This window comes from Streptomyces sp. NPDC058221, assembly GCF_042882365.1.
Taxonomy (GTDB): Bacteria; Actinomycetota; Actinomycetes; order Streptomycetales; family Streptomycetaceae; genus Streptomyces.
The window spans coordinates 1-46,696 of record NZ_JBHVWF010000056.1 but is presented as its reverse complement, the minus strand read 5'-3'; the positions used below and the strand labels follow the sequence as shown (position 1 = coordinate 46,696).

General features: G+C 71.2%; 42 protein-coding genes and 1 pseudogene. 25 read left to right on the top strand and 18 right to left on the bottom strand.

Features of this window, described 5'->3' with window-relative positions:
- From ACFVW8_RS19445 to era, 3 genes and pseudogenes are all read left to right on the top strand, one after another.
- Positions 1-559: pseudogene (locus ACFVW8_RS19445) on the top strand (beta-xylosidase); the annotation flags it as partial.
- A gap of 90 nt (positions 560-649) precedes the next feature.
- The gene (locus ACFVW8_RS19440; protein ID WP_389691529.1) at positions 650-1,603 is read left to right on the top strand and encodes a WxL protein peptidoglycan domain-containing protein; all 954 of its coding nucleotides are present in this window, start codon (positions 650-652) and stop codon (positions 1,601-1,603) included.
- 63 nt (positions 1,604-1,666) lie between these two features.
- Entirely contained in the window at positions 1,667-2,641 is a 975-nt protein-coding gene (era, locus tag ACFVW8_RS19435) for a GTPase Era (RefSeq protein WP_389691527.1), read from the top strand.
- Between the two features lie 66 nt (positions 2,642-2,707).
- Here era and ACFVW8_RS19430 read toward each other — a convergent pair whose 3' ends face one another.
- Together ACFVW8_RS19430 and ACFVW8_RS19425 are read right to left on the bottom strand one after the other, a co-directional pair.
- A complete protein-coding gene (locus tag ACFVW8_RS19430) occupies positions 2,708-2,974 on the bottom strand; it encodes a protealysin inhibitor emfourin (RefSeq protein ID WP_389691525.1) in 267 nt (88 codons plus the stop codon).
- 38 nt (positions 2,975-3,012) lie between these two features.
- Positions 3,013-4,089 (bottom strand): M4 family metallopeptidase, encoded by a 1,077-nt coding sequence (locus ACFVW8_RS19425; protein WP_389691523.1) that lies wholly within the window; start codon positions 4,087-4,089, stop codon positions 3,013-3,015.
- A 293-nt stretch (positions 4,090-4,382) separates the two neighbouring features.
- Between ACFVW8_RS19425 and leuA the strand changes: the two genes are divergently transcribed.
- From leuA to ACFVW8_RS19390, 7 genes are all read left to right on the top strand, one after another.
- The gene (leuA, locus tag ACFVW8_RS19420; RefSeq protein WP_389691521.1) at positions 4,383-6,170 is read left to right on the top strand and encodes a 2-isopropylmalate synthase; all 1,788 of its coding nucleotides are present in this window, start codon (positions 4,383-4,385) and stop codon (positions 6,168-6,170) included.
- A gap of 181 nt (positions 6,171-6,351) precedes the next feature.
- Entirely contained in the window at positions 6,352-7,056 is a 705-nt protein-coding gene (locus ACFVW8_RS19415) for a TerB family tellurite resistance protein (protein ID WP_389691519.1), read from the top strand.
- A 162-nt stretch (positions 7,057-7,218) separates the two neighbouring features.
- Positions 7,219-9,330 (top strand): MMPL family transporter, encoded by a 2,112-nt coding sequence (locus tag ACFVW8_RS19410; RefSeq protein WP_389691518.1) that lies wholly within the window; start codon positions 7,219-7,221, stop codon positions 9,328-9,330.
- An 89-nt stretch (positions 9,331-9,419) separates the two neighbouring features.
- Positions 9,420-10,595 (top strand): sensor histidine kinase, encoded by a 1,176-nt coding sequence (locus ACFVW8_RS19405; protein WP_389691543.1) that lies wholly within the window; start codon positions 9,420-9,422, stop codon positions 10,593-10,595.
- On the top strand, positions 10,592-11,275 hold the full coding sequence (locus ACFVW8_RS19400; RefSeq protein WP_389691516.1) for a response regulator: 684 nt from the start codon (positions 10,592-10,594) through the stop codon (positions 11,273-11,275). The genes ACFVW8_RS19405 and ACFVW8_RS19400 overlap by 4 nt, the downstream gene beginning before the upstream one ends.
- Positions 11,276-11,333: 58 nt before the next feature.
- Entirely contained in the window at positions 11,334-12,080 is a 747-nt protein-coding gene (gene recO, locus ACFVW8_RS19395; RefSeq protein ID WP_389691514.1) for a DNA repair protein RecO, read from the top strand.
- Positions 12,081-12,102: 22 nt separating this feature from the next.
- The gene (locus ACFVW8_RS19390; protein ID WP_389691512.1) at positions 12,103-12,918 is read left to right on the top strand and encodes an isoprenyl transferase; all 816 of its coding nucleotides are present in this window, start codon (positions 12,103-12,105) and stop codon (positions 12,916-12,918) included.
- A 42-nt stretch (positions 12,919-12,960) separates the two neighbouring features.
- Here the strand turns inward: ACFVW8_RS19390 and ACFVW8_RS19385 are convergent, their stop codons facing one another.
- The 4 genes from ACFVW8_RS19385 to ACFVW8_RS19370 all read right to left on the bottom strand — a co-directional run bounded on the left by ACFVW8_RS19385 (position 12,961) and on the right by ACFVW8_RS19370 (position 16,146).
- Positions 12,961-13,395, bottom strand: a complete 435-nt coding sequence (locus ACFVW8_RS19385; protein WP_389691510.1) for a Fur family transcriptional regulator — start codon at positions 13,393-13,395, stop codon at positions 12,961-12,963.
- 65 nt (positions 13,396-13,460) lie between these two features.
- Positions 13,461-14,354 (bottom strand): metal ABC transporter permease, encoded by an 894-nt coding sequence (locus ACFVW8_RS19380; protein ID WP_389691508.1) that lies wholly within the window; start codon positions 14,352-14,354, stop codon positions 13,461-13,463.
- Positions 14,355-14,356: 2 nt separating this feature from the next.
- Complete coding sequence (locus tag ACFVW8_RS19375; RefSeq protein WP_389691541.1) at positions 14,357-15,139, bottom strand: metal ABC transporter ATP-binding protein; 783 nt, start codon at positions 15,137-15,139, stop codon at positions 14,357-14,359.
- 53 nt (positions 15,140-15,192) lie between these two features.
- Positions 15,193-16,146, bottom strand: coding sequence for a metal ABC transporter substrate-binding protein (locus ACFVW8_RS19370; protein WP_389691507.1), 954 nt, complete (start codon positions 16,144-16,146; stop codon positions 15,193-15,195).
- 208 nt (positions 16,147-16,354) lie between these two features.
- Between ACFVW8_RS19370 and ACFVW8_RS19365 the strand changes: the two genes are divergently transcribed.
- Complete coding sequence (locus ACFVW8_RS19365; RefSeq protein WP_389691505.1) at positions 16,355-17,737, top strand: glycine--tRNA ligase; 1,383 nt, start codon at positions 16,355-16,357, stop codon at positions 17,735-17,737.
- Between the two features lie 91 nt (positions 17,738-17,828).
- A complete protein-coding gene (locus ACFVW8_RS19360) occupies positions 17,829-18,035 on the top strand; it encodes a hypothetical protein (RefSeq protein ID WP_389691503.1) in 207 nt (68 codons plus the stop codon).
- Positions 18,036-18,059: 24 nt separating this feature from the next.
- Here ACFVW8_RS19360 and ACFVW8_RS19355 read toward each other — a convergent pair whose 3' ends face one another.
- Both ACFVW8_RS19355 and ACFVW8_RS19350 read right to left on the bottom strand, forming a co-directional pair.
- A complete protein-coding gene (locus ACFVW8_RS19355; RefSeq protein ID WP_389691501.1) occupies positions 18,060-18,647 on the bottom strand; it encodes a TetR family transcriptional regulator in 588 nt (195 codons plus the stop codon).
- A 114-nt stretch (positions 18,648-18,761) separates the two neighbouring features.
- Complete coding sequence (locus ACFVW8_RS19350; protein ID WP_389691499.1) at positions 18,762-19,775, bottom strand: aldo/keto reductase; 1,014 nt, start codon at positions 19,773-19,775, stop codon at positions 18,762-18,764.
- A 337-nt stretch (positions 19,776-20,112) separates the two neighbouring features.
- Between ACFVW8_RS19350 and ACFVW8_RS19345 the strand changes: the two genes are divergently transcribed.
- A complete protein-coding gene (locus ACFVW8_RS19345) occupies positions 20,113-20,343 on the top strand; it encodes a DUF6243 family protein (RefSeq protein WP_389691497.1) in 231 nt (76 codons plus the stop codon).
- A gap of 146 nt (positions 20,344-20,489) precedes the next feature.
- Here the strand turns inward: ACFVW8_RS19345 and ACFVW8_RS19340 are convergent, their stop codons facing one another.
- On the bottom strand, positions 20,490-21,974 hold the full coding sequence (locus ACFVW8_RS19340) for an MFS transporter (RefSeq protein WP_389691495.1): 1,485 nt from the start codon (positions 21,972-21,974) through the stop codon (positions 20,490-20,492).
- Between the two features lie 101 nt (positions 21,975-22,075).
- On the opposite strand from ACFVW8_RS19340, the gene ACFVW8_RS19335 reads away from it, so the two are divergent.
- Positions 22,076-23,026 (top strand): helix-turn-helix domain-containing protein, encoded by a 951-nt coding sequence (locus tag ACFVW8_RS19335; RefSeq protein ID WP_389691493.1) that lies wholly within the window; start codon positions 22,076-22,078, stop codon positions 23,024-23,026.
- Here ACFVW8_RS19335 and ACFVW8_RS19330 read toward each other — a convergent pair.
- On the bottom strand, positions 22,996-24,540 hold the full coding sequence (locus tag ACFVW8_RS19330) for an MFS transporter (RefSeq protein ID WP_389691491.1): 1,545 nt from the start codon (positions 24,538-24,540) through the stop codon (positions 22,996-22,998). The two genes, ACFVW8_RS19335 and ACFVW8_RS19330, sit on opposite strands and share 31 nt — an antisense overlap.
- 122 nt (positions 24,541-24,662) lie before the next feature.
- On the opposite strand from ACFVW8_RS19330, the gene dusB reads away from it, so the two are divergent.
- The 4 genes from dusB (at position 24,663) to ACFVW8_RS19310 (ending at position 31,228) form a co-directional block, all read left to right on the top strand.
- Positions 24,663-25,811, top strand: coding sequence for a tRNA dihydrouridine synthase DusB (gene dusB, locus ACFVW8_RS19325; protein WP_389691489.1), 1,149 nt, complete (start codon positions 24,663-24,665; stop codon positions 25,809-25,811).
- 548 nt (positions 25,812-26,359) lie between these two features.
- A complete protein-coding gene (ppdK, locus tag ACFVW8_RS19320; protein WP_389691487.1) occupies positions 26,360-29,071 on the top strand; it encodes a pyruvate, phosphate dikinase in 2,712 nt (903 codons plus the stop codon).
- Between the two features lie 595 nt (positions 29,072-29,666).
- Positions 29,667-30,686: an ArsR/SmtB family transcription factor gene (locus ACFVW8_RS19315; RefSeq protein ID WP_389691539.1), complete on the top strand. Its 1,020-nt coding sequence runs from the start codon at positions 29,667-29,669 to the stop codon at positions 30,684-30,686.
- Positions 30,687-30,817: 131 nt separating this feature from the next.
- The gene (locus ACFVW8_RS19310) at positions 30,818-31,228 is read left to right on the top strand and encodes a VOC family protein (RefSeq protein ID WP_389691485.1); all 411 of its coding nucleotides are present in this window, start codon (positions 30,818-30,820) and stop codon (positions 31,226-31,228) included.
- A gap of 33 nt (positions 31,229-31,261) precedes the next feature.
- Here ACFVW8_RS19310 and ACFVW8_RS19305 read toward each other — a convergent pair whose 3' ends face one another.
- From ACFVW8_RS19305 to nirB, 3 genes are all read right to left on the bottom strand, one after another.
- The gene (locus ACFVW8_RS19305) at positions 31,262-32,191 is read right to left on the bottom strand and encodes an oxidoreductase (RefSeq protein ID WP_389691483.1); all 930 of its coding nucleotides are present in this window, start codon (positions 32,189-32,191) and stop codon (positions 31,262-31,264) included.
- A gap of 86 nt (positions 32,192-32,277) precedes the next feature.
- A complete protein-coding gene (gene nirD / locus ACFVW8_RS19300; RefSeq protein ID WP_389691481.1) occupies positions 32,278-32,649 on the bottom strand; it encodes a nitrite reductase small subunit NirD in 372 nt (123 codons plus the stop codon).
- A complete protein-coding gene (gene nirB, locus ACFVW8_RS19295; protein ID WP_389691537.1) occupies positions 32,649-35,243 on the bottom strand; it encodes a nitrite reductase large subunit NirB in 2,595 nt (864 codons plus the stop codon). Before nirB ends, nirD begins: the two co-directional genes overlap by 1 nt.
- Before the next feature lie 274 nt (positions 35,244-35,517).
- Here nirB and ACFVW8_RS19290 point away from each other — a divergent pair, with 274 nt between their 5' ends.
- Complete coding sequence (locus tag ACFVW8_RS19290) at positions 35,518-36,306, top strand: sulfite exporter TauE/SafE family protein (protein WP_389691479.1); 789 nt, start codon at positions 35,518-35,520, stop codon at positions 36,304-36,306.
- Positions 36,307-36,358: 52 nt separating this feature from the next.
- Here the strand turns inward: ACFVW8_RS19290 and ACFVW8_RS19285 are convergent, their stop codons facing one another.
- The 4 genes from ACFVW8_RS19285 to ACFVW8_RS19270 all read right to left on the bottom strand — a co-directional run bounded on the left by ACFVW8_RS19285 (position 36,359) and on the right by ACFVW8_RS19270 (position 39,789).
- Complete coding sequence (locus ACFVW8_RS19285; protein WP_389691477.1) at positions 36,359-36,982, bottom strand: class F sortase; 624 nt, start codon at positions 36,980-36,982, stop codon at positions 36,359-36,361.
- Between the two features lie 99 nt (positions 36,983-37,081).
- Positions 37,082-37,972: a hypothetical protein gene (locus ACFVW8_RS19280; RefSeq protein WP_389691475.1), complete on the bottom strand. Its 891-nt coding sequence runs from the start codon at positions 37,970-37,972 to the stop codon at positions 37,082-37,084.
- Between the two features lie 415 nt (positions 37,973-38,387).
- Positions 38,388-38,852, bottom strand: a complete 465-nt coding sequence (locus tag ACFVW8_RS19275) for a DUF5990 family protein (protein ID WP_389691535.1) — start codon at positions 38,850-38,852, stop codon at positions 38,388-38,390.
- Positions 38,853-38,988: 136 nt separating this feature from the next.
- Positions 38,989-39,789 carry an aminotransferase class IV gene (locus ACFVW8_RS19270; RefSeq protein WP_389691473.1) on the bottom strand — a complete coding sequence of 267 codons (801 nt, stop codon included), beginning with the start codon at positions 39,787-39,789 and terminating at the stop codon, positions 38,989-38,991.
- Between the two features lie 88 nt (positions 39,790-39,877).
- Here ACFVW8_RS19270 and ACFVW8_RS19265 point away from each other — a divergent pair, with 88 nt between their 5' ends.
- Positions 39,878-40,525 carry an NADPH-dependent FMN reductase gene (locus ACFVW8_RS19265; RefSeq protein ID WP_389691471.1) on the top strand — a complete coding sequence of 216 codons (648 nt, stop codon included), beginning with the start codon at positions 39,878-39,880 and terminating at the stop codon, positions 40,523-40,525.
- 67 nt (positions 40,526-40,592) lie between these two features.
- Positions 40,593-40,937 (top strand): divalent-cation tolerance protein CutA, encoded by a 345-nt coding sequence (gene cutA, locus ACFVW8_RS19260; RefSeq protein WP_389691469.1) that lies wholly within the window; start codon positions 40,593-40,595, stop codon positions 40,935-40,937.
- Between the two features lie 24 nt (positions 40,938-40,961).
- On the opposite strand, the gene ACFVW8_RS19255 is transcribed toward cutA, so the two are convergent.
- Entirely contained in the window at positions 40,962-41,693 is a 732-nt protein-coding gene (locus ACFVW8_RS19255; RefSeq protein WP_389691533.1) for a vancomycin high temperature exclusion protein, read from the bottom strand.
- A 133-nt stretch (positions 41,694-41,826) separates the two neighbouring features.
- On the opposite strand from ACFVW8_RS19255, the gene ACFVW8_RS19250 reads away from it, so the two are divergent.
- The 4 genes from ACFVW8_RS19250 to ACFVW8_RS19235 all read left to right on the top strand — a co-directional run bounded on the left by ACFVW8_RS19250 (position 41,827) and on the right by ACFVW8_RS19235 (position 46,442).
- Positions 41,827-42,678 (top strand): Cof-type HAD-IIB family hydrolase, encoded by an 852-nt coding sequence (locus ACFVW8_RS19250; RefSeq protein WP_389691531.1) that lies wholly within the window; start codon positions 41,827-41,829, stop codon positions 42,676-42,678.
- A 55-nt stretch (positions 42,679-42,733) separates the two neighbouring features.
- Positions 42,734-43,669: a sirohydrochlorin chelatase gene (locus tag ACFVW8_RS19245; protein WP_389691467.1), complete on the top strand. Its 936-nt coding sequence runs from the start codon at positions 42,734-42,736 to the stop codon at positions 43,667-43,669.
- A gap of 36 nt (positions 43,670-43,705) precedes the next feature.
- Complete coding sequence (locus ACFVW8_RS19240; RefSeq protein ID WP_389691465.1) at positions 43,706-45,016, top strand: deoxyguanosinetriphosphate triphosphohydrolase; 1,311 nt, start codon at positions 43,706-43,708, stop codon at positions 45,014-45,016.
- Between the two features lie 166 nt (positions 45,017-45,182).
- Positions 45,183-46,442 (top strand): NAD(P)/FAD-dependent oxidoreductase, encoded by a 1,260-nt coding sequence (locus ACFVW8_RS19235; RefSeq protein ID WP_389691463.1) that lies wholly within the window; start codon positions 45,183-45,185, stop codon positions 46,440-46,442.
- Positions 46,443-46,696: the final 254 nt, after the last annotated feature.

Here is a 46,696-nt window from a genome sequence, read left to right as displayed (position 1 = left end):
CCCGGCGACCACCGGCATCGTCGCCTACGAGGGCTCCGGCTGGGACGCCGCCAAGGGTGCGGGCCCCCAGGCCTACACCGTCACCGGTGGCGGCGGCGAAACCCCCGACGGGAGTCAGAAGCTGACCTCGTCCGTCAAGGCGGGCACCCTCTCCATGACCCAGGCCGGGGACTCCGTCGAACTGTCGGCGGTCGACTTCGGACAGGGCGGCGCCTCCACCGGCGACCTGCGGACGGTGACGGTCAAGGACTTCCGCGGTGGCCCCGCGGGCTGGTCCCTGACCGGCAAGGTCACCGACTTCAAGGGCCCGGCCGGTGCCACGATCGGCGCCTCCGCGCTCGGCTGGAGCCCGGCCTGCGCGACGAAGGCCGGCAGCCCGAGCACGTGCGCGGCCGGTTCCGAGGGATCGGTCGGCAGCGCGGGGGCCACCCTGGCCTCCACACCGAACGGCGCGTTCACCGGAGGTGAGTTCGCCGTCGACGCCCAGCTGTCACTGGACGTACCGGCGTTCACCGCCGCCGGTACGTACTCCGGAGTGCTCACCCTCACCCTGACGTGAGCCGGAACCGCTGACCGAACCCGGTGGGCCGGGCGCGCACCCGGCCGGCCCACCCACCCCGCCAATGCGTGCACCCTGGGGGCCTGCACCGTGCGCAAGCTGTCCGTACTCCTGTCGTCCCTGCTGTCCACAGGCCTGCTCCTGCTGGGCGCCCCTGCGGCCGGCGCCGCCGACAACGGCAGCTGGTCGGTCTTCCCGGCCACCGCCGCCACCGGCACCCGGCCGTACTTCTACCTCTCGGCCGACCCCGGAGCCACCCTCACCGACAAGGTGACCGTCACCAACAAGACCGGCGGGAAGCTGACCTTCCGGCTGTACGCGGCCGACGCGTACAACACCGCGCGCGACGGCGGATTCGCGGTCCGTGCACCGGCCGAGAAGCAGCGCTCCGTCGGCGCCTGGGCCAGGACCGACCGCGACCGGGTCACCGTGAAGCCGCACGGCTCGGTCACCGTGCCCGTCACGATCAAGGTCCCCGAGGGCGCCGAACCCGGCGATCACCCCGGCGCGCTCGTCGCCCTCGACGAGCGCATCGACCCCGCCGACGCGGGCGCCGTGGCCGTCGGCATCCAGCAGGCGGTGGGCGCCCGGATCTATCTGCGGGTCAACGGCCCCACGATGCCCGCGCTCTCCGTCGACGACGTCAAGGTCGAGCACACCCAGCCGCTCGTCCCGGGCACCGGGAAGTCCCGCGCCGTCATCTCGTACACGCTCCACAACCGCGGCAACGTCACCCTCAGTCCCAAGGTCGCCCTGAAGGCGGAGGGGCTCTTCGGCCGCACCCTGCTCGCCCGCGACCTCAAACGGATCCCGTCCGAGCTGCTGCCGCGCCAGGAGGTCCGGCTCACCGAGGAGTGGACGGGCGCGCCGCAGCTGGAGTGGGGCGAGATCAAACTGACCGCGAGCGCCCGCGACACCCGCGAGTCCGCCGGCGCCACCTACTTCGCACTGCCCTGGCTGGTCGCCGGAGTGCTGCTGGCCGTACTCGCCGGGGGCGGCGGGCTGTGGCTACGGGCCCGCCGGAGCCGTCGGCGCACGGCCTGAGAAGCCCGGCCCGGCGGGCCCGCCGGCCGCCTTGGTGCGGCGGGGCCGCCGGGATCGGGGACAATGGGCGCCATGAGCGCTCGACCTAACCCAGAAGCTGCTGCGCCGCAGGCAGAGAACACCGCCCCCCACCGGGCCGGTTTCGCCTGCTTCGTGGGCCGTCCCAACGCGGGCAAGTCCACCCTTACGAACGCTCTGGTCGGCCAGAAGGTGGCGATCACGTCCAACCGGCCACAGACCACCCGGCACACCGTGCGCGGCATCGTGCACCGGACGGACGCGCAGCTGATCCTGGTCGACACCCCCGGCCTCCACAAGCCGCGCACCCTGCTGGGCGAGCGTCTCAACGACGTCGTACGCACCACCTGGGCCGAGGTCGACGTCATCGGCTTCTGCCTGCCCGCCGACCAGAAGCTCGGCCCCGGCGACAAGTACATCGTCAAGGAACTCGCGGGCATCAAGAAGACGCCCAAGATCGCGATCATCACCAAGTCCGACCTGGTCGAGTCCAAGCAGCTCGCCGAACAGCTGCTGGCCGTCTCCCGCCTCGGCGAGGAGCTCGGCTTCGAGTGGGCGGAGATCATCCCGGTCTCGGCGGTCAAGGACGACCAGGTGGATCTGCTGGCCGATCTGATCGCCCCGCTGCTCCCCGAGAGCCCGCCGCTCTACCCGGAGGGCGACCTCACCGACGAGCCCGAGATGGTCATGGTCGCGGAGCTGATCCGGGAGGCCGCGCTCGAAGGCGTACGGGACGAGCTGCCGCACTCCATCGCGGTCGTCGTCGAGGAGATGCTGCCGCGCGAGGACCGGCCGGCGGACAAGCCGCTGCTCGACATCCACGCCAACGTCTACATCGAGCGGCCCAGCCAGAAGGGCATCATCATCGGCCCGAAGGGCAAGCGGCTCAAGGACGTCGGCACGAAGTCCCGCAAGCACATCGAGGCGCTGCTCGGCACGCCGGTCTTCCTCGACCTGCACGTGAAGGTCGCCAAGGACTGGCAGCGCGACCCGAAGCAGCTGCGCAAGCTGGGGTTCTGAGCGGGTCCGCAGGAACTGCGCAAGCCGGGGTTCTGAAGTCTCAGCAGCCCCAGCCGTACGCCGGTCTCACGCGCCCTCCTTGAGGACACGTGAGACCAGGGCGCGCTGGGCGTCGGTCAGCCGGGGGTCCGCGCAGTGCACGGTCCGGTCGCCGACCGTGATCCGGTAGCCGAAGCCGTCCGGTACGCCCGCCGGTGGAGTGTCCCGGCCGCCGGTGAGCGCCGATTCGGCCAGGGCCTCCCATTCGCGGGCATCGGCCCGTCCGGCGGTGTCGATCTCGCGGTGGCGTGCGATACCGGCGAAGCCACCGGTCCTGCTCACCTGGATCCGCATGCGGTGTCCTTCCTCGACCTCGGCGGACGGGCCCTGCTCTATGCGGTCGGTACGCCCACCTCCGACCAGGCCTTGAGGACCGCTTCCAGCTCGTCGCCCTCGCCGAAGCGGCTGCGTGCCGCCGCCACGGTCAGGCGGGCGAAGGCCGCGAAGTCCGCGTCCACCGCCAGTTCACCACCTGTGAGCACATCGAACCAGAGCTGTCCGGCCCTCTCCCAGGCACTGCCGCCGAGCGCCGTCGCCAGCAGGTAGAACGCCCGGTTCGGAATACCGGAGTTGAGGTGGACGCCGCCGTTGTCGTCGCTGGTGTGGATGTAGTCGTCCATGGACGCGGGCTGCGGGTCCTTGCCGAGCACATCGTCGTCGTACGCGGTGCCGGGCGCCTTCATCGAGCGCAGCGCCACCCCCTGGACGCGGGGGGCCAGCAGTCCCGCGCCGATCAGCCAGTCGGCCTGCTCGGCGGTCTGGCCCAGCGAGTACTGCTTGACCAGGGAGCCGAACACGTCCGAGACCGACTCGTTGAGCGCGCCGGACTGGCCGAAGTAGCTCAGGTTGGCCGTGTACTGGGTCAGGCCGTGCGTCAGCTCATGGGCGATGACGTCGATGGCGACGGTGAAGTCCAGGAAGACCTCGCCGTCCCCGTCGCCGAAGACCATCTGCTCGCCGTCGAAGAAGGCGTTGTTGTACTTCTCGTCGTAGTGCACGGAACCGATCAGCGGCAGCCCCTTGCCGTCGATCGAACGCCGCCCGTATGTCTTGAGCAGCAGTTCGAAGGTGGCGCCGAGGCCCGCGTACGCGCGGTTGACGCTGGCATCGCCGGTGGGGTCCTCGCCCTCGGCGCGGACCTTGGTGCCGGGCAGATCGGTGCCGTGGTGGCAGTCGTAGAGGGTGCGGTCGGGTTTGCCCGAGCGGTCGTCCTCCGCCGCCGGGGCGACGCGGGACGGGACGGGAGTCGTCACCTGGCGGCGGGTGCGCCGGGCGGCGTCGGTCTCCAGGGTGCGGCGGGCCGGGCCCGCCAGGACGGGATCGTCGGACTGCGACAGCTTGTCGAGGACGTGGGGCGGCACGATGGTGCAGAAGACGGGGTGGAACCCGTGCTGAGATCGAGGCTGCATGCACTCGACTGTGGCAGCGCGTGATCGTCCTGTCACTGGTTGCCACCTGGATTGATGAAATAGAGTGATCGATCACTGTTTACCCGTTACCGGTGTCCGGTCCCGCATACTGATACGGCGCAGACGCCTCGGGCGTCGCTCGGCTAGTCTCTTCGCATCATGCGTTTCGGGCTGCTTCTTCTTAGCTGCCGCGGCGAGGGTCTGTAGTCGTAGGCCGACCCCCTCCCCGCGGAGTCTTGTGTTGCAGCGACACAGTCGGCCGTCCCTCCGCAGGACCCGAGGAGCCCAACGCCATGACCGCAGTGAATCCCGCTCAGACCCCCGTCGAGAACGCCGTCGGCCGCCCCACGCCGATCACCAACGCGACGGGCCTGCAGAAGCCGTCCGGGATGCCGACCGGCAAGTACGGCGGCTACGAGGCCGTCGAGATTCCCGACCGCACCTGGCCGGACCAGCGGGTCACGGTCGCACCCCGCTGGCTCTCCACGGACCTGCGCGACGGCAACCAGGCTCTGATCGACCCGATGTCGCCGGCCCGCAAGCGCGAGATGTTCGACCTGCTGGTACGCATGGGCTACAAGGAGATCGAGGTCGGCTTCCCGTCCTCCGGCGAGACCGACTTCGCGTTCGTCCGCTCCATCATCGAAGAGGGCGCGATCCCCGAGGACGTGACGATCTCCGTCCTGACGCAGGCCCGCGAGGAACTGATCGAGCGGACCGTCGAATCGCTGGTCGGCGCCCACCGCGCCACCGTCCACCTGTACAACGCGACCGCCCCCACCTTCCGCCGCGTGGTCTTCCGCGGCTCCAGGGAGCAGGTCAAGCAGATCGCCGTGGACGGCACCCGGCTGGTCATGGAGTATGCCGAGAAGATCCTGGGCGAGGAGACGATCTTCGGCTACCAGTACAGCCCGGAGATCTTCACCGACACGGAGCTGGACTTCGCCCTGGAGGTCTGCGAGGCGGTCTGTGACGTCTGGCAGCCCGAGGAGGGCCGCGAGATCATCCTCAACCTGCCCGCCACCGTGGAGCGTTCGACGCCGTCCACGCACGCGGACCGGTTCGAGTGGATGTCGCGCAACCTGTCGCGCCGCGAGTTCGTCTGCCTGTCCGTCCACCCGCACAACGACCGCGGCACCGCCGTCGCCGCCGCCGAGCTGGCCCTGATGGCCGGGGCGGACCGGATCGAGGGCTGCCTGTTCGGCCAGGGCGAGCGCACCGGCAACGTCGACCTGGTGACACTGGGCATGAACCTCTTCTCGCAGGGCGTCGACCCGCAGATCGACTTCTCGCAGATCGACGAGATCCGCCGCACCAGCGAGTACTGCAACCAGATGGAGATCCACCCGCGCCACCCCTACGCGGGCGACCTGGTCTACACGGCCTTCTCCGGCTCCCACCAGGACGCCATCAAGAAGGGCTTCGACGCCATGGAGGCCGACGCGGCCGCCCAGGGCAAGACCGTCGACGACATCGAGTGGGCCGTGCCCTACCTGCCGATCGACCCGAAGGACGTCGGCCGCAGTTACGAGGCGGTCATCCGGGTCAACTCGCAGTCCGGCAAGGGCGGAATCGCGTATGTCCTGAAGAACGACCACAAGCTGGACCTGCCGCGCCGGATGCAGATCGAGTACTCCCGGATCATTCAGGCCAAGACCGATGCCGAGGGCGGCGAGATCACGCCGGCGCAGATCTGGACCACGTTCCAGGACGAGTACCTGCCCAACCCGGAGAACGCTTGGGGCCGCGTACAGATCCGCTCCGGCCAGAGCACCACCGGGTCCGACGGCCAGGACACGATCACCGTCGAGGCGACCGTGGACGGCGCGGACACCGTGCTCACCGGCACCGGCAACGGTCCGATCTCGGCGTTCTTCGAGGCGCTGCAGGCCATCGGCATCGACGCCCGGCTGCTGGACTACACCGAGCACACGATGAGCGAGGGTGCGAGCGCGCAGGCCGCCTCGTACATCGAGTGCGCCATCGACGGAAAGGTCCTGTGGGGCATCGGCATCGACGCCAACACCACGAGGGCCTCGCTGAAGGCGGTCGTCTCGGCCGTCAACCGCGCCACCCGCTGACCCCGCGCCCGAAAGGGCATGAATCGGTATGGTCCGTGACCCCGCCCACCCGCACCCGGGGGGCGGGGTTCGGCCATCTCCGGGCGGTTGTGACGAGCGAGGTGCTGACGCCGCTTCATGGATGTGGTTAACATCACGTCCAACACGGCAATGTTGCCGGAGGGTTACGGAGGTGTGCGACGTGCGGTCAGCCCTGGGGCAACACGCCATAAAGCTGCGTATCTGCGGCATCCGCACCATGTGGGACACCGTCGGTGACGGCGAGTTCTTCTGCACCGGCTGCGGGGGTGACCGCAACTACCGCCGCCTCACCGGACGTCGGCGGTTCGCTGTCCTCGGTGTGCCGCTGCTGTCCCGCGGCACCGTGGGACCGGTCGTCGAATGCGCCGCCTGCCACCACCACTTCGACCCGGACACGCTCGACCACCCCACCACCACCCGGTTCTCCGCGATGCTGAAAGACGCCGTCCACACCGTGGCACTCGGCGTCCTGGCAGCCGGCGGCGCCGGCTCCCGAACGGTCCTGGAGACCGCGGTCGCCACCGTGCGCGGCGCCGGCTTCGACGACTGCACCGAGGAACAGCTCGCCACCGTCGTCGAGGTCCTCTCCGTCGACATCGGCCACGGCTCGGACTTCGGTCCCGCCGCCGAGGCCTGCGGGGCGGCCCTCGCCATCGAGCTCCACGAGGCACTGGAGCCCCTCGCCCCGCATCTGGCACCCGCCGGGCGGGAGTCGATCCTCCTCCAGGGCGCCAGGATCGCGCTCGCCGACGGCCCGTACAGCCAGGCCGAACGCGAGGTGCTGACCACGGTCGGCGGGGCGCTCCAGCTCCGCTCCGAGGACACCGCCCGGCTGCTCGCCGCAGCTGCGCGCACCCCCTCCTGAACCACCCCGCCCCCACCGGCGCCCGTACTCCCGAGGGAGTAATCCGGGGCGCGGTACCCTCCCCGGCCGTAGCCGGGAAGTCGGTCTCCGGCGCGACGTATCGGCCCCGGCCCGACGGGAGTCTGGACATGAATCCAGACACCCGGACGGAAGGGGGCCCGAATGCGGGCCGCAACGCAGGACACGGGCAGACCGCCTCAGCCGGAGCCGCGGGCGCGGAGCCGGTGGCGGAGGCTGCCCTGGGCGGTCGTCGCGCTCTGGGTCGCCGTGATCGCGGTCGCCGGACCGCTCGCCGGGAAGCTCTCGGAGGTGCAGGCCAACCACGCCGTCGACTATCTGCCGGCGAGTGCCGACTCCACACAGGTGGCGAAGATCCAGGAGGCGCTGCCCGGCGGGGAGTCCACCGACCTCGTGCTCGTCTACCACCGCGACGGCGGACTGACCCCGGCCGACCGGGCCGAGGCAGCCCGGCAGACCGCCGGTGTGGCCGGCGCCCACACCCTCACCGCACCTCCGCACGCCGTCCCCTCCAAGGACGGCACGACCCTGATGTACCCCGTCTCCACCACCGGGCCCGGGCAGGACGACGATGCCCGCACGGCTTTCGTCGACGAGGTGCGGGAGACCGCGAAGGGCGGCGACGGGCTCGCTGTCCAGGTCGGCGGCCCCGGTGCGCTGAACACCGACGCACAGAAGGTCTACGGCTCACTCGGCGGCCCGCTGCTCTACACGACCGTCGCCGTCGTCGCGATCCTGCTGATCCTCATCTACCGCAGTCCGCTGCTGTGGCTGGTGCCGCTCGTCGTCGCGGGCGTCGCCGACGCCCTGTCGATGGCAGTCGTCTACGGACTCAACCGGGGCTTCGACGTCACCGTCACCGGCCAGAGCTCCGCTGTGATGACCATCCTCGTATTCGGCGCGGGCACCGACTACGCGCTGCTCCTGGTCTCCCGCTACCGGGAGGAGCTGACCCGCTTCGCCCGGCCGCAGGAGGCGATGGCGGCGGCGCTGCGCGGCTGTGGCCCGGCCGTCGTGGCATCCTCGGCGACCGTCGCGGCGGGCCTCCTGTGCCTTCTGGCGGCCGATCTCACCAGCAGCCGGGGCATGGGCCCCATCGCCGCCGTCGGGGTGCTGTGCGCGCTCCTGGCGATGCTGACGCTGCTTCCGGCGCTCCTGGTCCTCCTGGGCCGCCGGGTGTTCTGGCCGATCGTGCCGGCGTACGGCAGTGAACGCGTACGGCGGCGCTCGCTCTTCGCAGCCATGGGCGGATCTGCCGGACGCCGGCCCGTCGCGGTGCTCGTGACCGGCGGGGTGCTGCTGGGCGCGCTGTCGCTCGGTGTCCTCAACCTGCCGGGCGCCCTCAAACAGGAGGACTCCTTCATCAGCAAGCCGGACTCGGTCGCCGCCATGAAGACACTCGCCGACGCCTACCCCGGCCGCTCCAGCCAGCCGATCGCCGTGCTCGTACCCACCGACCGGGCCGACGGGACACTGGCCAGGGCCCGTGCGACCGAGGGAGTCGCCTCCGCCGAGCGCGGCCGCAGCGGCGGCGGCTGGAGCGAACTGTCCGTCGTCGCCAGGGACGAGCCCGAGTCCGCGGGGGAGCGGGAGACCGTCAACGCCCTGCGCGAGGGCCTGGACGGGGCCCATGTCGGCGGCCCGGGTGCCCAGCAGATGGACCTGGAGAGATCCAGCTCCCGCGACCTGCGGACCGTCGTCCCGCTCGTCCTGCTGTCGGTCCTGCTCATCCTGGTCGTGCTGCTGCGCAGTCTCGTCGCCCCGCTGCTGCTCGTCGCGGCCGTCGTCGCCGTCTGGGGCGCGGCGCTCGGCATCGGCGGGCTGCTCTTCGAACCGCTCCTCGGACTCAAGGGCACCGACCCCGGACTGCCGCTGCTGTCCTTCGTCTTCCTGGTGGCGCTCGGTGTCGACTACGGGATCTTCCTGATGCACCGGGTACGCGAGGAGGCGCGGGGCGGCGCCGAGCCGACCGCCGCCGCCCTCACGGCCCTGCGCACCACCGGCGGGGTGATCGCCTCGGCGGGTCTGGTGCTCGCCGCCACCTTCGCCGTCCTGACGAACATGCCGCTGACCTCCCTGGTGCAGATGGGATGCGTCATCGCCGTCGGTGTGCTGCTCGACACCTTCCTCGTCCGCACCTACCTGGTCACTTCGGCGAGCGTGGCCCTGCAGCGGAAGATGTGGTGGCCCGGCGCGCTCAGCCGCACACCTGCCGGATCCGCCCCGCACGAACCGGAACTCGTCAGGGCGCCCTGACAGTGCCCCGTCCCGTACCGGAGGATGGCCGCGTGTCCCGAACCACGCGCCGTCGCGAGCGCGTCCTGGCCGTCGTCAACCGCGACCCGATGCACGCCCCGCACAAGACGCGCACCGACGCCCTCGTAGCCGTGGGCGCCGGTGCGCTCTCCGCCGCCCTCGCCCTGTTCGCCGACGGCGGCCACCCGCCCGACGTCCTCGGCCGGCTCCTGCTGGTGGCCAGCGCGGTCCCGCTCGTGTGGCGGCGGCGCGCGCCCGTGCTCGTGGTGGCCGCCATGGTTCCGCTGCTGGCGCTCTACCACGGCCTCGACAACGCCCACACGGCCCCGATGCCGCAGACCTGGATCGCGCTCTACACCGTCGCCGTGACCGGCCGCCCGCTGCGCACCCTGCTCACCGGCATCGGCGTGATGGCCGTGATGCTGACCGTGGTGCTCGGCATCAGCGCGCACGACGGGTTCGAACTGCTGCGGATCTCCGGCTGGATCGTCGCGGTGCTGTTCTGCGGGATGGACGTACGCGTCTACCGCCAGTACGTCGCCTCGGTGCTGGAGCGCGCCGAACGGGCCGAGCGGACCCGTGAGGAGGAGGCCGGGCGACGGGTCGCCGAGGAACGGCTGCGGATCGCCCGCGATCTGCACGATCTGCTGGCCCACAGCATCACGCTCATCGGTGTGCAGACCTCGGTGGCCTCGCACATCCTGACCGTCGATCCGGACCGGCTGGACCGGAAGGCGATCGCCGCCTCGCTCGACGACATCGCGGGCACCTGCCGGGAGGCGCGCGCCGAGCTGCGTACGACCCTCCAGGTGCTGCGTGACACCGGGCACGAGGGCCGGCACGACGCGGACGGGCCGCTGCCGGGCCTGGCCGCGCTGCCCGGCCTGGTGCGGGCCGCGGAGGCGGCCGGGGCGCAGGTCGACCTCCGGGTGCGCGCACCCGGGGGCCGGCTCGCCCCGGCGACCGGGGCGGCCGTCTACCGGATCGTGCAGGAGTCCCTGACGAACGCCGTACGGCACGCGGGCGCCGGCGTCCGCGTCGGCGTCGTCGTGGAGCCCGGCGCCGGCGCCCTGCGCGTCACCGTCACCGACGACGGGACCGGCCCGGTGGACGACGGCTCCGCGCCCGGGTTCGGCATCGTGGGCATGCGGGAACGGGCCCGCAGTACCGGTGGCACGCTGGATGCCGGTCCCCGTTCCGGCGGCGGGTTCGAGGTGTCCGCGCTGCTGCCGTTCCAGAAACAGGAATCGGAGACCCTTTCATGATCCGCGTACTGCTCGCCGACGACCAGACGCTCGTGCGGGCCGCGTTCGCGATGCTCGTCGGCTCCGACCCGGACATGGAGGTCGTCGGCCAGGCCGCCAACGGCCTCGAAGCGGTCGCCCTCGCCCGCTCCGAGCGGGCCGACCTCGTCGTCATGGACATCCGGATGCCCGATCTCGACGGCATCGAAGCGACCCGCCGCATCGCCGCCGACGAGGACCTCGCCGGAGTGAAGGTCCTGGTCCTGACCACGTATGACACCGACGACCACGTCGTCGACGCGCTGCGCGCCGGCGCCTCCGGCTTCCTGGTCAAGGACACCAGGCCCGCCGATCTGCTCGCCGCCATCAAGACGGTGGCCGCGGGCGAGGCACTGCTCTCGCCCGGCCCGACCGCCCGGCTGATCGCCCGGGTCCTCAGCGCACCGAGTGCTCCGCCACTCTCCGGGCCCGGCGGCCCCGAGTCGCTCACGGACCGCGAACGCCAGGTCCTCGGCCTCGTCGCGCGCGGTCTGAACAACACCGAGATCGCCGAGACCCTCGGCCTCAGCCCGCTCACCGCCAAGACCCACGTCAGCCGGATCATGGGCAGACTCGGCGCCCGAGACCGTGCCCAGCTGGTGATCATCGGGTACGAATCCGGGCTGGTCGTGGCCGCCGGCGGCGGGACGGACGGAATCTGAGCGGCCCGGCTTGCGGGGGCGGCCCCGGCGGACCGCCCGCGTACCGGACAATGGACCCATGAGCTTGTTCCGGGACGACGGCGTGGTGCTCCGCACGCAGAAGCTGGGCGAGGCCGACCGGATCATCACGATCCTGACCCGCGGCCACGGCCGGGTACGGGCCGTCGCGCGCGGGGTGCGGCGCACGAAGTCGAAGTTCGGGGCCAGGCTGGAGCCGTTCTCCCATGTCGACGTGCAGTTCTTCGCCCGCGGCAGCGAGCTGATCGGACGCGGACTGCCGCTCTGCACCCAGAGCGAGACGATCGCGCCGTACGGCGGCGGCATCGTCGCCGACTACGGCCGCTACACCGCGGGCACCGCCATGCTGGAGACCGCCGAGCGCTTCACCGACCACGAGGGCGAGCCCGCGGTCCAGCAGTACCTGCTCCTGGTGGGCGGGCTGCGCACGCTGTCCCGCGGGGAGCATGATCCCCACCTCATCCTCGACGCCTTCCTGCTGCGTTCGCTCGCCGTCAACGGCTACGCACCCAGCTTTGACGGCTGCGCCCGGTGCGGAATGCCCGGACCGAACCGGTTCTTCTCCGTCGCGGCGGGCGGCGTCATATGCGGCGACTGCCGGGTACCCGGCAGCGTCGTACCCTCGGCTGAGGCCGTCACCCTGCTCAGCGCACTGCTCACCGGCGACTGGGAGACGGCGGACGCGTGCGAGGCGCGTCATGTCAGGGAGGGGAGCGGGCTGGTGTCCGCCTATCTGCACTGGCATCTGGAGCGCGGGCTGCGTTCGCTGCGGTACGTGGAAAAGTAGACACAGGGAGACTGAGAAGTTCATGGCAGTACGCGGAATCCTCGGCGGCCGTAACCGGCGCGACCACAAGACCCCGGAGCCGCACCCGTCCGGTGCCGTGCCTCCGAAGATCCCCGGTGAACTGGTGCCCAAGCACGTCGCCGTGGTGATGGACGGCAACGGCCGCTGGGCCAAGGAGCGCGGGCTGCCGCGCACCGAGGGCCACAAGGTCGGCGAGGGCGTCGTCATGGACGTGCTCAAGGGCTGCATCGAGATGGGCGTCAAGAACCTCTCGCTGTACGCCTTCTCCACCGAGAACTGGAAGCGGTCCCCGGAGGAGGTGAAGTTCCTGATGAACTTCAACCGGGACGTCATCCGCCGCCGCCGCGACGAGATGGACGAACTCGGCATCCGGATCCGCTGGGTCGGCCGCATGCCGAAGCTGTGGAAGTCCGTCGTCCAGGAGCTCCAGGTCGCCCAGGAGCAGACCAAGGACAACGACAAGATGACGCTGTACTTCTGCGTCAACTACGGCGGCCGGGCCGAGATCGCCGACGCCGCACAGCGGATCGCGCAGGATGTCGCGGCCGGGAAGCTCGACCCGTCGAAGGTCAACGAGAAGACCTTCGCGAAGTACACCTACTACCCGGACATGCCGGACGTCGACCTCTTCGTCCGCCCGAGCGGCGAGCAGCGCACGTCCAACTACCTGATCTGGCAGAGCGCGTACGCCGAGATGGTCTTCCAGGACGTGCTGTGGCCGGACTTCGACCGCCGTGACCTGTGGCGGGCCTGTCTGGAATTCGCCCAGCGCGACCGGCGCTTCGGCGGTGCGGTGGAGGCGGCTTCCGGAAGCTGAGGAAGCGGCGGCCGCGGGGGCGGCGCCCCCGCGGCCCCGGGATCACCCCTCGGTGCTCGCGCACTCCGCACACGTACCGAAGACCTCCACCGTGTGCGCCACGTTCACGAAACCGTGCTGCGCCGCGATGGTCTCCGCCCACTGCTCGACCGCCGGGCCCTCGACCTCGACCGCCTTGCCGCACATCCGGCAGACCAGATGGTGGTGGTGGTCGCCGGTCGAGCACCGGCGGTAGACGGACTCGCCGTCGGTGGTGCGCAGTACGTCGACCTCGCCCGCGTCCGCGAGGGACTGCAGGGTGCGGTAGACGGTGGTCAGACCGACCGAGTCGCCGCGGTGCTTGAGCACATCGTGCAGCTCCTGCGCACTGCGGAACTCGTCCACCTCGTCGAGCGCCGCGGCCACAGCCGTCCGCTGCCGGGTCGAGCGGCCGCGCACCGGTGCCGCGTTCGTTCCACTGATCGGCGCCGTCGCCACAGGAGCCTCCTCGTGTCGCCCGTACGTGTGTCGGGCCATTGTGCCAGCCCGGCCCGGCCGCGGGGTCAGACGTGGACGTCGTCCGCGGCCCGGCGGGTGGCCGGTACCTCCAGAGTGCACCGCTCGGCAGCCGGTTCGCTCCTGCGTGCACGGCTTCTCGCCAGGGGCGTGGCGAGCAGGGTCAGCGCGACGAAGACCCCGATGGCCAGCAGCACGATCGTCGCGCCGGGCGGTACGTCCTGGTAGTACGAGGTCACGGTGCCGGCCAGGGTCACCGCCACCCCGATGACGACCGAGAGCACGAACGTCACCTTGAACGACCGGGTGATCTGCTGCGCGGCGGCGACCGGGACCACCATCAGGGCGCTGACCAGCAGCAGCCCGACGACCCGCATCGCGACGGTGACGGTGACCGCGGCGGTGACCGCGACCAGCAGGTTCAGTACGCGCACCGGCAGCCCGGTGACCCGGGCGAACTCCTCGTCCTGGCTGACCGCGAACAGCTGCCTGCGCAGCCCCACCGTCACCAGCAGCACGAAGGCGGCCAGCAGGCCGATCGCGGTGATGTCCTCGGAGGAGACCGTCGAGAGGGAGCCGAAGAGGTAGGAGGTGAGGTTGGCGTTGGATCCGGTGTCGGAGAGGTTGATCAGCAGGACACCGCCCGCCATGCCGCCGTAGAACAGCATCGCCAGCGCGATGTCGCCGCGGGTGCGTCCGTACCAGCGGATCAGCTCCATGACGACGGCGCCCACGACGGCGACGGCGGTGGCCATCCAGACCGGGCTGGTGGAGAGCAGGAAGCCGAGGCCGACGCCGGTCATCGCGATATGGCCGATGCCGTCGCCCATCAGGGCCTGCCGGCGCTGCACCAGGTAGATGCCGACGGCGGGTGCGATGACGCCGACGAGGACCGCGGCGATCAGCGCCCGCTGCATGAAGGGAGGGGTGAGGAATTCCATGATCAGCTCAGCAGTCCCGTCCGGACGGGCTCGGAAGCCGCGTGGGGGTGTACGTGGTCGTGGCCGGGCAGGGCGTGCTGGCCCAGCGCCTTCGGGGGCGGCCCGTCGTGCATCACACAGCCGTCGCGCAGCACGACCGCGCGGTCGATCAGCGGCTCCAGCGGACCCAGCTCGTGCAGGACGAGCAGCACGGTGATGCCGGCCGCGACCTGCTCGCGCAGGGTCGCGGCGAGGATCTCCTGACTGGCCAGGTCGACGCCCGCCATCGGCTCGTCCATGATCAGCAGCTCGGGTTCGGCGGCGAGCGCGCGGGCGATCAGGACGCGCTGGTGCTGGCCGCCGGAGAGGGCGTTCACCGAGTCCTTGGCGCGGTCGGCGAGTCCGACCAGCTCGATGGCCCGGTCGACGGCGGCGCGGTCGGCCCTGCGGGGCAGGCCCAGCTTCGTCCGGGAGAGCCGTCCGGAGGAGACGACCTCGCGGATCGTGGCCGGTACGCCGCCGGCCGCCGTGGTGCGCTGCGGTACGTAGCCCACCCGGGCCCAGTCGCGGAACCGGCGCAGCGGGGTGCCGAAGAGCTCGACGGTGCCGCCGGTGAGCGGGACCTGGCCGATGACGGAGCGTACGGCGGTCGACTTGCCGGAGCCGTTGGCACCCAGCAGCGCGACGACCTCGCCGCGGTGCACGGTCAGGTCGACGCCGCGCAGCACCGGGCGTGCTCCGAGGGTGGCCGTGGCGTCGCGCAGGACGATCACGGGTTCGGGGGTGGAGCGCGTGGGCTCGGGCATGAGCGCCTCCGGTGCTGCTGCGGGGTTCGGGGTGGTCCGGCCGGTCTCGTCGCTCACTTCTCGCCGAGCGCCTTCTGCAGCGCGGCGAGGTTGGACTTCATGACCTCGATGTAGTCATCGCCCTTGGACTTGCCGGTAATTCCCTCCAGCGGGTCCAGGACGTCGGTCCGCAGGCCGGTGTCCCGGGCCACGGTCTTGGCCGTCTTGTCGCTGGCGAGCGTCTCGAAGAAGACCGTGGTGACCTTCTTCTTCTCCGCGATGGTGTGCAGGGCGCTGATCCGGGCGGGGCTGGGCTCGGCCTCGGGGTCGATCCCGGCGATGCCCTCCTGGGTGAGGCCGTAGCGCTCGGCCAGGTAGCCGAAGGCGGAGTGGGTGGTGATGAACGTCTTGGTGGAGGTGGACTTCAGCCCCTTCGCGTACGCGGTGTCGAGGGCGCCGAGCTCGTCGACCAGGGTGTCGGTGTTCTTGCGGTAGTCCGCGGCGTGGTCCGGGTCGGTCTTCTCCAGGGACTTGCCCACCCCCTTGGCGACCTCGGCGTACTTCACCGGGTCCAGCCAGATGTGCGGGTCGGCGCCGGCCTCCTCGCCCTCGTGCTCATGGGCGTGCTCCTCGCCGCCGGCCTCCGTGCCGTGATCCTCCAGCGTGGTCAGCTTCGCTACGTCGACGGCGTGCTTCGCCTCGGAGAGCTTGATCGCGTCGTCCACGGCGGGCTGGATGCCCTTGAGGTACAGGATGTAGTCGGCGTCACTGAGGCCGCCGATCTGGCGCGGGCTGAGCTCCAGGTCGTGCGGCTCCACACCCGGCTTGGTGAGGGTGGAGACGGAGACGTGGCTGCCGCCTATCCGCTCGGCCAGGAACTGCATCGGATAGAACGACGCCACGACGTTCAGCTTGTCGCCGCTCCGGTGGTCGGCGGCGTCGGATGCAGAGCAGGCGGAGAGCGCGGTGAGGCCGAGGACGACTGCTCCGGCGACGGCGACGGCGGGTATGAGGCGACGTTCGTTCATGACAGTCATTTTCAACAAAAATGGAAACGATTGTCAACAAGGCTGATGAGATGCCTCCGGAAGCGACTGTCCCGATACCGATTTGATCGAAGGGGCGTGCCCGCCGGTAATCTGAGGGATCCGCGCACCCGTCTCCCGACCACCACCCCCCACTGAGGCGCTTCGCGCAGGCCCTGTCCAATTTCGTCGTCGTAATGAAGAGAGCACCGTGGCCGCCGACAAGATCGACTCCATCGTCAGCCTGAGCAAGCGCCGTGGCTTCGTTTTCCCCTCCAGTGAGATCTACGGTGGCCAGCGCGCCGCCTGGGACTACGGGCCGCTGGGCGTCGAGCTCAAGGAGAACCTCAAGCGTCAGTGGTGGCGCTACATGGTCACTTCGCGCGAGGACGTGGTCGGACTCGACTCGTCGGTCATCCTGGCCCCCGAGGTGTGGGTGGCCTCCGGCCATGTCGCCACGTTCTCCGACCCGCTGACCGAGTGCACCTCCTGCCACAAGCGCTACCGCGCGGACCACCTGGAGGAGGCGTACGAGGAGAAGCACGGCAAGCCGCCGGTCAACGGCCTCGCCGACCTCAACTGCCCCAACTGCGGCAACAAGGGCACGTTCACCGAGCCCAAGGAGTTCTCCGGCCTGCTCTCCACGCACCTCGGCCCGACCCAGGACTCCGGCTCGGTCGCCTATCTGCGTCCCGAGACCGCCCAGGGCATCTTCACCAACTTCGGCCAGGTCCAGCAGACCTCGCGCAAGAAGCCGCCGTTCGGCATCGCGCAGATGGGCAAGTCCTTCCGGAACGAGATCACTCCGGGCAACTTCATCTTCCGCACCCGCGAGTTCGAGCAGATGGAGATGGAGTTCTTCGTCAAGCCGGGCGAGGACGAGCAGTGGCAGGAGTACTGGATGGAGCAGCGCTGGAACTGGTACACCGGCCTGGGCCTCCGCGAGGAGAACATGCGGTGGTTCGAGCACCCGGCGGAGAAGCTCTCCCACTACTCCAAGCGCACCGCTGACATCGAGTACCGCTTCCGCTTCGGCGGCAGCGAGTGGGGCGAGCTGGAGGGCGTCGCCAACCGCACGGACTACGACCTGAAGGCGCACTCCAAGGCCTCGGGCACCGACCTGTCCTTCTTCGACCAGGAGGCCGGCGAGCGCTGGACCCCCTACGTCATCGAGCCGGCGGCCGGTGTCGGCCGCTCGGTGCTGGCCTTCCTGCTGGACGCCTACATCGAGGACGAGGCGCCCAACGCGAAGGGCGTCATGGAGAAGCGCACCGTGATGCGTCTCGACCCGCGCCTGGCGCCGGTCAAGGTCGCGGTCCTGCCGCTGTCCCGCAACCCGCAGCTCTCGCCGAAGGCCAAGGGCCTGGCGACCGACCTGCGGCAGAACTGGAACATCGAGTTCGACGACGCGGGCGCCATCGGCCGCCGTTACCGTCGCCAGGACGAGATCGGTACGCCGTTCTGCGTCACCGTCGACTTCGACACCCTCGACGACAACGCGGTGACGGTGCGCGAGCGCGACACCATGAAGCAGGAGCGCGTCTCGCTGGACCAGATCCAGGCGTACCTCGGCGCCCGGCTGCTCGGCTGCTGACGCGTCGCATCCGCTGGACGATGCCCCCGGTTCCCCGAACGGAGCCGGGGGCTTCGTGCACACTGGGCACAATCGTCCACAGGAGGCTCGGATGCCGTCCATGACCACGAGCAAGGTCAGCAGATGGGACCAGCACGGCCGTGAACACATAGTCCACGTACGGAAGTCGGGGGTGCAGCGGCAGTTGACCTGCGACACCTGCGACTGGCGCAAGGGAGTGCAGTTCCTGCCCTGGCTGAAGGCCGAGGAGCATCTCGCCGAGGTGCACCAGGCTACGGTCGACCCGACCGCGTCATAGTCGTGAGGGCGCGGCGGCCCGCCGTCAGGCGCGCAGGCCGCGCAGCAGCAGGTCCGAGACGGCGGTGAACTCGGCGCCGATGGCGGGTTTCTGCCACTCGGCGGCGTACGCCGGGTCGTGGAAGCGTGCCGTCGCGTCGAAGACGGCCTGGGCCGCCGCCGCCGGGTCGTCCACGGCGAACTGCCCGTCGGCCACCCCCTCCTCGATCATCTCCCGCAGCTGGCCCACCAGTTCACGGATGTGCTCCTCGACCACGGTGCTCTCGCCCATCAGCACCTCGTAGGTGGCGAACAGCTCCGGATCGTCACCCGCCTTGTGTCGCTTGGCCTCGAACAGCGTCTCCAGCCACTGCCGCAGCTTGGCCGGCGCGGGCCGGTCCGAGGTGTGCAGGATCTCGGTGAGCGCCAGCTCCGTGCGGGTCAGCCAGCGGCCGGTCACGGCCTCGCGCAGGGCGGCCTTCGTACGGAAGTGGCGGTAGACGCTGCCGTGGCTGACGCCGAGCGCGCGGGCCACGTCCACCACGGTCGCCTTGGCGGGGCCGTAGCGGCGCAGCACGTCCTCGGTGGCTTCGAGGATGCGCTCGGGGGTCAGCGGGCCGGACGGCGACGTCATCGTGGGGGTACTGCCTTTCGGGGGCATCGTGCGGCTTCGGGCACGGCTGCCGGGCGGGGCCTCACGTGCGGCGTCCCGGCGGTGTCACCGATCCCTGCTGACCGTACCCGGACGTCAGCGCTCGCTGTCCAGGTGGGCCATCTGTTGGTCGGGGTAGCGGGCGCCGGCCGCCGCTCCGGCCGGGACGGCCTCCTCGATCGCGGCGAGATCGGCCGCGCCCAGCTCGACGTCCAGGGAGCCGAGGGCCTCGGACAGCCGGTCACGCCTGCGGGCGCCGACCAGCGGCACGATGTCCGCACCCTGGGCGAGCACCCAGGCGATGGCGATCTGCGCGACCGAGACGCCCTTCTGCTCGGCGATCTTGCGGAGTGCGTCCACCAGGTCGAGATTGTGCTGGAGGTTCTCGTCCTGGAAGCGGGGGCTCATGGTCCGGAAATCTCCGGCGGTCAGCTCCCGGTCACGCGTGAAGTGGCCACTGATCAGGCCTCGGGAGAGCACCCCGTACGCCGTCACCCCGATGCCGAGTTCGCGGCAGACCGGCAGGATCTCCGCCTCGATGGACCGGGAGATCAATGAGTACTCGATCTGCAGATCGGAGACCGGGGCGACGGACGCCGCCCGCCGGATCGTCTCCGCGCCGACTTCGGAGAGCCCGATGTGGCGGACGTGTCCCGCCTCGACCAGCTCGGCGATGGCGCCGACCGTCTCCTCGACCGGGACGTCGGGGTCGAGCCGGGCGATCCGGTAGATGTCGATGTGGTCGAGGCCCAGCCGCTGGAGCGAGTAGGCCGCGAAGTTCTTCACCGCCGCCGGGCGGCCGTCGTAGCCGGTGAAGCCGCCCTCGACGGTCCGCAGCGCACCGAACTTCACGCTGGTCAGGGCCTGTTCCCGGGCAGCGAGGGGGGCGGTGCGCAGGGCCTCGTTGATCAGGAGCTCGTTGTGTCCCATCCCGTAGAAGTCGCCGGTGTCCAGCAGGGTGATGCCTGCGTCGAGCGCGGCATGGATGGTGGCCACCGACTCGGTGCGGTCGGTCTCGCCGTACAGCGCGGACATGCCCATGCAGCCGAGGCCGAGCGCGGAGACCTGCGGGCCGGTGGAGCCGAGGGTGCGGGGGCGGAGGACGGTCATGAGGAACTCCCGGGTCGGGCGGAGGGGCGCCGACGGGCGGAACCCGTCGGATGGAGGGGGCAGGGGCGGACGGCGACGCGGTGCCTCCCCGCCCGCTCCATCAACCATGGCATGCGGGATGACGGATTTCAATATCTGTCAGTCCATGTTCCCTCGAGAGGTGATCCCACCGGCCAAAAACTCGGTGCTGGAGCCGTCCCGCGCGCGGTACCGTTCCGGCATGTCTTCGTTCTTCCAGATCTACGAGTGAGCGCGCGGCGGGTCCGACCACCCGCCGCCCGCCGGATCGATCCAGGGTCGTCTCAGACCTCACTTTCACCACGAATGGGAGAACCCCGTGGCCAAGAGCCGCAACAACCTTCTCGGCGTCGGCGGACAGCGCAAGAAGGTGTCCCGCGCCGAGCAGCAGGGCGCAGGACCCGAGCGCAACGCCGACCGGAAGACGGCCGCCGAGCAGAAGCAGGAGCTGCTGCGCAAGATGCGGGAGCGTGCCGGTCACCCCGCGCAGCCGGACGACGCGGCAGCCGAGCAGGACGCCCCGGAGCAGGACGCCCCGGCGCAGAGCTGACGCCCCTCCCTCCAGCAGGAGGCGGACCGCCTCTCAGGAAGCGGACCGCACCACCCGTACGGCCGTGGGCCCGGAACACCTCAGGCGTTCCGGGCCCACATCCGTTCCGGAGCCGCGAACGACCGCGCGCTCATGCCACCGCGCGCTCATGCCACCGCGCGCGGCAGCCGCAGGCTCAGCAGCGTCGTCAGCACCACCGCGGCCAGCTGCACCAGCAACGTCACGATCAGCGCGTCCCGCATCCCCGAGCCCGGTGTAAGAGACAGGAACAGCGAGCCGAGCGTCGCCACGCCCAGTGCCAGCGCCGCCTGCTGAGTCGTCGTCATGACCCCGCCGCCGACCCCGGCCCGCTCCGGCGGCACGTCGGAGAGCACGATGCGGAACAGGACGGGCAGCTGGAGCCCCTGGCCGAGACCGGCGATCGCCATCCCCGGCAGCAGTCCGAGCATTCCGAGACCGGACCAGTCGTGCCACACGGTGAGAGCCAGCACCACCACGCCGAACGCCTGGATGATCCCGCCGGCCGTCACGACCCGGCTGCCGTAGCGCCGCACCAGCCGCGGACCGGCCAGCGAGGCCGCGAAGAAGGCCGCCGCCATCGGGGCCATCGACAGGCCGGACGCTGCCGGGCCCAGCCTCAGGCCCTGCTGGAGCGCCACTGCGATGACGAACATGAAGCCGCCGAAGCCGATCGAGAACGGCACCACGAGCGCCAGCCCGCGCCGCAGCGAGTCGAGCCGCAGGAGGCTCGGCGGAACGAGCGGGACCAGGCCGTTGCGGTCGGCCCGGCGCTCCACCCGGTAGAAGGCGGCCGCGACGAACGGGAACAGGGCCAGCGAGACCCAGGTCCACAGCGGCCAGCCCGCCGCCCGCCCCTCGGTCAGCGGGGCCAGCAGCGTGACCAGTGACGCGGCCAGCAGCAGCGTGCCCGGCACATCGACCGGCGCCGGCCGCTCCGAACGCGTCTCCGGCACCGAGCGGGCCGCCAGCACCAGCCCCACCGCCGCCACCGGAACGTTGACCAGGAACACCGACCGCCAGCCCGCACTCTCGCCGAACACCGACGACAGCGGTGCGGCGGCGACCAGCACGCCGCCCAGGATCTGCCCCGCGACCATGGAGAGCCCGGCCGTGGCCCCGTACAGGCTCATCGCCCTGGCCCGCCGGTGTCCCGAGGTGGCCGCCTGAATGGTGGCGAGCACCTGCGGCAGCATCAGCGCCGCCGCGGCGCCCTGCGCCACCCGCGCCCCGACCAGCGTCCAGGCGTCCGGCGCGAGACCGCAGGCCAGCGAGGTGACCCCGAAGGCCGCGATGCCCAGCAGGAAGAGCCGGCGCCGGCCGGCCATGTCGCCGAGCCGTCCGCCGAGTACGAGCAGGACGGCGTAGGCGAGCCCGTAGCCCGCGACGACCAGCTCCAGCAGGGCGGGGCCCGCGGCCAGATCATGGTCGATGGTGGGCAGGGCGACGTTCACGATGAAGAAGTCGATCAGAGGGAGGGCCGCACCCAGCAGCACGGTGAACAGCCCCAGCGCGCCGAGCACCGGCGTGGGGTGGTCGTGCCGCACCACGGGCCCGGCGGTGGTGGCAGATGTCTTCGGGCGGATATTCGGCCGTACAGAGGATTCACTCACGGCATCGACGATGGCTCTTCTCGAAGCCTGGTACCAGAGTGTCTTTATCCTGGTACAAATAGCACCCGGCATGGCGCCGGGCCGTCCTGCACGCTGGAGGAATGACGACGATGGCGACCGCAGCCCGGACGGGCCCCGCAGCCCCGGCGGATTCAGCACCTCCTGAGGCCGGTCCACCATTTCCGGAGGTCACGGAAGCCCTCGAGGTCCCCGAGACCGAGATCCGGCGGCACGAGCTCGCGGACTTCCTGCGCAGCCGCCGGGAGCGGATCACCCCCGAGCAGGTGGGCCTGGTCCGGGGCCGCCGCAGGCGCACGCCGGGGCTGCGCCGTGAGGAGGTGGCCCAGCTCTCCGCCGTCGGTGTCACCTGGTACACCTGGCTGGAACAGGCCCGCGACATCCAGGTCTCGCCCCAGGTCCTGGACGCGCTCGCCCGGGCGCTGCTGCTCGACCGCAGCGAGCGCAGCCATCTCTTCTCCCTCGCGGGAGCCGTCGACCCGGCTCCCGGCACGGAGTGCCCGAGCATCACCCCGGCGCTGCGCGCGATGCTGCGGCAGCTGGAGCCGATCCCCGCCTGTGTCCAGAACAGCCGCTACGACGTCCTCGCCCACAACCGCACCTACGGGCGGCTGCTCTGCGACCTGGACGCCGTGGCGCCCGAGGACCGCAACATCATGCTGCTGGCCTACACGAACGAACAGTGGCGTTCCACCGTCATGGACATCGCCGAGGTGACCCGCTTCCTGACGGCCAAATTCCGGGCCGCGATGGCCGAGCACCTGGCCGAGCCCTCATGGAAGGCCCTGCTCAAGCGGTTGGAAGCGGCGTCGCCGGAGTTCCGGGAGACCTGGGCGCGGCATGAGGTCGTGAGCTCCGGCGGCCGGTCCAAGGTCTTCCGGAACCCGTACGTGGGGCTGCTGCGGGTGGAGACCTCGGACCTGTGGCTGGGCCCGTCGGCCGGGCCGCGGCTGGTCAGTTACGTACCGCGTGACGAGGAGACCCACGAGCGGCTCCAGCGGCTTCAGGATCTGGTGCTCGCCGCCGAGGACTGACCACTGGCCGGGCCGTCGCCGGCCTCCTGCTTCGCGGCGGTGGAACCGCTCGCGGTCGGGGGACCGCCCGCCGCGGCCGGGGCCTCCAGCCGTTCCGCGGTCCGGCGTGCCGTGCCGCGGGCCCAGCGCCCGCTGCTCAGCGCCCCGACCAGCAGGACGCACACCCCGCAGCCGGTGATGATCCACCACGCGGGCCTGCTCGCCGCCACGAAGTCACCGGCCGAGCCGCTGCCGGACGAAGGTCCGGCGCCGGTCATCCCCGCCGCCAGCACCGCCCCGATCACGGCGACGCCCAGCGTCTGCCCGATCTGGCGGCTGGTCGAGGCGACCGCCGCGGCCACGCCCGCCTGTGCTCTGGGCATTCCGGATACGGCGGTGTTGGTGATGGGCGCGTTCACCGCGCCGAAGCCCAGGCCGAAGAGCACATAGCCGGTGAACAGCAGCGTGTTGTCGGTCTCCGCGTCGAACACCGCGAACATCAGCCCGCTCGCCGCCATCGCGACGCCCGCGACCAGGAGCGGGATCCGCGGTCCCCGGCTGGCGACGAGCCGCCCCGACAGCGGGGGCAGCACACAGACCACCGCCGCCATCGGCAGCATGTACAGACCGGCGCCCAGCGCGCTCAGGCCCCGCACGTCCTGCAGATAGAGCGTGTTGACGAAGAGGAATCCGCCGAGTGCGGCGAAGGCGCTGACCGCGATGACGGTGGCCCCGCTGAACGGGGCGCTGTGGAAGAACCGCAGATCGATCAGTGGATCGGTGCGCCGGGGCTCGTACACCAGCAGGCCGATCAGCGAAGCGGCCGCGAGCGCGGCGAAGAGCAGGATCTCGGCGGAGGCCCAGCCCTTCTGCGGCGCCTCGATGATCGCGTACGTCAGCGAGCCCAGCAGCGTGATCACCAGCAGCTGGCCCACCGGATCGGGGCGGCGGGCCCTGGGCGCGCGCGACTCGGGGATGTACCGCCAGGTCAGCAGCAGGGCGGCGATGCCGACCGGCAGGTTGATCCAGAAGATCGACCGCCAGCCGACCGAATCGACCAGCCCGCCGCCGACCAGCGGCCCCGCGGCCATCGAGATACCGACGACCCCGCCCCAGGCACCGATCGCCCGCGCGCGTTCGCGCGGATCGGTGAAGGTGTTGGTGATGATCGACATCGCGACCGGGTTGAGCATGGATCCGCCGACGGCCTGCACCATCCGGAACACGATCAGCGTCTCCAGACTGGGCGCGATCGAGCAGAGCGCCGACCCCAGGGTGAAGAGGACGAGTCCCGCCATGAAGACCTTGCGGCGGCCGATCCGGTCGGCGGTGGAACCCGCCAGCATCAGCAGGGAGGCGAGGACGAGCGTGTACGCGTCGATCGTCCACTGCATCCCCGCGACACTCGCGTGCAGGTCCTGGCGCATGGAGGGCAGGGCGACGTTCAGGACGGTGCTGTCAAGGCTGACGATCAGCAGGCTCATGCAGCAGATCGCCAGCACCAGCATCCGTCGCCGGTGGCTGAGCTCAGGCATACATGGATAGTACGGCTAACTAACGACTGCTGTTGACGGTCCCGCCTCCGAAGGGGACCACCCCCGGCAGCGTTTCCGGGCGTACGCCCGGAGCAGTTCCCCGCGTACGCGACAATGGGGGAATGACCACGCTCGCCCCCGCGCCCCAGCTGCTCCGCATCGGCCCGCACACCGTGCAGCCGCCGGTGGTCCTCGCCCCCATGGCCGGTATCACCAACGCGCCCTTCCGCACGCTGTGCCGGGAGTTCTCGGGCGGCAAGGGGCTGTTCGTCAGCGAGATGATCACTACTCGGGCGCTGGTCGAGCGTAACGAGAAGACCATGCAGCTCATCCGCTTCGACGCGAGCGAGACGCCGCGCTCCATCCAGCTGTACGGAGTGGATCCGGTCACGGTCGGCAAGGCCGTACGCATGATCGTCGACGAGAACCTCGCCGACCACATCGACCTGAACTTCGGCTGCCCCGTCCCCAAGGTCACCCGCAAGGGCGGCGGCTCGGCGCTCCCGTACAAGCGGCCGCTGCTGCGCGCGATCCTGCACCAGGCCGTCTCCCACGCGGGCGACCTGCCGGTCACCATCAAGATGCGCAAGGGCATCGACGACGACCACCTCACCTACCTCGACGCCGGCCGGATCGCCGTGGAGGAGGGCGTCACGGCGATGGCCCTGCACGGCAGGACCGCCGCGCAGCACTACGGCGGCACTGCCGACTGGGACGCCATCGCGCGCCTCAAGGAGCACGTCCCGGAGATCCCCGTCCTCGGCAACGGCGACATCTGGTGCGCGGACGACGCCCTGCGGATGATGCGCGAGACCGGCTGCGACGGCGTGGTCGTGGGCCGCGGCTGCCTGGGCCGCCCCTGGCTCTTCGGCGACCTGGTGAGCGCGTTCGAGGGTACGGAGACGAGGCAGACGCCCTCCCTGCGCACCGTCGCGGACGTCATGCTGCGGCACGCGACGCTGCTCGGGGAGTGGATCGGCGACGAGACCCGCGGCGTGATCGACTTCCGCAAGCACGTGGCCTGGTACCTCAAGGGCTTCGCGGTCGGCTCCGAGATGCGCAGGAACCTCGCGGTCACCTCCTCGCTGGAGGAGCTGGGCTCGCAGCTGAACGAGCTGCGCCTCGACCAGCCGTGGCCGGACGGCGCCGACGGCCCGCGAGGCCGCACCTCGGGCAACAACCGGGTGGTCCTGCCGGACGGCTGGCTGAAGGACCCGTACGACTGTGCGGGTGTCGGCGCGGACGCGGAACTGGACACGTCGGGGGGCTGACCCCACCTCCCGAGAGGGCACCCGGTGCCCTCTCGATACAGATGCTCATCTGAGCGCAATATGGCGTGGGAATCGGCCCGCCGGGCCGGGAAGTGGTGCCGGGTACGCGCCCGGGACGCATTTTGATGCCGCTGCGTGATCGGCAGGCAACCTGGAGCCACCTGGGAGGCGTCCGAATGGTGACATCTGAGCGGCTACCCCGACGTGATTCTCGCCACCTTGAGACAGGCTTCGCTCATTTGAGCGCAAATGAACCGGCTGTATTTCTCAAATGATGGCACTGAGTGCCAGGCGTCTTCACTTTGATCGATCGACGCTTCCCTTACTCAGCGTCATGAATCCCGCGCGACAGGCAGGCACTCCGTAGTGATGTGTACAAGTCTTGAATGCGGGGCTCTGGTCGGCCCGCCTGTGGGGCCACTTTCGATCTGCTGGCGGACGGGTGGTTGAGGCCGCATGACGGGCAAGTGGACGTACCCAGACACCTTCGATCTGGGTATGTTCCTCGCCGTCAGGGCAGCCACCGCGTCGTCGAGGAGTCGAGACCCGTGTCGGAAAACGAAGACCCTCAGAAGTTCGTCTACGACTTCACCGAGGGCAACAAGGATCTGAAGGATCTGCTCGGCGGGAAGGGTGCCAACCTCGCCGAGATGACCAACCTCGGGCTCCCCGTCCCTCCGGGCTTCACCATCACCACCGAGGCGTGCAAGGTCTACCTCGACAGCGGTGACGAGCCGGCCGCGCTCCGCGACGAGGTGAGTGCGCACCTCGACGCCCTGGAGCAGCGGATGGCCAAGAAGCTCGGCCAGGCCGACGACCCGCTGCTGGTCTCCGTCCGCTCCGGCGCCAAGTTCTCGATGCCCGGGATGATGGACACGGTCCTCAACATCGGCCTCTCCGACGCGTCCGTCGTCGGCCTCGTCGCCCAGTCCGGCGACGAGCGGTTCGCGTGGGACTCCTACCGCCGCCTCATCCAGATGTTCGGCAAGACCGTCCTCGGGGTCGACGGCGACCTCTTCGAGGAGGCGCTGGAGGCCGCGAAGCAGGCCAAGGGCGTCACCGTCGACGTGGATCTCGACGCGGCCGACCTGAAGAAGCTGGTCAAGCAGTTCAAGAAGATCGTCCTGCGGGACGCCGGACGCGACTTCCCGCAGGACCCGCGCGAGCAGATGGACCTGGCCATAAAGGCCGTCTTCGACTCGTGGAACACCGACCGGGCCAAGCTCTACCGCCGCCAGGAGCGCATCCCGGGCGACCTCGGCACCGCGGTGAACATCTGCTCCATGGTCTTCGGCAACCTCGGCCCCGACTCCGGTACGGGCGTCGCGTTCACCCGCGACCCGGCCAGCGGCCACCAGGGTGTCTACGGCGACTACCTGCAGAACGCGCAGGGCGAGGACGTCGTCGCGGGCATCCGCAACACCGTGGCGCTCGCCGACCTGGAGTCCATCGACAAGAAGTCGTACGACGAGCTGATCGCGATCATGGAGACGCTGGAGACCCACTACAAGGATCTCTGCGACATCGAGTTCACCATCGAGCGCGGCCGGCTGTGGATGCTGCAGACCCGGGTCGGCAAGCGCACCGCCGGTGCCGCCTTCCGGATCGCCATCCAGCTCGTCGACCAGGGCCTCATCGACGAGGCGGAGGCGCTCCAGCGGGTCAACGGCGCGCAGCTGGCGCAGCTGATGTTCCCGCGCTTCGACGACGACGCGAAGACCGAGCGGCTGGGGCGTGGCATCGCCGCGTCGCCGGGCGCCGCGGTCGGCAAGGCCGTGTTCGACTCCTACACCGCCATCAAGTGGTCCCGCTCCGGCGAGAAGGTCATCCTCATCCGCCGCGAGACCAACCCGGACGACCTCGACGGCATGATCGCCGCCGAGGGGATCCTGACCTCGCGCGGGGGCAAGACCTCGCACGCCGCCGTCGTCGCCCGGGGCATGGGCAAGACCTGTGTCTGCGGCGCCGAGGAGATCGAGGTCGACACCAAGCGGCGCCGCCTCACGGCGGGCGGGATCGTGGTGGAGGAGGGGGACCTCGTCTCCGTCGACGGTTCGACCGGCAAGGTGTATCTCGGTGAGGTGCCCGTCGTGCCGTCGCCGGTCGTCGAGTACTTCGAGGGCCGGATGCACGCCGGCGCCGACGACGCCGACGAGCTGGTCGCCGCCGTGCACCGGATCATGGCGTACGCGGACCGGGTGCGCCGGCTGCGGGTGCGGGCCAACGCGGACAACGCCGAGGACGCCCTGCGGGCCCGCCGCTTCGGCGCCCAGGGCATCGGGCTGTGCCGCACCGAGCACATGTTCCTCGGTGAGCGCCGCGAGATGGTCGAGAAGTTGATCCTGGCCGACACCGACCAGGAACGCGAGACGGCACTCGATGCGCTGCTGCCGCTCCAGAAAGCCGACTTCATCGAACTGTTCGAGGCGATGGACGGACTGCCCGTCACCGTGCGGCTGCTCGACCCGCCGCTGCACGAGTTCCTGCCCGACATCACCGAACTGTCGGTCCGGGTGGCGCTCGCCGAGTCCCGCAAGGACGCCAACGAGAACGACCTCCGGCTGCTCCAGGCCGTGCACAAGCTGCACGAGCAGAATCCGATGCTCGGCCTGCGCGGGGTCCGGCTCGGTCTGGTCATCCCCGGCCTGTTCGCCATGCAGGTACGGGCGATCGCCGAGGCCGCCGCCGAGCGCAAGAACGCCAAGGGCGACCCGCGCGCCGAGATCATGATCCCGCTCGTCGGCACCGTCCAGGAGCTGGAGATCGTCCGCGAGGAGGCGGACCGGGTCATCGCCGAGGTCCAGGCCGCCACCGGCACGAACCTCAAGCTGAAGATCGGCACGATGATCGAGCTGCCGCGTGCCGCGCTGACCGCCGGTCAGATCGCCGAGGCCGCGGAGTTCTTCTCCTTCGGCACCAACGACCTGACCCAGACGGTGTGGGGCTTCTCTCGCGACGACGTGGAGGCCTCGTTCTTCACCGCGTACCTGGAGAAGGGCATCTTCGGGGTGTCGCCGTTCGAGACGATCGACAAGGACGGCGTCGGTTCGCTGGTACGCAGTGCCGTGGAGGCCGGGCGGGCCACCCGTCCCGATCTGAAGCTCGGCATCTGCGGCGAGCACGGCGGCGACCCGGAGTCGGTGCACTTCTTCCATGAGGTGGGCCTGGACTACGTCTCCTGTTCACCGTTCCGTATTCCGGTGGCCCGTCTCGAAGCGGGCCGGGCGGCCGCGGAGTCGCGCGGCAGCGACAGCCGCTGAGGCACCAGAACCACTGTTTCCGCGGGGGCCGCCGGTCGGGGCGGCCCTCACCGGACCGGCGTCCGGCGCGGAATTTCCCGGAGGCGGCGGCACCCGGGGGTGGGGTGGGTTTGGTGTGTGGGGCGCGGTGGGGGGGGGGGGGGTGTTTTTTGCGGGGGGGGGGGGCCCCCGTGGGGGGGGGGCCCCCCGCCTCGCCATGTCCGCCGGGCCCGTGGGCCTCGCGGGATCCGGTGGGCACAGTGAGCGCTTTCCATCTTTCCGGGCGCTCCATTGCTTCGTTTAATGCGCAAAGAGGTGAGCCGGAACGGACCGGGGCGCGGTCCAGGGATCCCCATCCATGGACCGCGCCCCGTTTACCCCCGCCGGGCGCGGAGCCGCACCATTGCCAACCGCCGCCGAGCGAGCAAAACCCCCCACGGCCTTCACTCGCTCTGCCGGTGGCTCTGGAATCGCAACCCGACGTCGTACAGCCTTTCGGGTGACGCCGGTCGGGGCGAGACGTTTCACCTCTGGCCGAAACCCCGTGGTGACGTGGTGTGACGGCTCGCATACCCTTGGGCGGGGGTAATTGCAGGTGCAAGCGGGTGGGGGTTCGGTGCTGCGTATCCATGTATCCGGATGGGACCTTTCCAAGGTGCGGATGGCCACCGGGCCGGACGCATTGTGGGAGACCATTCTCAGCCTTCACCGGCTGAGGGACCGGCGTGCTTCCACGGTGTTCGGGAAATGGCGCACGGAAACCCGTCCGCGGTTGAATGGTGAAGCACATCTGCTGTCAGCCGTGGTTCCACCGCGCGGCTATTTCCCTGACTTCCTGACGCCTTCTCAGGAAGCTTCGGAGCCCCTGGACTTCGCCGCCGGAATTGAGGCCCTGCGTGACACCCCGCCCGAGCGGCTGCGGGACGAGCTGGCGGTGCTGGGCGCCGGGGGAGCGGTCGCCGGCCGTGCCGCCACGGTCCGGCGGACCGTCCGGCCGCTCCGGCTGGACGCGCTGCGGGAAGGGCGCTCCGAGCCGCTGGGCCGGCTCATCGGGGCACTGCGCGGCTACCACCGCGCCGCGGTCGAACCGTACTGGCCGCACATCCAGGCCGGCGTCGAGGCCGACCGGGCCGTCCGCGGCCGCGCCCTCCTGGACGGCGGCGCGGACGAACTCCTCGCCTCGCTCCCGCCGGTGATCCGCTGGCGGGCCCCGGTCCTGGAGGCGGACTACCCGGTCGACCGCGAACTGCACCTGGACGGCCGGGGGCTGCTCCTCCAGCCCTCGTTCTTCTGCCGCGGCACCCCGGTCGTGCTGCGCGATCCGCTGCTGCCGCCGGTGCTCGTCTATCCGGTCGGCCACGCCGGTGCCCCGGTCTTCGCCGAACCGGGCCCCTGGCTCGGCCGGCTCCTCGGACACACCCGGTCGACGGTCCTGCGGACCATCGGCGACGGCTGCACGACCAGCGAGCTCGCCCGCCGGGCCGGGGTCTCCCTCGCATCCGCCAGCCAGCACGCCTGTGTGCTGCGTGAAGCGGGCCTGGTGCACACCCTGCGCCACGGCAGCTCGGTCCTGCACACACTGACCCCCCTGGGCGGATCGCTGCTGCGGGGCGGTGCGCCGCTCGCCGTGCCGTGAGCGGTGCGGTGCATGCCTGACGTAACTTCCTCGTCCGGCGCCGATGAGTTTCCCGCGGCCCCGGCGTCTACCTCTCGTAACGCGTTCACACCGAGCGCACAGGATCGACGCACCGAGAGAGTGAGACGGCCATGCCTCAGATGATCTTCGTGAACCTGCCGGTCAAGGACCTGGAGACGACCAAGGGCTTCTTCGGGAAGCTGGGCTACTCGTTCAACCCCCAGTTCAGCGACGACCGCACCGCCTGTCTCGTCATCAGCGACACGATCTTCGCCATGCTGCTGGAGGAGCCGCGCTTCAAGGACTTCACCAAGAAGGAGATCGCGGACGCCTCGACGACCACCGAGGTGATCCTCGCGCTCAGCGCCGACAGCCGGGAGAAGGTGGACGAGCTGGTCGACACCGCCCTCGCCTCCGGCGGATCGCCCGCCGGTGAGACGCAGGATCTCGGCTTCATGTACGGCCGGTCCTTCCAGGACCCCGACCACCACAACTGGGAGGTCGTGTGGATGGACCCGTCCGCGGTCGAGGGCCAGGGCTGAGCGCACGGGGCAGGCGGCCGGCCGGCCCAGGTGTCAGGCCGCGAGGTCCGCGAAGGTGACGCCGGTCAGCTGCTCCGACGCCACCCACAGCCGCTCGCTCGCCACATCGTTGAGCGTCCAGCCCGCCCGCCAGGACGGTGCGGGCGCGCCGCGCCAGCCCAGCAGCCTCGGACCGGTGAACGAGTCGGGCCGTACGCCGGGCGCGGTGGCCGCGTACAGGGTGGGCAGGGCGCCCGCCGACGCGGGCTGGGCGATGATCCGGTTGCCGAGCTCGACAACCCGCTCCGCGGTCCTGCGGTTCTCCATCCGGACGCCCGCCGTCTGCAGATTGGTCGACGCGTAGCCGGGGTGCGCGGCGGCGGCCACCAGTGCGTTGCCGACGCCGGCGGTCCGCCGGGCGAGCTCGTGGATGAACAGCAGATTGGCCGTCTTCGAGCGGCCGTAGGCGATCCACCGGCGGTAGTTCCGCTCGCTGTTCAGATCGCCCATGTCGATGTTGGACAGGACGTGCAGACCGCTGGAGACGCTCACCACCCGCGAGCCCGGGGTGGCGAGGAGCTTCGGCAGCAGCAGGCCGGTGAGGGCGAAGTGCCCGAGGTGGTTGACGCCGAACTGGGTCTCGAAGCCGTCGGCGGTCCTCCCGTACGGAAGGGCCATCACCCCGGCGTTGTTGATCAGCAGATCGAGCCGGTCCGGGGTGTACGCGGCGGCGAACTCCCGTACCGACGACAGATCGGCCAGATCCAGCGCCGCGAACTCCACGTCCGCGCCCGGCACCGCGCCGCGGATGCGGGACTCCGCCGCCTTGCCGCGCCGCTCGTCACGGCAGGCGAGCAGCACCCGGGCACCATGCCGTGCCAGCTCCCGGGCGGTGATCAGCCCGATGCCGCTGTTGGCTCCCGTCACCACGGCCGTACGGCCGCTCTGGTCGGGAATGTCACTCGCGTACCGGCCCTGGCTCATGGATCAAGCCTACGACCGGGCGGCCCGGTGGCCGGAAGGGGGCGTTCGCCGGTCCTCTCCGGCCACCGCCGTGCGGGGAACCCCGCTCAGTCCGTACGGACGGCGAAGACCGCGACGGTGACCTCGTCGTCGTCCAGGCAGGCCCCCGTGGCCAGGTCGAAGCGCTGCTTGAGCAGCGGAGAGGCGACGAACGGCTGCCCGCCGTCCGATCCGACCAGGCCGCGCGAGAGGACATAGGCCCCGGTGAACGGGTCGCGGTTGTCGATCGCGTACGTATGTCCCGCACGGTCCATGAACAGCGCGGCCTGCCTGCCGTCCGGGAGCAGCGCCGCGACCCCGCGGCCGGGTGTGAGCTGCGAACGGTCGCAGACGGCCAGCCAGTCGTTCCCGGCTGCGAGCCGGATGACCCGGGTGTCCTGCGCGGTCTCCGTCGTCCCGTTCATCGTCCGGGTCGTCATCAGGAGGCGGTCCCTTCAAGAGTGCGGATGGCGAGAACCGGGCCCGCGAGGATGTCCAGGTCGGGCTTGACCTGGTCGCGTTCCGGGACGAACTTCACCGACGGGTCGGGTGCGTCGGGTGCGTTGACGAAGGTGACGAAGCGGCGCAGCCGCTCCGGGTCGTTGATGGTCTCGGCCCATTCGTCGCGGTAGCCGCGGACGTGGTCGGCCATCAGCCGCTCCAGCTCGTCGCAGAGTCCGAGAGAGTCGTGCACGACGACGTCCCGGACGTGCTCCAGGCCGCCCTCGATGCGGTCCAGCCAGGTGGAGGTGCGCTCAAGACGGTCCGCGGTGCGGATGTAGAACATCAGGAACCGGTCGATGAGGCGCACCAGTTCGGCATCGGACAGGTCCTGGGCGAGCAGGTCCGCGTGGCGCGGGGTGGCGCCGCCGTTGCCGCCCACGTACAGGTTCCAGCCGCCGGCGGTGGCGATGATCCCGAAGTCCTTGCCGCGGGCCTCCGCGCACTCCCGGGCGCAGCCCGAGACGGCCGACTTCAGCTTGTGCGGGGAGCGCAGGCCCCGGTAGCGCAGCTCCAGGTCGATCGCCATCTTCACCGAGTCCTGTACGCCGTAGCGGCACCACGTCTGCCCCACACAGGACTTGACCGTCCGCAGCGACTTCCCGTACGCGTGCCCCGACTCGAAGCCCGCGTCGACCAGCCGGGTCCAGATGAGCGGCAGCTGCTCGACGCGGGCGCCGAACAGGTCGATGCGCTGACCTCCGGTGATCTTGGTGTAGAGCCCGAAGTCCCTTGCCACTTCGCCGATCACGATCAGCCGCTCCGGTGTGATCTCGCCGCCGGGTATGCGCGGCACGATCGAGTACGAGCCGTTGCGCTGGAGGTTGGCCAGGAAGTGGTCGTTGGTGTCCTGGAGGGCCGCCTGCTCGCCGTCCAGTACGTAGCCGCTCGCGCCGACCGTCGGCGCCAGCGAGGCGATCACCGAACCGACCGTCGGCTTGCAGACCTCGCAGCCGTCGCCGCCGCGCGCCGATGCGCGGCCGTGCGAGTCGAGCAGCGCGGCGTACGAGGTGATCTCCAGGGTGCGGACGATCTCGTACAGCTCACTGCGGGTGTACGCGAAACAGCCGCACAGCCCCTTGTCCTGGCTCTGCGGGAGCAGCTGGCCGATGACCTTGACGCAACTGCCGCAGCCGGTACCGGCCTTGGTGCACTTCTTCACCTCGGGCAGCGTGCCGTGCTCGCAGACCGCGCCCTTGGTGACGTTGTGGCAGGAACAGATCACCGCGTCGTCGGGCAGTGCGGACGGGCCGAGGACGGCCGGACCGCCCGTACCGGCGGGCAGCACCAGCTGCTCGGGGGCGACCGGCAGGACGGTGCCCGTCATCGGCCGCAGCGTGCCGTACTGGTCGGCGTCCCCGATGAGCACCCCGCCCAGCAGCGTGCCGTCCTGCCCGATCACCAGCTTCTTGTAGACGCCGGAGCGGGAGTCCGCGTACACCACGTCGAGGCAGCCCTCCGAGGCGCCGTGCGCGTCGCCGAACGAGGCCACGTCCACCCCGAGCAGCTTCAGCTTCGTCGACATGTCGGCACCGGTGAACGAGGCCTCCTCGCCGGCGATCACCCCGGCGGCGGTCTGCGCCATCTCGTAGCCGGGCGCCACCAGCCCGTACACCCGGCCATCCGTGGCCAGCGCGCACTCGCCGATCGCGAAGACCGCCGGATCGGAGGTGCGGCACGCCTCGTCCACGACGATGCCGCCGCGCTGCCCGACCGCGAGACCGCAGTCCCGGGCCAGCTGGTCGCGGGGCCGCACCCCGGCCGAGAAGACCACCAGATCCGTGGCGAGCGAGGAGCCGTCGGAGAGCGACATCCCGTTCACCGAGCCGTCGGCGCCCGCGGTCACCTCCTGGGTGCCGACGCCCGTGTGGACGGTCAGGCCCATGTTCTCGATGGTGCGGAGCAGCGCCGCGCCGCCGCCCTCGTCGATCTGTACGGGCATCAGCCGGGGCGCGAACTCCACCACGTGCGTGTCGAGTCCGAGCCCCTTCAGAGCGCCCGCCGCCTCCAGGCCGAGCAGCCCGCCACCGACGACCGCACCGGTCCGCGCCGTTTTCGCGTACGCCTCGATCGCGAGCAGGTCCTCGATCGTGCGGTAGACGAAGCAGCCCTCGGTGTCCTTGCCGGGGACCGGCGGGACGAACGGGTAGGAGCCGGTGGCCAGCACCAGCGTGTCGTAGCCGAAGGTCTCGCCGGAGCGGGCCGTGACCGTGCGCGCCTCGCGGTCCAGGGACTCGGCCGGGTCGCCGAGGCGCAGCTCGAAGCCGTGCCGCCCCATGAATCCGGGCTCGACCAGCGACAGGTCGTCCGGGGTGCGTCCGGAGAAGTACGAGGTCAGCTGGACCCGGTCGTAGGCGGCGCGCGGCTCCTCGCAGAGCACGACGACCCTGGCGGTGCCGGCCGCGCCGGTCAGGCCGCGGTCGGCGAGCGCCTCCAGGAACCGCTGGCCGACCATCCCGTGCCCGACGACCACGATGGTCGGCACAGCCGGGGCGCTGGAGGTGGGGGCGGTCGGGGAAGGGGACACCGGCATCTCAGAAGCCTCCGTGGTCGGTGAGCAGGTGGAGCGGGGAGCCTCGGCCCGTGTGCTCATGGAGGAAGCGTGTCCGGCGGGTGTTACCCGTCCGGATCCCCGCTGTTTCCCGGGAGGAACCTTGCGCTCAGCGCCGGTGAGGGCGGTCTGTGAGGCGGCGGAGGCGGCCGCCGGGGCCGGGGGAGTCCCGGAAAGCTCTGGGTTCGCTCAACTTTTCCGCCCCCGCGGCGGCACGGTTGGACGCGACACGTGCCGTTTCCTTAGGGTCGCGATCATGCCTGACATAACCGTGACCACCCTCGTCGTGCTGTGCCTCGCCGCGGGCGCGGCCGGCTGGATCGACGCGGTGGTCGGCGGCGGCGGACTGCTCCTGCTGCCCGCGCTGCTGCTGGGGCTGCCGCACGTCCCGGCGGCGCATGTCCTCGGTACCAACAAGGCGGTCGCCATCGTCGGTACGTCCGGCGCCGCCGTCGCCTACGCGCGCAAGGCGCCGGTGAAGGTCGGGACGGCGCTGCGGATCGGGCTGGCGGCCCTGGCCGGATCGATGACCGGCGCCTTCTTCGCCGCCGGGATCAGCAGCGAGGTGCTGCGCCCGGTGATCATGGTGGTGCTGCTGGCGGTCGCGGCGTTCGTGATGCTGCGGCCGCGGTTCGGCAGGGCGCCCGAGGACGGCACGCCGCCGCAGGTCACCCGGGCCCGTACCGTCACCGCGATCGTCCTGGTGGGGGGCGGCATCGGCCTGTACGACGGGCTGTTCGGTCCGGGTACCGGCACCTTCCTGGTGCTGGCGCTGACCGCGGTGCTCCACCTGGACCTGGTGACGGCCTCCGCCACCGCGAAGATCGTGAACGTCTGCACCAATGCCGGCGCGCTCGCGATGTTCGCCTACCAGGGCAACGTGATGTGGCAGCTGGCCGGCCTGATGGCGGTGTTCAACCTGGCGGGCGGCCTGGTCGGGGCGCGGATGGCGCTGAGCAGGGGCAGCGAGTTCGTCCGCGGGGTGCTGCTGGTCGTGGTGTTCTCGCTGGTCGCGAAGCTCGCCTTCGACCAGTGGAACGCCTGAGCACCTCGGGTCTGTCGTCAAGGTTCTGCCCGGCCCTCGGCCCCGCCCGACGTCAGCGCACCGAGGCGAGGTGGGCGTACGCCACCACGTTGCCCTCGTAGCCGGTCGACTCGGAGAAGCCGCCGCCGCAGGTGATCAGCCGCAGCGAGGCGTGTTCCGATGACCCGTACACCCGCTGGTCGGGGAAGTCCTTGCTGTCGTACACCTCGATGGCGTCGAGCGAGAAGACGGCGGTGCGGCCGTCCTGCCGGTCCACCTCGACGCTGCTGCCCTTCTTGAGCGTGCCCAGGTCGTAGAAGACGGACGGGCCCTGGGCGTTGTCGACATGGCCGGCGACGATCGCGGTGCCCCTGGCGCCCGGCGGCGTGCCGTCCTTGTACCAGCCGACGATGTCGGTGTTACCGGGCGGCGGCACATCGAGGCTGCCGTCCGGCCCGAGCCCGAGCCGCATCATCGGGGCGTCCACCCGGATGCTCGGGATCCGGATGCGGACGGGGGCCGAGGGGCGCAGCGGTTCGGCGACCGGTGACCCCGGCAGCAGTTCCGGTCCGGCGGTGAAGGCCTCGGCGGAGGCCGGTCGTGGCGGGGTCAGCCGGGCGTCGGAGCCGTTCCGGATCAGCCAGACACCGGCCAGTGCCGCGACGACGAGCAGCCAGCCCTTGGCCTTCTGGGACACGGTCGTCCTCCGGGTGACGAAAGGTGGATACGGTCCCGTCCCGGTGGCACTGGGCCACCGGGACGGAAACCAGGCGGGACGGAGAGGTGGAAGTCTCCGTCAGCTGTCGTCCTGCGTGCCGCTCGCCCGGCGACGCAGGAGCCAGGCTCCGCCGACGGCGGTCGCGGCGAGAACGCCGGCTCCCGCCGCGATCTGGGTGGTGTCCGGCCCGACGCTGCCGCCGACACCGGTTTTGACGTGCCCCGTGGGGGCGGTGGGTACGGCCGACGAGCGGCGGCCGGAAGGGGTCTCGTAGCCGCCCGACGAGCTGTCCTGCGCGGAGGAGCTGTCGTGCGTGGCGGAGCTCTCGTGCTCCGACGGGCTCGGACGCTCGCTGGAGGTGCCGCGGCCCGGCTCCGCCGGGGAGTCCGGCACCAGGGAGGAGCCGGTGGCCTCGGCCTCGTCGAGACCCGTGGAGTCGTAGTCGGACGAGCCGTACGGGTCCGCGGGGGAGTCCTCCTCCGAGTCACTCGGAAGCGTGTCCGTCCCGGCGTCATCGTCCCTGCCCGCGGTGCCGGCCGGATCCGTACTGTCCTTGCCTGCGGCGCCGGCGGGGTCGGTGCTGTCCTTGCCCGCGGTGCCGGCGGCCTTCACCTCGATCTCGCCGGTGGCCTCCTTGCCGTTCTCACAGGCCACATCGATGTTGTACGGGCCCGGCTCGACGTTGCCCGGCACCCGGAAGGAACCGGCCAGGACCTCCTTGAGGGTGGCCGGTGCGAGCGCGAAGCGGGAGGCGTCCAGGGAGCTCGCGTCGCCGGTCGCTGCGGTGTCGCCCCCGCAGGCGCTGGTGTTCACCATGACGGTGGCCCCCGGGGCCGCGCTCGCCGGGGAGATCTCCAGCGAGCCCGGTTCGTCCCCGTACGCCGACGGGGCGGCGGCAGAGAGTCCGAGCGCTGCGGCGGCGAGGGCCGCGGCGGCGGTGCCGGTCACGAGGCGGACAGGACTGCGCATGGGGGGTTCCTCCGAGCAGGGGCGCTGGCGGGTGTGTCCTGGCTCCGAGCTAACGGCGGGGCGGCCGCCCACGCCTGCTGACACCGAGTCAGCTGTCACCCGATCGGACCGGCGCCGCCTCCTTGCGCCTCGGTATACGTGCAGGTCGGAGCGGTGATGATGGGAGGGGTGCGGCCCTCTTGGGTGCTCGGTGCCGATCGGGTGATGGCCCCTGAGGGTAATGTGGCGTACATCACATGCATGACCTTGTGGTCGGGGGGCACACGCATCACACCCCCCACGGGACGGCGACGCTCTGCCGCCCCCGGCCGCCGCCCTCACCGGACCCGCCCCCCCTGGGCCCGGTGGGGGTGGCTCCATGTGTGAGGGCTTTACGCGCCCCCGCCGCAGGCGTCCGGCGTCCGTCCGGTGGCGTTCACGCGGGAGTGGCGGCGGACCATTCGGCGAGCGGCGGCCGGACACGGCCGCAGAGCGGCCTGCCCCGGTCGTCGGAGAGCGGCAGCCGTGCGGTGAGGTGCCCGGAGCGGGCGGCCGTTTCGAGGACCTCCGCCCCGACGTCGGCGAACATCAGCTTGGCCCGCCGGAACATGGAGAAGAGTCCGTTCCCGTCGTCGACCGTGCCCCACGACAGGTAGACGAAGCGTCCGCCGAGCCGGTTCTGTACGTACGGCCCGCTGATCTCGACCCCGTCCGCGGTGGCGGCGGCCGTGCAGTCCAGGGTCCAGGAGGCGGACGGGGCGTCGCCCGGAATCAGCCCGAACAGTTCGCCGGGCCGGTCCTTGCGCTGCACGCCCACGTGGATGTTCTCGTAGCCGGCGAAGTCGCCGTCCGGACCGCACGAACGGCCGGGGAGACGCGAGCCCTCGATGTGGATCTGCATGCGCGACTGCGGGCCTTCGGCGGGGATCTGCATGCACCCATGGTCCCCCCTCGCTGCCCGGGGCCCCGACCGGACCCGGCCGTGCCGCCGCCCTGCCGCACGCCGGGCCCCGGTCCGGTCGGCGCCCCGGCGTCTCTCAGACGGTGTCCAGGGGCGCCCTCCCGTAGGCCTCCTCCAGCCGCTTCATCAGCTCTTCGTCCACCGTGAACGCGGTGTCGTCGATCCGCCGGACCGGCGCCATGCCCTGGGAGTTGGTGACGAACGCCGACCGGTAGGCCCCCAGCCCGTCCAGCGTCACCGCACGCTGCTCCGAGCGGACTCCCGTGCCGGGAAGCTCCTGCTCCAGCAGTGCCATGGTGGTGCCGAGCAGTGCGGGTGCCTGCGGCCAGACGACCGAATCGCCGTCCCAGAAACCGATGTTGTTGAACGAGCCCTCGGTCACCGAGCCGTCCGCCAGCGTCAGTACCGCGTCGTCGAAGCCCGCGCGGGTGGCGAGGTTCGCGTAGTACGTCTGGCCGAAGTCACCGGGGCGCTTGAGGTGCGGCGCGGCACGGGCGTACGGGACGGACATCATGCTCTTCGGTTCGGTGGACATCGTCGCCGGCCCGCGCACCGTGACCATGACGGTCGTCGCGGTGGCGCCCGGCGGCAGGAATCCCTGCACCCGCACCGAGGCGTCCAAGGCCCCCGCGCCGGCCAGCGCGTGCCGGATCAGCTCACGCACCCGTTCGCCGTCCAGGGGGAGTTCGAAGAGTGCCCGGTTCGCGGTGTCCAGCCGGTCCAGGTGCAGCCCGAGTCCGCGCACCCGGCCCTTCCTGACCTGCATGGCGGTGAAATGACCGTAGTTGAAGAAGGCGGCCGTCCGCAGATCGTCCTCGGTGGCCGGGTGCCCGTCGAACTCGGCGTACGGGAACGGCGCGGCTGCTGGAGTCGTCATGCGTTCCACCGTATGGGGACACGCTCGGCGTAAGGGCCGGTTGTGCCGCGCTTGACCTCAACCATGGTTGAGGCGTGAGTCTCTTCGTATGGACCTCACCACAGCTGAGAACACCGCCGAAACCACACCCGCATCCACGGCCGCCGCTGCCTCCTCCGACGCCCCGCTGAAGGTCGCGGTCATCCTCGCCAGCAACCGCGAGGGCCGCTTCGCCCCCGTCGTCGCCGACTGGTTCCGCTCCCGCACCGACGCCCACCCCGGTATCGAGACGGATCTCGTCGACGTCGCCGGACTCGACCTGCCGACCGCGCTCTCCTACCGTCCCGGATCCGATGACCGGGTCCTGCTGGCCGAGGTCTCGGCCCGGCTGGCGGCCGCCGACGCCTTCGTCGTCATCACGCCCGAGTACAACCACTCCTACCCGGCCCCGCTCAAGAACCTGATCGACTGGCACCGCGCCGAATGGCAGGCCAAACCCGTCGCGTTCGTCTCCTACGGCGGAGTCTCCGGCGGCCTGCGCGCGGTCGAGCACCTGCGGCAGGTCTTCGCCGAACTGCACACCGTCTCGATCCGCGACACCGTCTCCTTCCACAACGCCGGCGCCCTGTTCGACGACGAGGGCAGGCACCGGGACCCGGCCGGTCCCGACGCCGCCGCGAAGACCCTGCTCGACCAGCTCGTGTGGTGGGGCCGGGCGCTGCGGGACGCGAAGGAGGTGCGGCCGTACGGCGACTGACCGGGCGGCAGCGGTCCCGGCCCCCGACAATCGGGGGAGGACCGCCGCCGAATCCGAGGAGACCGAAGTGACGTCGCCCGCATGGCTGACCGTACTGACCACGACGGACAGCGAGGAGAAGGCCCGGCTGCTGGCGCAGGGCGTGGTGGAGGCGCGCCTCGCCGCCTGCGTACAGATCTCCGCGCCCGTCCTCTCCGTCTACCGGTGGCAGAACGCCATCGAGACCACCGAGGAATGGCAGTTGCTCCTCAAGACGACGGCCGAGCGGTACGACGAACTGGAGGCCCACCTCCAGGAGGCGCACGACTACGACACCCCGGAGATCATCGCGATTCCGGTGGTACGGGGCAGCGCCGGTTACCTGGGCTGGGTGTCGGCGGAGACCGCGCCGGTCACCTCGGGAGGGAGCTGACGGCCCCGGCTCCGCGGCGGGGGCTCACCGGGTATCCGCCGCGAGAGCCACGTCCACCCCCCGCTCCCGGGGGCCCAGGAAGTGCGGATCGGGCTTGAACAGCGCCTCCAGAGCGGCCTTCCCCGCCGCGAACATCTCCCGCGTCCCGCCGTAGTACCAGGTCGCGTCGTGCGCGGCGTCGACCCCGACGCCGTACGCGTCGATCCCCGCAGCCCGGCACAGCGCGATGGCCCGCCGGACATGGAAGCCCTGGGTCACCAGCACGGCCCGCTCCACCCCGAAGATCTTCCTGGCCCGGACGCACGAGTCCCAGGTGTCGAAACCCGCGAAGTCGCTGACGATCCTGCTGTCCGGCACCCCGTGCGCGACCAGGAACGAGCGCATCGCGTCCGGTTCGTCGTACTCCACCCGGCTGTTGTCCCCGGTCACCAGCACGACCTTCACCTTCTTGTCCCGGTACAGCCCGGCCGCGGCCCGGAGCCGGTTCGCGAGATACGGGGACGGCTTCCCGTCCCACAGCCCCGCCCCGAACACCACGGCGACCTCCTGCGCGGGTGCGTCCGCCGCCGTCCGCACCCGGGCGTCGGCGGCCGTGTACATCCAGGTGGCGGGTGCCAGGCCCAGTACGCAGGCGATCATCACGCCCTGCACGGCCCGCCGCCGCCCCCGCGTGGTCCGCGGCAGCCGGGGGCGCAGCCGGGCCGCTGTCCTCCTCAGCCGTCCCCGGTCGCCCGCCTCTGCTCCCCGTCGCCTCAACCGCACGGGAACACCCCCGTTCCTGTCCGTCCTGTGCCGTGTCGCACTGTCCCCCTATGACTTGACGGCGGGACGGCCCAAAGGGTTCTCCCCGCACGGGCGTCGGTAGCATCGGCCGATGTCGCTCCCAAGGCTGATCGCCTCCGATCTCGACGGCACCCTGCTGCGCAACGACGGCACCCTCTCGCCCCGTACGCTGCGCGCCCTGCGCGCGGCCGAGGGTGCGGGCGCGGAGATCGTCATCGTCACCGCCCGCCCGCCCCGGTTCGTCGACCGGCTCGCGGAGGCCACCGGCCTCGCGGGCACGGCGGTGTGCAGCAACGGCGCGCTCGTGTACGACATCGCGACCCGCACCGTCGTCTCCTCCCGCGTCCTGTCCCTGAGCACCGCCCGGCGGGTGGCCACCGCGCTGGCCGCCGCGGTGCCCGGGATCGGCTTCGCCCTGGAGACCGGCAACCAGGTCCTCTACGAACCGGCCTACCGGCTGCGCCTCTCCGAGGACATCGGCGCCGAACGGCCCGTCCCCTCCCTCGCCGACCTGTGGCTCACCGAGGCGCCCGTCACCAAGCTGCTCGCCTGGTCGGAGCGGATCGATGCGGACGCCCTGCTGGCCGCGGCCAGGCCGGGTGTGGGCAGCGAGGTGCAGCTCACCCACTCCGGCGGGCGCGGCCTGCTGGAGATCAGCGCGAGGGGCGTCACCAAGGCCGGCACACTGTCGGCGCTGTGCGCGGGGCGGGGCATCGACGCCTCCGAGGTCATCGCGTTCGGTGACATGCCCAACGACCTCAGCGTCCTCGACTGGGCAGGCACCGGCTACGCGATGGCCAACGCCCACCCGGCCGTGCTGGCCGCCGTACCGGTGCACACCGTCAGCAACGAGGAGGACGGCGTCGCCCTGGTCGTCGAGCGGCTGTTCGGCGACGCGGACCGGGCCGCGGCTCCGTCTTCCGACAGTGCCCCCGGCCGTGCGGTGAGCCCGCGGTAAACATCCGTGACCGGTACGCAACGACGCGGCAACCTGCGCCCGGCACCATCGGTCCATGACGGAGCCGGCACCGGAACACTCCCAGGAGTCCCTGCCCCTCGACAGCACGGCGCAACTGCTGACCCGCATCACCGCACAGCTCGGCACCCAGCTCAGCCTCGTCTCCCTGAACGGAACCCGACAGCCCATGCACCGCACCCGGCACCAGCCCGCCCAGGGCCATGTGAGCGCCCTGGCCGCCCCCGCCCTGGTCGCCGTCGCGCACGGCAGCCGCGACCCGCAGGCGCTGCGCACGGTGACCGAGCTCCTCGGCCAGGTGCGGGAGCTGCGGCCGGGGCTCGACGTCCGGCTCGGGCACATCGAGCTCAACGAACCCCTCCTGCCGGCGGCCCTGGACGCGCTGGGCAACGGCGAGGCGGTCCTGGTCCCGCTGCTGCTGGGCCGCGGCTACCACGTCAAGCAGGACATCCCGGAGGCCGTCGCGGGCGCGCCCGCCCTGCGCACCCGCACCGCCGGCCCCCTCGGACCGCACCCGCTGCTGGCCGAGGCGCTGCACGGGCGGCTCGCCGAGGCCGGCTGGCAGGCCGCGGACGACGGGAACCGCAACAGCGCCGTGGTGCTGGCCGCCGCCGGGTCCCGCGACCCCGAATCGGCGGCCGACACCCGTCGCACCGCGCGTCTGCTCAGCGAACGGCTCGGCGGGGTGCCCGTCGTGCCCGCCTACGCCTCCGCCACGACGCCCACCGTCCCGGCCGCCCTGCGCGCACTGGCCGCCCGCGGCCGCCGACGGGTGGCCGTCGCCTCGTACTTCACCGCCCCCGGACGCTTCGCCTCGGCCGCGGCCGAGGCGGCACCGTGGATCGCGTCCGCCCCGCTCGGCGCACACCCGGCGATGGCCCGGCTGCTGCTGCACCGCTACGACCAGGCACGGGCGACCGGCGTCCCGGCGCACGAAACTCTGATGAACACACATTTCCTGGCGTCCGCCTGAGCCCTCATGTCAGCCCGGCCGTTTAATGTCGACCTCATGGAAGGCACGCAGGGCAGCCAGGAACCGGACACGACACCCTATGGCGCCGCCGACGCCGAGCGCTGGGACCCCGAGCCGGACAAACGGCCGGGCCGCACCGCCTTCCAGCGGGACCGCGCCCGGGTGCTCCACTCCGCCGCGCTGCGCCGGCTCGCCGGGAAGACCCAGGTCGTCACCCCCGGCACCCGCAGCTACGCCTGGGACGCCAGCCCCCGCACCCGGCTCACCCACTCACTGGAATGCGCCCAGGTCGGCCGGGAACTCGGCGCCGCGCTCGGCTGCGACCCCGACCTGGTCGAGACGGCCTGCCTCTCCCACGACATGGGCCACCCGCCCTTCGGGCACAACGGCGAGCAGGCGCTCAACGACTTCGCATCCGACTGCGGCGGATTCGAGGGGAACGCCCAGTCGCTGCGCCTGCTGACCCGGCTCGAACCGAAACGGTTCGTGCCCGACACCCGTACCGGTGAGCCGGCCAGCGTCGGACTCAACCTGACCCGCGCCGTCCTCGACGCCGCCACCAAGTACCCGTGGCTCCGGGGCGCGAACCCCACCGACCCCGGCTCACCGAAGTTCGGGGTGTATGAGGACGACCTGCCGGTGTTCGACTGGTTCCGCAAGGACGCCCCGCAGGACCGCACGTGCTTCGAGGCCCAGGTGATGGACTGGTCCGACGACGTGGCGTACTCGGTCCACGACTTCGAGGACGGGCTGCACGCCGGGCACATCGACCCCAACTGCCTCGACGCCGAGCCGGAGCGGCAGGAGATCTGGTCGGTCGCCATCGGACGCTACGTCCCCGCGGAGACCGACCCGCAGGAGCTGTCCGACGCACTGGACCGGCTCATCGGCCAGGACTGGTGGCCGCACGGCTACGACGGCTCGGCCGTCGCCCAGGCCCGGCTGAAGGACGCCACGAGCCAGCTGATCGGCCGGTTCTGCCTCGCCGCCGAGAGCGGCACCCGCAAGGCGTACGGCACCGGCCGCCTCGGCAGATACGGCGCCGAGCTCGTCGTGCCCCGCGAGGCGCGCAACGAGTGCGCGGTGCTCAAGGCGGTCGCCGACCGCTACGTCATGCAGCGCGCCGAGCAGGAGGTGATCCGCGCCGACCAGCGGATCGTCATCGCCGAACTGGCCGCGGCGCTGACCGCCCGCGCGCCGGAGGGGCTGGAGCCGCAGCTGCGGGCGCTGTACGAGGCCGCCCCCGACGACCGGTCCCGCAAGCGCGTCCTGGTCGACCAGATCGCCGCCCTGACCGACGCGTCGGCCCGCACCCTGCACCACTCGCTCACCGAACGTGGCCGATGACCCGGCACCGTCCCTGCCACCCTTTTCCCCGTGGTGCGGCACCGGTTCCCCGACCGGCCCATGACCACTGGGCGTGACCTGATCGGGTCACACCCCCTTTCGCCATCACGCTGCGTGCGGGACGCTCGCAGTTGGCGCCGCGCAGCAAGCACCGAGGAGGCATCAAGTGGTCGACGCACATCGGACGTTCGTCATTGTCGGCGGAGGACTGGCCGGAGCGAAGGCAGCGGAGACGCTCCGCGCGGAGGGTTTCAGCGGCCGGGTCATCCTGATCGGCGATGAGCGCGACCATCCGTACGAACGGCCACCGCTCTCCAAGGGGTACCTGGCCGGCAAGGAGGACCGCGACAGCGTCTTCGTCCACGAGACGGCCTGGTACGCGGGGGCCGACATCGAGCTCCACCTCGGCCAGCCGGTCACCGTGCTGAACCGCGAGGCCCGTTCCGTGGAGCTCGGTGACGGCACCGTCATCCACTACGACAAGCTGCTGCTGGCCACCGGCGCCGAGCCGCGCCGCCTCGACATCCCCGGCACCGACCTGGCCGGTGTCCACCATCTGCGCCGCCTGGCCCACTCCGACCGGCTGCGCAACGTCCTGTCCGCACTCGGCCGCGACAACGGCCATCTGGTGATCGCCGGAGCCGGCTGGATCGGCCTGGAGGTCGCGGCGGCCGCCCGCGGCTACGGCGCCGAGGTCACCGTCGTCGAACCGGAGGCGACCCCGCTGCACCGGGTCATCGGCCCCGAGCTCGGCCAGATCTTCACCGATCTGCACAGCGACCACGGCGTCCGCTTCCACTTCGGCGGCAGGCTCACCGAGATCGTCGGCCAGGACGGCATGGTGCTCGCGGTCCGCACCGACGACGGCGAGGAGCACCCCGCCCACGACGTCCTGGCCGCGATCGGAGCCGCCCCGCGCTCCGCACTCGCCGAGGCCGCAGGACTCGACATCGTTCCCCGCGCGCAGGGCGGCGGCATCGCCGTCGACGCCTCCCTGCGCACCAGCGACCCGCACATCTACGCCGCCGGTGACGTGGCGGGCGTGGCCCATCCGCTGCTCGGCACCCGGCTGCGGGTGGAGCACTGGGCCAACGCGCTGAACGGCGGCCCGGCGGCGGCCCGCGCCATGCTCGGCCAGGACGTCTCCTACGACCGGGTGCCGTACTTCTTCTCCGACCAGTACGACCTCGGCCTGGAGTACTCGGGCTGGGCGCCGCCCGGCAGCTACGACCAGGTGGTGATCCGCGGGGACGCGGGCAAGCGCGAATTCATCGCCTTCTGGCTGAAGGACGGCAAGGTGCTCGCCGGGATGAACGTGAACGTGTGGGACGTCACCGACACCGTGCAGGAGCTGATCAAGGCGGGCCAGCCGGTCGACCCGGACGCCCTGGCCGACCCGTCGGTACCGCTGGAGTCACTGATCTGAGCGGTGCGGGGTGCTTTGGTTCGGGGTTCCGTCCTCAATCGCCGGACGGGCTTGGGTGCGGGTCCCCCGCGGGGGTGCGTCTGTCCGGTGGGTGGGGGTCCGGGGTCCCTCCGGGGCGTCTCCTCAAACGACGAACGTGCGGCGGGTACGTGAGGGGGGCCGGGTATCTGTTCGTCGTCCTGCGGGGACTCCCCTGCACGCCCCCGGACCCGGCCGCCGTGCGTCTGCGACCGTCGTGGGGCCGGTGTGCAGGC

Bases quoted from the DNA above. Each gene is read 5' to 3' on its own strand.
- leuA (WP_389691521.1), top strand. From the start codon at position 4,383: ATGACCGCAGTGAATCCCGCTCAGACCCCCGTCGAGAACGCCGTCGGC.
- ACFVW8_RS19410 (WP_389691518.1), top strand. From the start codon at position 7,219: ATGCGGGCCGCAACGCAGGACACGGGCAGACCGCCTCAGCCGGAGCCG.
- ACFVW8_RS19275 (WP_389691535.1), bottom strand. From the start codon at position 38,852: ATGCAGATCCACATCGAGGGCTCGCGTCTCCCCGGCCGTTCGTGCGGT.
- ACFVW8_RS19245 (WP_389691467.1), top strand. From the start codon at position 42,734: ATGACGGAGCCGGCACCGGAACACTCCCAGGAGTCCCTGCCCCTCGAC.
- ACFVW8_RS19355 (WP_389691501.1), bottom strand. From the start codon at position 18,647: ATGACGTCGCCGTCCGGCCCGCTGACCCCCGAGCGCATCCTCGAAGCC.
- ACFVW8_RS19405 (WP_389691543.1), top strand. From the start codon at position 9,420: ATGCACGCCCCGCACAAGACGCGCACCGACGCCCTCGTAGCCGTGGGC.
- ACFVW8_RS19280 (WP_389691475.1), bottom strand. From the start codon at position 37,972: ATGCGCAGTCCTGTCCGCCTCGTGACCGGCACCGCCGCCGCGGCCCTC.
- ACFVW8_RS19400 (WP_389691516.1), top strand. From the start codon at position 10,592: ATGATCCGCGTACTGCTCGCCGACGACCAGACGCTCGTGCGGGCCGCG.
- ACFVW8_RS19390 (WP_389691512.1), top strand. From the start codon at position 12,103: ATGGCAGTACGCGGAATCCTCGGCGGCCGTAACCGGCGCGACCACAAG.
- ACFVW8_RS19380 (WP_389691508.1), bottom strand. From the start codon at position 14,354: ATGGAATTCCTCACCCCTCCCTTCATGCAGCGGGCGCTGATCGCCGCG.
- ACFVW8_RS19360 (WP_389691503.1), top strand. From the start codon at position 17,829: ATGCCGTCCATGACCACGAGCAAGGTCAGCAGATGGGACCAGCACGGC.
- ACFVW8_RS19310 (WP_389691485.1), top strand. From the start codon at position 30,818: ATGCCTCAGATGATCTTCGTGAACCTGCCGGTCAAGGACCTGGAGACG.
- ACFVW8_RS19265 (WP_389691471.1), top strand. From the start codon at position 39,878: ATGGACCTCACCACAGCTGAGAACACCGCCGAAACCACACCCGCATCC.
- ACFVW8_RS19430 (WP_389691525.1), bottom strand. From the start codon at position 2,974: ATGCGGATCCAGGTGAGCAGGACCGGTGGCTTCGCCGGTATCGCACGC.
- ACFVW8_RS19330 (WP_389691491.1), bottom strand. From the start codon at position 24,540: ATGCCTGAGCTCAGCCACCGGCGACGGATGCTGGTGCTGGCGATCTGC.
- ACFVW8_RS19240 (WP_389691465.1), top strand. From the start codon at position 43,706: ATGGAAGGCACGCAGGGCAGCCAGGAACCGGACACGACACCCTATGGC.
- ACFVW8_RS19375 (WP_389691541.1), bottom strand. From the start codon at position 15,139: ATGCCCGAGCCCACGCGCTCCACCCCCGAACCCGTGATCGTCCTGCGC.
- ACFVW8_RS19425 (WP_389691523.1), bottom strand. From the start codon at position 4,089: ATGCAGCCTCGATCTCAGCACGGGTTCCACCCCGTCTTCTGCACCATC.
- recO (WP_389691514.1), top strand. From the start codon at position 11,334: ATGAGCTTGTTCCGGGACGACGGCGTGGTGCTCCGCACGCAGAAGCTG.
- ACFVW8_RS19290 (WP_389691479.1), top strand. From the start codon at position 35,518: ATGCCTGACATAACCGTGACCACCCTCGTCGTGCTGTGCCTCGCCGCG.
- era (WP_389691527.1), top strand. From the start codon at position 1,667: ATGGGCGCCATGAGCGCTCGACCTAACCCAGAAGCTGCTGCGCCGCAG.
- ACFVW8_RS19370 (WP_389691507.1), bottom strand. From the start codon at position 16,146: ATGAACGAACGTCGCCTCATACCCGCCGTCGCCGTCGCCGGAGCAGTC.
- ACFVW8_RS19335 (WP_389691493.1), top strand. From the start codon at position 22,076: ATGACGACGATGGCGACCGCAGCCCGGACGGGCCCCGCAGCCCCGGCG.
- ACFVW8_RS19305 (WP_389691483.1), bottom strand. From the start codon at position 32,191: ATGAGCCAGGGCCGGTACGCGAGTGACATTCCCGACCAGAGCGGCCGT.
- nirD (WP_389691481.1), bottom strand. From the start codon at position 32,649: ATGACGACCCGGACGATGAACGGGACGACGGAGACCGCGCAGGACACC.
- dusB (WP_389691489.1), top strand. From the start codon at position 24,663: ATGACCACGCTCGCCCCCGCGCCCCAGCTGCTCCGCATCGGCCCGCAC.
- ACFVW8_RS19350 (WP_389691499.1), bottom strand. From the start codon at position 19,775: ATGACCGTCCTCCGCCCCCGCACCCTCGGCTCCACCGGCCCGCAGGTC.
- nirB (WP_389691537.1), bottom strand. From the start codon at position 35,243: ATGCCGGTGTCCCCTTCCCCGACCGCCCCCACCTCCAGCGCCCCGGCT.
- ACFVW8_RS19270 (WP_389691473.1), bottom strand. From the start codon at position 39,789: ATGACGACTCCAGCAGCCGCGCCGTTCCCGTACGCCGAGTTCGACGGG.